General features: G+C 60.1%; 56 protein-coding genes (1 of these 56 cut by a window edge). 19 read left to right on the top strand and 37 right to left on the bottom strand.

What is annotated here, in order from left to right; all coding sequences use genetic code 11:
• The 3 genes in view from ASF70_RS12630 to gatB are tightly spaced (at most 25 nt apart) and all read right to left on the bottom strand, a layout consistent with a single transcriptional unit that may run on beyond the window.
• Positions 1 to 361, bottom strand: partial view of a GNAT family N-acetyltransferase gene (locus ASF70_RS12630; protein ID WP_062580061.1) — the 5' portion only. It extends 101 nt beyond the left edge of the window; the window shows 361 of its 462 coding nt (coding positions 1-361); it begins with the start codon at positions 359 to 361; the stop codon falls past the left edge of the window.
• Positions 362 to 386: 25 nt separating this feature from the next.
• Positions 387 to 893: a GNAT family N-acetyltransferase gene (locus tag ASF70_RS12625; protein ID WP_062580058.1), complete on the bottom strand. Its 507-nt coding sequence runs from the start codon at positions 891 to 893 to the stop codon at positions 387 to 389.
• Positions 894 to 897: 4 nt separating this feature from the next.
• Positions 898 to 2,400, bottom strand: coding sequence for an Asp-tRNA(Asn)/Glu-tRNA(Gln) amidotransferase subunit GatB (gene gatB, locus ASF70_RS12620; protein WP_062453193.1), 1,503 nt, complete (start codon positions 2,398 to 2,400; stop codon positions 898 to 900).
• A gap of 145 nt (positions 2,401 to 2,545) precedes the next feature.
• Between gatB and ASF70_RS12615 the strand changes: the two genes are divergently transcribed.
• Positions 2,546 to 2,869 carry a DUF1294 domain-containing protein gene (locus ASF70_RS12615; protein ID WP_062580056.1) on the top strand — a complete coding sequence of 108 codons (324 nt, stop codon included), beginning with the start codon at positions 2,546 to 2,548 and terminating at the stop codon, positions 2,867 to 2,869.
• Here the strand turns inward: ASF70_RS12615 and ASF70_RS12610 are convergent.
• The 4 genes from ASF70_RS12610 to ASF70_RS12595 all read right to left on the bottom strand — a co-directional run bounded on the left by ASF70_RS12610 (position 2,866) and on the right by ASF70_RS12595 (position 6,097).
• Entirely contained in the window at positions 2,866 to 3,375 is a 510-nt protein-coding gene (locus ASF70_RS12610; RefSeq protein WP_062580054.1) for a GNAT family N-acetyltransferase, read from the bottom strand. The genes ASF70_RS12615 and ASF70_RS12610 overlap by 4 nt on opposite strands.
• Before the next feature lie 85 nt (positions 3,376 to 3,460).
• Complete coding sequence (gatA, locus tag ASF70_RS12605; protein ID WP_062580052.1) at positions 3,461 to 4,942, bottom strand: Asp-tRNA(Asn)/Glu-tRNA(Gln) amidotransferase subunit GatA; 1,482 nt, start codon at positions 4,940 to 4,942, stop codon at positions 3,461 to 3,463.
• 57 nt (positions 4,943 to 4,999) lie between these two features.
• Complete coding sequence (gene gatC, locus ASF70_RS12600; protein ID WP_062580050.1) at positions 5,000 to 5,287, bottom strand: Asp-tRNA(Asn)/Glu-tRNA(Gln) amidotransferase subunit GatC; 288 nt, start codon at positions 5,285 to 5,287, stop codon at positions 5,000 to 5,002.
• Positions 5,288 to 5,392: 105 nt separating this feature from the next.
• Positions 5,393 to 6,097: a metal-dependent hydrolase gene (locus ASF70_RS12595; protein ID WP_062580048.1), complete on the bottom strand. Its 705-nt coding sequence runs from the start codon at positions 6,095 to 6,097 to the stop codon at positions 5,393 to 5,395.
• A gap of 330 nt (positions 6,098 to 6,427) precedes the next feature.
• On the opposite strand from ASF70_RS12595, the gene ASF70_RS12590 reads away from it, so the two are divergent.
• Together ASF70_RS12590 and ruvX are read left to right on the top strand one after the other, a co-directional pair.
• Positions 6,428 to 6,727, top strand: coding sequence for an alkylphosphonate utilization protein (locus tag ASF70_RS12590; protein WP_062580046.1), 300 nt, complete (start codon positions 6,428 to 6,430; stop codon positions 6,725 to 6,727).
• 9 nt (positions 6,728 to 6,736) lie between these two features.
• Positions 6,737 to 7,231: a Holliday junction resolvase RuvX gene (gene ruvX / locus ASF70_RS12585; RefSeq protein ID WP_062580044.1), complete on the top strand. Its 495-nt coding sequence runs from the start codon at positions 6,737 to 6,739 to the stop codon at positions 7,229 to 7,231.
• On the opposite strand, the gene ASF70_RS12580 is transcribed toward ruvX, so the two are convergent.
• The gene (locus tag ASF70_RS12580; protein WP_062453201.1) at positions 7,168 to 7,500 is read right to left on the bottom strand and encodes a DUF6105 family protein; all 333 of its coding nucleotides are present in this window, start codon (positions 7,498 to 7,500) and stop codon (positions 7,168 to 7,170) included. The two genes, ruvX and ASF70_RS12580, sit on opposite strands and share 64 nt — an antisense overlap.
• Complete coding sequence (locus tag ASF70_RS24745) at positions 7,497 to 7,628, bottom strand: hypothetical protein (RefSeq protein ID WP_256413734.1); 132 nt, start codon at positions 7,626 to 7,628, stop codon at positions 7,497 to 7,499. Before ASF70_RS24745 ends, ASF70_RS12580 begins: the two co-directional genes overlap by 4 nt.
• On the opposite strand from ASF70_RS24745, the gene ASF70_RS23980 reads away from it, so the two are divergent.
• Entirely contained in the window at positions 7,627 to 7,764 is a 138-nt protein-coding gene (locus ASF70_RS23980; protein WP_156461817.1) for a hypothetical protein, read from the top strand. The genes ASF70_RS24745 and ASF70_RS23980 overlap by 2 nt on opposite strands.
• 34 nt (positions 7,765 to 7,798) lie before the next feature.
• Here ASF70_RS23980 and ASF70_RS12570 read toward each other — a convergent pair whose 3' ends face one another.
• Complete coding sequence (locus tag ASF70_RS12570) at positions 7,799 to 8,455, bottom strand: TetR/AcrR family transcriptional regulator (protein WP_062580043.1); 657 nt, start codon at positions 8,453 to 8,455, stop codon at positions 7,799 to 7,801.
• A gap of 201 nt (positions 8,456 to 8,656) precedes the next feature.
• On the bottom strand, positions 8,657 to 10,309 hold the full coding sequence (locus tag ASF70_RS12565) for an acyl-CoA dehydrogenase family protein (protein WP_082471878.1): 1,653 nt from the start codon (positions 10,307 to 10,309) through the stop codon (positions 8,657 to 8,659).
• Positions 10,310 to 10,437: 128 nt separating this feature from the next.
• Between ASF70_RS12565 and ASF70_RS12560 the strand changes: the two genes are divergently transcribed.
• From ASF70_RS12560 to dprA, 6 genes are all read left to right on the top strand, one after another.
• Entirely contained in the window at positions 10,438 to 10,704 is a 267-nt protein-coding gene (locus tag ASF70_RS12560) for a hypothetical protein (protein ID WP_062580039.1), read from the top strand.
• Positions 10,705 to 10,709: 5 nt separating this feature from the next.
• On the top strand, positions 10,710 to 11,024 hold the full coding sequence (locus tag ASF70_RS12555) for a type II toxin-antitoxin system RelE/ParE family toxin (protein WP_062580038.1): 315 nt from the start codon (positions 10,710 to 10,712) through the stop codon (positions 11,022 to 11,024).
• Between the two features lie 74 nt (positions 11,025 to 11,098).
• Positions 11,099 to 12,037 (top strand): aspartate carbamoyltransferase catalytic subunit, encoded by a 939-nt coding sequence (locus ASF70_RS12550; protein WP_062453206.1) that lies wholly within the window; start codon positions 11,099 to 11,101, stop codon positions 12,035 to 12,037.
• Positions 12,038 to 12,045: 8 nt separating this feature from the next.
• Positions 12,046 to 13,338, top strand: a complete 1,293-nt coding sequence (locus ASF70_RS12545; protein WP_062580256.1) for a dihydroorotase — start codon at positions 12,046 to 12,048, stop codon at positions 13,336 to 13,338.
• Positions 13,339 to 13,422: 84 nt separating this feature from the next.
• Entirely contained in the window at positions 13,423 to 14,043 is a 621-nt protein-coding gene (plsY, locus tag ASF70_RS12540) for a glycerol-3-phosphate 1-O-acyltransferase PlsY (protein WP_062580035.1), read from the top strand.
• 18 nt (positions 14,044 to 14,061) lie between these two features.
• Positions 14,062 to 15,204: a DNA-processing protein DprA gene (gene dprA / locus ASF70_RS12535; RefSeq protein WP_062580034.1), complete on the top strand. Its 1,143-nt coding sequence runs from the start codon at positions 14,062 to 14,064 to the stop codon at positions 15,202 to 15,204.
• Here dprA and ASF70_RS12530 read toward each other — a convergent pair.
• Complete coding sequence (locus ASF70_RS12530; RefSeq protein WP_062453210.1) at positions 15,184 to 15,387, bottom strand: hypothetical protein; 204 nt, start codon at positions 15,385 to 15,387, stop codon at positions 15,184 to 15,186. The genes dprA and ASF70_RS12530 overlap by 21 nt on opposite strands.
• Positions 15,388 to 15,632: 245 nt before the next feature.
• On the opposite strand from ASF70_RS12530, the gene topA reads away from it, so the two are divergent.
• The 5 genes from topA (at position 15,633) to rpmG (ending at position 22,708) form a co-directional block, all read left to right on the top strand.
• The gene (topA, locus tag ASF70_RS12525; protein WP_062580032.1) at positions 15,633 to 18,362 is read left to right on the top strand and encodes a type I DNA topoisomerase; all 2,730 of its coding nucleotides are present in this window, start codon (positions 15,633 to 15,635) and stop codon (positions 18,360 to 18,362) included.
• Positions 18,359 to 20,722, top strand: a complete 2,364-nt coding sequence (gene rnr, locus ASF70_RS12520) for a ribonuclease R (protein ID WP_062580030.1) — start codon at positions 18,359 to 18,361, stop codon at positions 20,720 to 20,722. Before topA ends, rnr begins: the two co-directional genes overlap by 4 nt.
• 2 nt (positions 20,723 to 20,724) lie before the next feature.
• On the top strand, positions 20,725 to 21,180 hold the full coding sequence (locus ASF70_RS12515) for a DUF983 domain-containing protein (protein ID WP_062453212.1): 456 nt from the start codon (positions 20,725 to 20,727) through the stop codon (positions 21,178 to 21,180).
• A gap of 86 nt (positions 21,181 to 21,266) precedes the next feature.
• Positions 21,267 to 22,451: an MFS transporter gene (locus ASF70_RS12510; protein ID WP_062580028.1), complete on the top strand. Its 1,185-nt coding sequence runs from the start codon at positions 21,267 to 21,269 to the stop codon at positions 22,449 to 22,451.
• An 89-nt stretch (positions 22,452 to 22,540) separates the two neighbouring features.
• A complete protein-coding gene (rpmG, locus tag ASF70_RS12505; protein ID WP_007626161.1) occupies positions 22,541 to 22,708 on the top strand; it encodes a 50S ribosomal protein L33 in 168 nt (55 codons plus the stop codon).
• A 756-nt stretch (positions 22,709 to 23,464) separates the two neighbouring features.
• Here the strand turns inward: rpmG and ASF70_RS12500 are convergent.
• Positions 23,465 to 24,844 carry a PleD family two-component system response regulator gene (locus ASF70_RS12500; RefSeq protein ID WP_062453214.1) on the bottom strand — a complete coding sequence of 460 codons (1,380 nt, stop codon included), beginning with the start codon at positions 24,842 to 24,844 and terminating at the stop codon, positions 23,465 to 23,467.
• A 14-nt stretch (positions 24,845 to 24,858) separates the two neighbouring features.
• Positions 24,859 to 25,230 (bottom strand): response regulator, encoded by a 372-nt coding sequence (locus ASF70_RS12495; RefSeq protein WP_062453215.1) that lies wholly within the window; start codon positions 25,228 to 25,230, stop codon positions 24,859 to 24,861.
• A 133-nt stretch (positions 25,231 to 25,363) separates the two neighbouring features.
• Here ASF70_RS12495 and ASF70_RS12490 point away from each other — a divergent pair, with 133 nt between their 5' ends.
• The 4 genes from ASF70_RS12490 to ASF70_RS12475 all read left to right on the top strand — a co-directional run bounded on the left by ASF70_RS12490 (position 25,364) and on the right by ASF70_RS12475 (position 29,210).
• Positions 25,364 to 25,672, top strand: a complete 309-nt coding sequence (locus tag ASF70_RS12490; RefSeq protein ID WP_062453216.1) for a DUF3572 domain-containing protein — start codon at positions 25,364 to 25,366, stop codon at positions 25,670 to 25,672.
• Between the two features lies 1 nt (position 25,673).
• Positions 25,674 to 26,354: a hypothetical protein gene (locus tag ASF70_RS12485; RefSeq protein ID WP_062580026.1), complete on the top strand. Its 681-nt coding sequence runs from the start codon at positions 25,674 to 25,676 to the stop codon at positions 26,352 to 26,354.
• Between the two features lie 80 nt (positions 26,355 to 26,434).
• Positions 26,435 to 27,727, top strand: coding sequence for a DNA polymerase IV (locus tag ASF70_RS12480; RefSeq protein ID WP_082471877.1), 1,293 nt, complete (start codon positions 26,435 to 26,437; stop codon positions 27,725 to 27,727).
• Between the two features lie 118 nt (positions 27,728 to 27,845).
• Complete coding sequence (locus ASF70_RS12475) at positions 27,846 to 29,210, top strand: L,D-transpeptidase family protein (protein ID WP_082471876.1); 1,365 nt, start codon at positions 27,846 to 27,848, stop codon at positions 29,208 to 29,210.
• Positions 29,211 to 29,231: 21 nt separating this feature from the next.
• Here ASF70_RS12475 and dnaE read toward each other — a convergent pair whose 3' ends face one another.
• The 23 genes from dnaE to ASF70_RS12365 all read right to left on the bottom strand — a co-directional run bounded on the left by dnaE (position 29,232) and on the right by ASF70_RS12365 (position 55,682).
• Positions 29,232 to 32,723, bottom strand: a complete 3,492-nt coding sequence (gene dnaE, locus ASF70_RS12470) for a DNA polymerase III subunit alpha (RefSeq protein WP_062580023.1) — start codon at positions 32,721 to 32,723, stop codon at positions 29,232 to 29,234.
• Positions 32,724 to 33,238: 515 nt separating this feature from the next.
• Positions 33,239 to 33,928, bottom strand: a complete 690-nt coding sequence (locus ASF70_RS12465; RefSeq protein ID WP_062453220.1) for an ABC transporter ATP-binding protein — start codon at positions 33,926 to 33,928, stop codon at positions 33,239 to 33,241.
• A gap of 6 nt (positions 33,929 to 33,934) precedes the next feature.
• The gene (locus ASF70_RS12460; RefSeq protein WP_062453221.1) at positions 33,935 to 35,242 is read right to left on the bottom strand and encodes a lipoprotein-releasing ABC transporter permease subunit; all 1,308 of its coding nucleotides are present in this window, start codon (positions 35,240 to 35,242) and stop codon (positions 33,935 to 33,937) included.
• A gap of 109 nt (positions 35,243 to 35,351) precedes the next feature.
• Positions 35,352 to 36,674, bottom strand: coding sequence for a proline--tRNA ligase (gene proS / locus ASF70_RS12455; protein WP_062580021.1), 1,323 nt, complete (start codon positions 36,672 to 36,674; stop codon positions 35,352 to 35,354).
• Between the two features lie 531 nt (positions 36,675 to 37,205).
• Complete coding sequence (locus ASF70_RS12450) at positions 37,206 to 37,475, bottom strand: DUF1467 family protein (RefSeq protein WP_062580018.1); 270 nt, start codon at positions 37,473 to 37,475, stop codon at positions 37,206 to 37,208.
• Positions 37,476 to 37,693: 218 nt separating this feature from the next.
• Complete coding sequence (locus ASF70_RS12445; protein WP_062580016.1) at positions 37,694 to 39,361, bottom strand: ribonuclease J; 1,668 nt, start codon at positions 39,359 to 39,361, stop codon at positions 37,694 to 37,696.
• 8 nt (positions 39,362 to 39,369) lie between these two features.
• Positions 39,370 to 40,140, bottom strand: coding sequence for a biotin--[acetyl-CoA-carboxylase] ligase (locus tag ASF70_RS12440; RefSeq protein WP_062580013.1), 771 nt, complete (start codon positions 40,138 to 40,140; stop codon positions 39,370 to 39,372).
• Between the two features lie 2 nt (positions 40,141 to 40,142).
• Positions 40,143 to 41,585: an NADH-quinone oxidoreductase subunit NuoN gene (gene nuoN, locus ASF70_RS12435; protein WP_062580011.1), complete on the bottom strand. Its 1,443-nt coding sequence runs from the start codon at positions 41,583 to 41,585 to the stop codon at positions 40,143 to 40,145.
• Between the two features lie 18 nt (positions 41,586 to 41,603).
• Positions 41,604 to 43,115, bottom strand: coding sequence for an NADH-quinone oxidoreductase subunit M (locus tag ASF70_RS12430; protein WP_062580009.1), 1,512 nt, complete (start codon positions 43,113 to 43,115; stop codon positions 41,604 to 41,606).
• Positions 43,115 to 45,115, bottom strand: a complete 2,001-nt coding sequence (gene nuoL, locus ASF70_RS12425) for an NADH-quinone oxidoreductase subunit L (protein WP_062580007.1) — start codon at positions 45,113 to 45,115, stop codon at positions 43,115 to 43,117. The genes ASF70_RS12430 and nuoL overlap by 1 nt, the downstream gene beginning before the upstream one ends.
• Before the next feature lie 7 nt (positions 45,116 to 45,122).
• Complete coding sequence (gene nuoK, locus ASF70_RS12420; RefSeq protein ID WP_062453229.1) at positions 45,123 to 45,431, bottom strand: NADH-quinone oxidoreductase subunit NuoK; 309 nt, start codon at positions 45,429 to 45,431, stop codon at positions 45,123 to 45,125.
• A gap of 27 nt (positions 45,432 to 45,458) precedes the next feature.
• Positions 45,459 to 46,073 (bottom strand): NADH-quinone oxidoreductase subunit J, encoded by a 615-nt coding sequence (locus tag ASF70_RS12415; protein WP_062453230.1) that lies wholly within the window; start codon positions 46,071 to 46,073, stop codon positions 45,459 to 45,461.
• Between the two features lie 139 nt (positions 46,074 to 46,212).
• Positions 46,213 to 46,701 carry an NADH-quinone oxidoreductase subunit NuoI gene (gene nuoI, locus ASF70_RS12410; RefSeq protein ID WP_062580005.1) on the bottom strand — a complete coding sequence of 163 codons (489 nt, stop codon included), beginning with the start codon at positions 46,699 to 46,701 and terminating at the stop codon, positions 46,213 to 46,215.
• A gap of 39 nt (positions 46,702 to 46,740) precedes the next feature.
• Positions 46,741 to 47,784 (bottom strand): NADH-quinone oxidoreductase subunit NuoH, encoded by a 1,044-nt coding sequence (gene nuoH, locus ASF70_RS12405; RefSeq protein ID WP_062454722.1) that lies wholly within the window; start codon positions 47,782 to 47,784, stop codon positions 46,741 to 46,743.
• A gap of 7 nt (positions 47,785 to 47,791) precedes the next feature.
• Entirely contained in the window at positions 47,792 to 49,873 is a 2,082-nt protein-coding gene (nuoG, locus tag ASF70_RS12400; protein WP_062580003.1) for an NADH-quinone oxidoreductase subunit NuoG, read from the bottom strand.
• 56 nt (positions 49,874 to 49,929) lie between these two features.
• On the bottom strand, positions 49,930 to 50,091 hold the full coding sequence (locus ASF70_RS23975) for a hypothetical protein (protein WP_156461816.1): 162 nt from the start codon (positions 50,089 to 50,091) through the stop codon (positions 49,930 to 49,932).
• Between the two features lie 15 nt (positions 50,092 to 50,106).
• Positions 50,107 to 51,411, bottom strand: coding sequence for an NADH-quinone oxidoreductase subunit NuoF (gene nuoF, locus ASF70_RS12395; RefSeq protein ID WP_062453233.1), 1,305 nt, complete (start codon positions 51,409 to 51,411; stop codon positions 50,107 to 50,109).
• A 91-nt stretch (positions 51,412 to 51,502) separates the two neighbouring features.
• A complete protein-coding gene (gene nuoE, locus ASF70_RS12390) occupies positions 51,503 to 52,435 on the bottom strand; it encodes an NADH-quinone oxidoreductase subunit NuoE (protein ID WP_082471875.1) in 933 nt (310 codons plus the stop codon).
• A 15-nt stretch (positions 52,436 to 52,450) separates the two neighbouring features.
• A complete protein-coding gene (locus tag ASF70_RS12385; RefSeq protein WP_062580255.1) occupies positions 52,451 to 52,696 on the bottom strand; it encodes a hypothetical protein in 246 nt (81 codons plus the stop codon).
• A 2-nt stretch (positions 52,697 to 52,698) separates the two neighbouring features.
• Positions 52,699 to 53,889, bottom strand: a complete 1,191-nt coding sequence (locus tag ASF70_RS12380; RefSeq protein WP_062580001.1) for an NADH-quinone oxidoreductase subunit D — start codon at positions 53,887 to 53,889, stop codon at positions 52,699 to 52,701.
• Between the two features lie 234 nt (positions 53,890 to 54,123).
• Positions 54,124 to 54,726, bottom strand: coding sequence for an NADH-quinone oxidoreductase subunit C (locus ASF70_RS12375; protein ID WP_062580253.1), 603 nt, complete (start codon positions 54,724 to 54,726; stop codon positions 54,124 to 54,126).
• 18 nt (positions 54,727 to 54,744) lie between these two features.
• On the bottom strand, positions 54,745 to 55,326 hold the full coding sequence (locus tag ASF70_RS12370) for an NADH-quinone oxidoreductase subunit B (RefSeq protein ID WP_062453236.1): 582 nt from the start codon (positions 55,324 to 55,326) through the stop codon (positions 54,745 to 54,747).
• Positions 55,317 to 55,682 carry an NADH-quinone oxidoreductase subunit A gene (locus ASF70_RS12365; protein WP_062453237.1) on the bottom strand — a complete coding sequence of 122 codons (366 nt, stop codon included), beginning with the start codon at positions 55,680 to 55,682 and terminating at the stop codon, positions 55,317 to 55,319. Before ASF70_RS12365 ends, ASF70_RS12370 begins: the two co-directional genes overlap by 10 nt.
• Positions 55,683 to 56,056: the final 374 nt, after the last annotated feature.

The raw sequence follows: 56,056 nt of genomic DNA, 5'->3' as shown, positions 1-56,056 counted from the left end.
CGAGGCGGCAGTCGCGCCGCTTTGCCTCTTCGATCGCGTAACCGATCATCTGCGCGCCGATCCCCTGCCCGCGCATGTCGGGTCTCGTCTGCACGGCTTCGATGATCATCGACAGCGAGCCGCGGCCGGTCAGCGTTCGGTTGAAGAGGATCTGGAACGTGCCCACGACGTCCCCGTCCCGCTCGGCGACGAAAAGCTGCTCGTTCTGGGAGGCATCGATCATGTTGAAGGCGCGCAGATAATCGTCGTAGGCGTCTGCATCGGTCGTATCGCCGTGACCACCGACATCGTCGGCCGCAAACATTGCGATCAGTTGGGAGAGGTCCGATTCGCGAGCCCTGCGAATGATGATGCCGTCCATGCTACCCTCCCCTGATCCGACCCGTCTAAAGCGACTGGAGCCGCTTTTCCATGATGATCGCCGGCAGGCCGGAATTTGGCGCTCCCCATTCCTCCATGCGGTCGACCTCGGCAAAGCCGAGACGTTGGTAGAAGGAGGCAGCCCGCACATTCGGCAGCGACACCTCAACCCGCATGATTTCAGCATCCGGGAAGCATGTCTCGATTTCGGCGAACAGATCCCGGCCGATGCCGTCATTCTGGCAGGCCGGCGCGACGTAGAGCTGATGCAGCATCACCGTCTTTGCCATTTTCGGGTAGACGGCGGCGTAAGCGATGCCACCGATCTTGCTTCCATCGTCGGCGACGAGAAACTCGCCATCCTTCTTGATCAGGCGCGTCCGGATGGCGACCGGCGAATGCCAGTTGCGCACCATCTTCTCGACGGCGTCTGCGCCATAGAACGGGTCGTAGGACCGATGAAACGTCTCGGCGAGAAGGACGCGGATCTTTTCCACGTCCTCGTCGCCGGCTGTGCGAATGAAGTAGACCAACAGGTTAGTCCTCGATGCCCAGCTTGGCCTTGACCAGAGCCTGGACGGCCTGCGGGTTTGCCTTGCCGCCGGTCGACTTCATCACCTGTCCCACGAACCAGCCGGCAAGAGTCGGCTTGGCCAGCACCTTGGCGACCTGATCGGGATTGGCGGCGATAATGTCGTCCACGGCTTTTTCGATGGCGCCGGTATCGGTGACCTGCTTCATACCGCGGCTCTCGACGATGTCAGCCGGGTCACCGCCTTCGGAAAAGACGATCTCGAACAGGTCCTTGGCGATCTTGCCGGAGATGACTTCCGACTTGATCAGATCGATGATGCCGCCGAGCTGGGCGGGAGAAACCGGAGTCTCTTCAATGCCTTTGCCCGCTTTGTTCAAGGCGCCCAGCAAATCGTTGATGACCCAGTTGGCCGCCATCTTGCCGTCGCGGCCCTCAGCCACGGCTTCGTAATAATCGGCGATGGCCTTCTCAGAAACCAGAACCGAGGCGTCATAGATCGAAAGCCCGAGCTCGGCCACGAAGCGAGCCTTCTTGTCATCAGGCAGTTCCGGCAGGTCCTTGGCAAGCTCTGCGACGAACGCGTCGTCGAAGACGAGCGGCAGCAGGTCCGGATCCGGGAAATAGCGATAGTCATGCGCATCTTCCTTGGAGCGCATCGACCGCGTTTCGCCCTTGCCCGGATCGAAGAGGCGGGTCTCCTGGTCGATCGAGCCGCCGTCCTCGAGGATGGCGATCTGGCGACGGGCTTCGTATTCGATCGACTGACCGATGAAGCGGATCGAGTTGACGTTCTTGATTTCGCAGCGCGTGCCAAAACCTTCGCCCGGACGACGCACGGAGACGTTGACGTCGGCGCGCATCGAGCCCTCGTCCATGTTGCCGTCGCAGGTGCCGAGATAGCGCACGATCGAGCGCAGCTTCGTCATATAGGCCTTCGCCTCGTCGGACGAACGCATGTCGGGCTTCGACACGATCTCCATCAGAGCGACGCCGGATCGGTTGAGATCCACATAGGACATGGTCGGATGCTGGTCATGCATCGACTTGCCGGCATCCTGTTCCAGATGCAGTCGCTCGATGCCGATCTCGATATCTTCGAACTGGCCCTGACGGTCGGGACCGAGCGAGATGACGATCTGGCCTTCGCCGACGATCGGATCCTTGAACTGCGAGATCTGGTAGCCCTGCGGAAGATCCGGATAGAAATAGTTTTTGCGGTCGAAGATCGAACGATTGTTGATCTGCGCCTTCAGACCAAGCCCGGTGCGGACAGCCTGGCGGACGCATTCCTCGTTGATCACGGGCAGCATGCCGGGCATGGCCGCATCGACCAGCGAGACGTTGGCATTGGCAGGCTTGCCAAACTCGGTCGAAGCGCCGGAGAACAGTTTTGAATTGGAGAGAACCTGGGCGTGCACCTCCATGCCGATGATCACTTCCCAATCGCCAGTGGCGCCGGGAATGAAGCGTTTCGGATCGGGCGTGCGGACGTCAACTAGGGTCATCTTATGCTCGTTCGGGCTTAGTTTCGAAGTGCTTTGTGGGTAGAGCAAATGTTGGCGAGGTGCAAGCGTAGGCCAAGGCTTGCCGGGTGAAACATCTGATACCACCGAGGATGAATCTTAACCGGAGCGCAGTTAGCTGGGGTTCATGACCCTCAACCTTGCGCTGACACTTCTCGTTCTCTGCATCCTCGTCAACGCAGTCGTCTTTTCCGTCTACTGGATCGACAAGCGGGCCGCCAGGAATGGACGCTGGCGGGTCAGCGAAACAACGCTCCTCCTGCTCGCATTTGCCGGCGGAAGTCTGGGCGCCGTGGCGGCCCAGCGCGTGTTGCGCCACAAGACGCACAAGGAGCCGTTCAGGACCATCCTCAAAGCCATCGCCACGCTGCATGTCTTCCTGGCTGTCGTGCTGATCCTTGCGGTGTCCGGAATGCTGGCATCGATCTGGACGCTGCTCGTCGGCGTTTAAAAATTCGGCCCGTAAGTGCCCGGATCGTCGGAGACGAGTTGCTTGGACAGTCCCATGGACTGGATGTCGCGATCGATCTTCGGCTGATAGGCGCTCGAAAGCCAATGGACGCTGTATCCCTGCTTTTCGAAGAAACCGACTGCCCCGTCGTTCTGCGCATGGGTCTCGACCCGCGCCTTATCGAACCCGCGACGAACGATATCGGCCTCGATATCGGCGAGCAGCGCCTTTCCGAGCCCCTGCCCCTCAAACTGCGGGTCGATCCAGAAGTCGGTGATCAGGTCGTCGCGATTCTCGCAGGCAGCCCAACCGGCGACCGTGCCGTGGGCCTCGATCACCAAGATTGTCAGCCAGGACGAGGAAACGAAGTCGCGGAATGCGGCAAGCGCACTTTCGCGCATGCTGGACGGATCGCCAACGGCGCCCATCGCTTTTTCCCAGCTGAACAAGCCGATCTGAACTAGCGCGGCTTCGTCGTCCTGGCGTGCGTTGCGAATGACTGCCATGGAGTCTCCTGTCTCAGGAACAGTAGATCATCGCCGTGCGATTCGGGCTAGAACCGCATTTGGTGGGGCAGAGGCCGGATAGCCGCTACCACCATTTCGCAGGCGTGAACTTGCCTGCCGCCTGTTCGATCACATGCGCTGTGCGGAACAGGGTTTCCTCGTCGAACGGCTTACCGATCAGTTGCAGGCCAAGCGGCAAACCCTTCTTGTCGAGACCCGCCGGTACTGCAATGCCGGGAAGGCCGGCCATGTTGACCGTCACGGTGAAGATATCGTTCAGGTACATCGCGACCGGATCGGCAGCGAGTGCCTCGTCGGCAATGCCGAAGGCCGATGACGGCGTTGCTGGCGTCAGGATCGCGTCGACGCCGGCATGGAAGCAGAGTTCGAAATCGCGCTTGATCAGCGTGCGGACCTTTTGCGCCTGCAGGTAATAGGCGTCGTAGTAACCGGCCGAAAGAACGTACGTGCCGATCATGATGCGGCGCTTGACCTCGGTGCCGAAGCCGGCCGCGCGGGTCTTTTCGTACATGTCGGAAATGTCCTTGCCGTCGACGCGCAGGCCGTAGCGAACGCCATCATAGCGGGCAAGGTTGGACGAAGCTTCGGCGGGCGCCACGATGTAATAGGCGGGCAACGCGTATTTCGTGTGCGGCAGCGAGATATCGACGATCTCGGCACCGGCATCCTTTAGGTAGGCAATGCCCTTTTGCCACAAGGCTTCGATGTCTTCAGGCATGCCCTCGACGCGGTATTCCTTCGGAATGCCGATCTTCATGCCCTTGACCGACTGGCCGAGCGCTTTCTCGTAATCCGGAATTGGCAGGTCGACCGAGGTCGTGTCCTTGCGGTCGACCCTTGCCATCGACTTCAGCATGATGGCGGCATCGCGCACGTCACGCGCAATCGGGCCGGCCTGATCGAGCGAGGATGCAAACGCGACAGTACCCCAGCGCGAGCAGCGACCGTACGTGGGCTTGATGCCAACGGTGCCGGTAAAGGCAGCGGGCTGGCGGATCGAGCCGCCGGTATCGGTTGCAGTCGCGCCGGCGCAGAGATGCGCGGCGACGGCAGCGGCTGAACCGCCCGAGGAGCCGCCCGGAACCAGCTGAGTGTTCGAGCCTTCGGCTTTCCAGGGATTGACCACCGGTCCGTAATGCGAGGTCTCGTTGGAGGAGCCCATGGCGAACTCGTCCATGTTGAGCTTGCCAAGCATGACGGCGCCGTCATCCCACAGGTTCTGAGTGACGGTCGATTCGTATTCGGGCTTGAACCCGTCGAGTATATGGCTGCAGGCCTGGGTGTGGACGCCCTTGGTGGCAAACAGATCCTTGATGCCGAGCGGAATACCTTCCAGCGCCCCGACTTGACCCGAAGCGCGACGGGCATCGGATGCCCCGGCCATCTCCAGCGCCATCTCGGGCGTAACGGTGATGTAGGCGTTCAGGACGGAATTTGCAGCGTCGATGGCGCCGAGATAGGCGTTCGTCAGATCGACGGAAGTGAATTCCTTCGATGCAAGTTTGTCGCGGGCTTCGGCAATGGTCAGGCTGGTCAGGTCGGTCATGATTTTTCGTGCTCTCGAAAGGCTAAGACGGGTCGGCGGCGCTTGGGCTAAAGCGGCTTATTCGACGACCTTCGGCACCATGAAGAAATTGCGGTCGGTTGCCGGCGCGTTGGCGACGATCTCGTCTGCCTTATTGCCGTCGGTGACGACGTCGGCGCGCAACCGCATTTCCATCGGCATCACCGAGGTCATAGGCTCGACGCCTGTGACGTCGACTTCCGAGAGTTGTTCGACGAAATCGATAATACCGTTCAATTCGCCAACCATGCGATTGGCCTCATCCTCCGTAACCGCAATACGGGCGAGGCGCGCGACGCGCTTGACGGTGGCGAGATCGACGGACATGGCAGGGCTCCGGTGGTAAAATTCACCTTCGCTATAATGGCCATGCCCGTCCTTCGCAACAGGCAGGGCGCCGGTTTCCTGGCGCGCCTTAACTGAAATGCCCGTTCAGCAGGTCAGCGTCACGCCGACGCCCGGCACCTCGACGGCGGTGCGGCTGCCTTCCATGCCCTTGACGAACTTATCGGGTGTCTGCTCGATGATCGGGAACGTGCCGTAGTGGCAGGGAATGGCGTGCTTGAAATCGAAGAAGCGCTGGCAGGCAACGGCTGCGACAGCACCGCCCATAGTGAAGCGGTCGCCGATCGGCACGATGCCGATATCCGGCTGGTGCAACTCGTTGATCAGTCCCATGTCGGTAAAGATATCCGTATCACCCATGTGCAGAACCGACATCTCGTCGTCGAAATGCAGCATCAGTCCGTTCGCGGAACCGAGCGAGTGGGACACGCCGAGCTCGTCGATCTGGCCGGACGAATGGAGCGCCTGTGTGAAGGTCGCGGTGAAGCCCTCGAAGCCGACTGTGCCGCCGGTATTGCCCATCTCGAGCTTCTCGACGCCTTTTCCACCCAGCCAGGATGCGAGATCGGCGTTGGCAAGAACGATGGCGCTCTTTTCCTTGGCGATCGCGACCGTATCACCGACATGGTCGCCATGACCGTGGGTGAGAAGGATATGCGTGACACCTTCGGTCACGTCTTTCAGATCCTGGCCGGCAAAGGTCGGGCTATGGGTCAGGAACGGGTCGATCAGGATCTTTGCCTTTGCCGTTTCGATGCGGAAGGCGGCATGGCCGAGCCAGGTAATTTTCATGGGGAAGTGTCCTTGAGGATGGCAAAAAGAGAGGTGATGACACCAAATCAAAATTCATAGATGAAACTTCGAAAGGGAGGTTCCGAAGCACCGAAAGCGGATGAGACTCTGAACTCGGTTGTCTCACCTCACACCTCATCAAATAACGCGGCGCTTTCACATTTCAAAGGTCTAGGACGATGATTGCGCGAGCAGCGCCCGTATCGGAATTGACACACAGGCGGCGCCACGTTGCCACTGACTTGCCACTGGGTTAAGCGGTCGCATCCCGATATGATCGTCGCATGCTCGCTGCGATTGCGTCACATCCGAACCCCTAAGGAAACCGACATGGCCGACGACGATTATATCTATGACGAGGCTACCGGCGAATGGCTGTCTGCAGCCGATGCGGCTGCGAAGGCTTCCGCTGCATCCGAGGTGCGTAACTCAGCCGGCAATATTCTTGCCGATGGCGATGCAGTCACTCTCATCAAGGATCTCAAGGTGAAGGGAGCCGGTCAGACGCTGAAACAGGGCACCGTCATCCGCTCGATCCGTCTCACCGACAATCCGGAAGAGATCGATTGCCGGCACGATGCGATCAAGGGCCTCGTGCTGCGCACCGAATTCGTGCGCAAGAAAACCTAAGGTCAGCATATGGCAATCCTGACCATAGAAGAGCTCGCCACGACACTTGCGCCCGGCAAGGCAGTTGCAGGGCTCGATCTCGGTACCAAAACCATCGGGCTTGCGATGTCCGATCTCGGCCGGCGGTTCGCCACGCCCCGCACCGTCGTCAAGCGCGTCAAGTTCACCAAGGATGCGGAGGTTCTGCTGGCGTTCGCGGAGAAGGAGAAGGTCTCAGCCTTCATTCTCGGGATGCCGATGAACATGGATGGTTCCGCCGGGCCGCGGGCTCAGGCGACCCGCGCCTTTGTGCGAGCGATGTCGGACAAGACTGCCATTCCTTTCGTCTTCTGGGACGAAAGACTATCGACGGTCGCGGCTGAACGGGCACTTCTGGAGATGGATGTTTCGCGGGCCAAGCGCGCCGAACGTATCGATTCGGCGGCCGCGAGCTTCATTCTTCAGGGAGCCTTGGACAGGCTTTCGTCCCTTGCCAGAGAAACCGGCAACGACGTCCCCACCTGACGGCTACGCCACCAGGCTGCAATCTGCTTGCGCTTGCGGAAGGCGATGATGGCGAAAACGACAAGACTGTCGAATGCGATTGCGCGGGCAACCAGCGGCGGGATGGTCTCGGGCGGAATTCCGAGGACGTCGCCGTAGACCTGAAAGACCAGATCATGGGTCTGACGGGTCAGCATGAAGAAGCCGAAGCTCATGTCGTAATAGGAAAGCCCGTACCAGCTGCCCAGCAAAAGCACGGGCCCTGCCCACAAGATCAAGAGCAACTTCATGCGGTTTCGCCTTCTGGTTCCGCTGGAGACAGGTCCAGCGTTACGACCCATCTCGACAGCGCCATCAGGCTGAGAACCAGAGCAGGAATGGCAATGTCGAGCGCCAGCACTGCAAAGATCGTCGTCATGACGATCAGCAATGCGATGCTCGTTGTGGAAGTTGCATTCTTGCCCATGGACGGCCGCGATTTGGTTAAGAAATCATTAACCAGAGATTTAGGCCGCATGGCGAAAGCTGCAATTCAAAACGCCAAACATGGTTAATTTCCAGAGCGTCGCTGTGGAGAACGTCTGCTGCTCAGCCGTAGATGGCGCGAACCAGGCGGCGGACGGAAGACGCTATCTTTTCCCAATCTTTCTCGGACTTTAACGGTATGCCGGCGAACTGGCCGCTGACGGCAGACGAGACAACCAGATGCTGGATGGCGGCGAACAGGATGGCATTCGTGGTCGCGACATCGACACCCTTCGGGGGTGTGAGCGAGCCGCGCATCTTGTCCAGCCACTTCGCGAGAGCCTTGGTGCGTGATTCGGTCAGACGCCGCACCTGTGGCGTATCCTGCGAGACTTCCCAGGCGACGATCTTGCAGACGAGCGGGTCCTCGCGCAGCGCATCCATGAAATAGATAGCGAGCTTTTCCATCAGGTCGCCGTAGGTCAGAAGAAACATGCCGCCGGTATCTTCGGGAATGCGATCCTTGACCCAGTTGCCGAGATCGGCGCCGATCGCGTCGATGAGGCCGTTCAGCCCGCCGTAATAGCGATAGATCAGTTGCTTGTCGCAGCCGGCGCGCCGTGCGACCGCATTGACGCCGAAGCCTTGAAACCCTTCCTCGGCCAGCAGCGTGCGGGCAGCAATGAAGATCGCCCGCTCCGTGCCGGCCCGGTTGCGCGGACGTATGGCCTGAGCTGATGCAGCACCGGTCTCGGTATTCGTCTCGGCTATCTGAAGCATCGCCCGCCTGTCTCGCAACTCTTTGTTAACTGTTGCGATACCCCGTCGTTTCCCATCATCGCAAGCGCCACACGGACGCCGTGCACAGGATAGAAGACCGAAACTGGCGCATGCTGCGTTACACAAGAGATAAGTGGGGACGCGGCTGTGCACGCCCTGGCCCCACAGGCAGTCTTCGTCTCGCCTGGCGGTGACTTCCTCTTACGCCGCCGGCGGGTAGAGAAGATCGACGATATAGCGGGCGTCGAAGCGGGCATCGAGCATGCCATAGGTCGAGCGCCAGCCGCCGGCGAGACGGGTTTCGAGGAAGGCATCGGCGATCTTGCCGGCACCGAGCCGCGCCAACTCAGCGGCACCGGCGGCCAGCGCCAGCTGTTCGATCAGAAGCCTCGCAGCACCCTCGTCGCGCTCGCACAGCGCCATCGCGGCACGCAAGACTTCCACGGTCTTCTTGCCCGATGCGCCGAGATCCCGCTCAAAGCCGGCCAGAACCGTGTCGAACAGATCGCGTCCTCGCGACAGCACTCGCAGAACGTCGAGCGCCATGACACTGCCCGAGCCTTCCCAGATCGCATTCACCGGCGCCTCGCGGTAATGCCGGGCAATCGGACGCTCCTCGACATAGCCATTGCCGCCAAGGCATTCCATCGCCTCAGCGATCAGCGATGGCGCGATCTTGCAGTTCCAGTATTTGATGACGGGCGTCATGACGCGCGCATAGGCCGCATCGCCGGGATTTCCGCGGGCGCGATCGAACGCGTCGGCCAGCCGGAACGACAGCGCCGTCGCGGCCGCGACATCCAGCGCCATATCGGCGAGCACGCGCATCATCAGCGGCTGATCGATCAGGTTCTTGCCGAACACGGCACGACCGCGGGTATGATGGACCGCTTCGGCCAGCGACGCGCGCATCATGCCGGCAGACGCGACAGCACAATCGAGACGGGTCAGCGTCACCATATCTAGAATGGTGCGGATGCCGCCGCCAGACTCTCCAAGCAGATAGCCGAAGGCGTCGGTGAACTCGACTTCGGACGATGCATTCGAGCGGTTGCCGAGCTTGTCCTTTAGCCGCTGGAAGTTCAAGCCATTGGCCGAACCGTCCTCAAGAAGCCGCGGCACGAGGAAACAGCCGATTCCCTCATTTGTCTTTGCCAGCATGATAAAGCCGTCGCTCATCGGCGCCGACATGAACCACTTGTGGCCGGAAAGGCGGTAGATCCCCTCGCCCACACGCTCGGCGGTCGACCGGTTGGCGCGCACGTCGGTGCCGCCCTGCTTTTCGGTCATGCCCATGCCGACCGTGATGGCGGACTTCTGCATGGCCGGCCGATTGGTCGAATCGTATTTGCGCGACAGAACTTTCGGCGCCCATTCCTTGTGGACGCGTGGGGAAGCCATCATCGCCGCAATCGAAGCGCTCGTCATCGTCAGCGGGCACAGATGGCCGCATTCCAGCTGGGCGGACAGATAGAAGCGGGTGGCGCGAACCTTGTGTTCGTGGGCGCGCTGCTCCGGAATGGTCTCCCAGATCGACGAATGCAGGCCGCTTTGCATCGAGCGGCGCATCAGGGCATGCCAGGCAGGATGGAACTCGACCGTGTCCTGCCGCTCGCCGCGCGGACCGTGGGTGCGCAGTTTGGGCGGATTTTCGTTCGCCATCCGCGCCAGTTCCTGGGCTTCCGGAGAGGTCACGTAATTGCCGAGCTGGTCGTATTCGTCGCGGATCGCGCGGTTCAGATCGCCGGTCAGGTCGACCACAAGGGGATCGGAGCGGTAGGCATTGATTCCCAACCAGGGCTTCGGCTGGTTCAGTTCGCCAAATTTTTCTTCATCGCGCGACATGTCGTTCATGGGCCGGTTCTAGCGGAAGTTAAAGGGCGTGGGAACGGTAGCGCAGAAGGAATTCGACGGTTCTTCACAAAAGCTGACAACCGGCGCATAGTCCATACTGGCACAGAGCGAAGACGAAAGTTGCAATCATGAGTTTGCGAAAATTCAGCGTCACGCTACCGCAAGATCTGGCAGATGCAATCGTGAGCCGTGTCGAAACCGGCCAGTACGCCTCGACCGATGAGGCAATGCAGGCCGCGGTCGATGCACTCCTGCGGGAAGACGCCGAACAGGACGAGCGTCTCGTGGCGATCCGCAACCGCGTCAAAAGATCGCTGGACGATCCGAGACCCAGTATCAGCGGTGCTGAGGCGCGAGCGCACATGGACAGGCTTTACGCGTCACAGAAGGGATGACGTCGATGAAGCGTTTGCCGGTTCAATACAGACCGGACGCTCTCGACGATATCGATGCAATCTTTTTCTACATCCTTGAGGCAAGCCAGAGTTTTCAGACCGCTCGACAATTTACCGAACGGCTCATCGCGCGCTGCGATCGAATCGGCAACGCACCTTCGGGCGGCGCGGCTAGGCCAGACCTCGGTCCCGGCATTCGCATGGTCCCGTTTGAGCATCATGCCGTCATCCTCTATCGCGAGGCTGAGACAGCCATCGACATCGTCAATGTCTTCTATCGCGGCCGGGATTACCGGGCGATCATGACGAACAAGCCGTAGATAACCTCCCATCCCGCTTGCGGCCTTTCCCCCCAGACCTTATAGACCGCCGAACGCAAGCGGAGACGCCCCCTATGGTCTTCTTTCCCCACCGCCATCTCCTTGGCATCAAGGGTCTCACCCGGCAGGACATTACGACGCTTCTCGACAAGGCCGACGAGGCCGTGCAGATTTCCCGGCAGCGGGAAAAGAAGACGTCCACGCTTCGGGGCCTCACCCAGATCAATCTCTTCTTCGAAGCCTCGACGCGCACGCAGTCCTCGTTCGAGCTTGCCGGCAAACGGCTCGGCGCCGACGTGATGAACATGTCCGTCAGCAATTCGTCGGTGAAAAAGGGCGAAACGCTGATCGATACGGCGATGACGCTGAATGCCATGCACCCGGACGTGCTGGTTCTGCGTCATTCCTCGGCCGGTGCCGCCGCCCTGCTTGCCCAGAAGGTGACCTGCTCGGTGGTCAACGCCGGCGATGGCCAGCACGAACATCCGACACAGGCGCTGCTCGACGCTTTGACCATCCGTCGCGCCAAGGGCAAACTATCAGGCATCATCGTCGCCATCTGCGGCGACGTTTTGCATTCGCGGGTCGCCCGCTCCAACATCATCCTCTTGAATGCCATGGGCGCCCGAGTCCGGGTCGTCGCGCCATCGACGCTTCTTCCCTCAGGCATCCGCGACATGAGCGTCGAGGTCTTTCACTCGATGGAAGAAGGTTTGCGGGATGCGGATGTGGTGATGATGCTGCGTCTGCAGCGCGAGCGCATGGCCGGCTCCTTTGTGCCGTCGGTGCGCGAATACTTCCACTTCTACGGTCTCGATGCGGAAAAGCTGAAAGTCGCCAAGGGTGATGCGCTGGTCATGCATCCGGGTCCGATGAACCGCGGCGTCGAGATCGCTTCCGATGTCGCCGACGGTCCGCAGAGCGTCATTGAGCAGCAGGTCGAAATGGGCGTCGCCGTCCGCATGGCGGTCATGGAAACGCTCCTGACCTCCAATCAGGGAGAGCGCGCATGAGCACGACCATGTCCAATGGCACCGTTCTCAGGAACCTGCGCATCATCGATCCATCGCGCAATCTCGATGAAACCGGCACGATCATCATCGGCGCCGACGGCCGCATCCTCGCAGCCGGAAAGGATGCCCAGAACCAGGGCACGCCCGACGGCGCCACGGTCCGCGATTGCCAGGGTCTTGTCGCCACGCCCGGGCTTGTCGATGCGCGCGTCTATGTCGGCGAACCGGGTGCTGAACATCGCGAGACGATTTCTTCGGCCAGCCGCGCCGCTGCCGCCGGTGGCGTCACCTCGTTTATCATGATGCCGGATACCGATCCTGTTCTTGACGATATCGCACTCGTTGAGTTTGTTCAGAAGACGGCTCGTGACAAGGCGATCGTCAATGTCCACACTGCCGCAGCGCTCACCAAAGGGCTTGCCGGCAAGGAGATGACCGAGTTCGGCCTGCTGCAGCAAGCCGGTGCCGTGGCCTTTACCAATGGCCGTCACGGCCTGTCCGATTCGCTGCTGCTGCGCCGCGCGATGACCTATGCGCGCGAGTTCGATGCGGTGATCTCGCTCGAACTGCGCGAGAAATATCTTGGCAACGGCGTCATGAACGAGGGCCTGTTCGCCTCCTGGCTCGGCCTGTCGGGCGTGCCCAAGGAAGCGGAGATCATTCCGCTTGAACGCGATCTGCGCATCGCCGGCCTCACCCGCGCCAAATACCACGCGGCAAAAATCTCGGTGGCGGAATCGGCCGAAGCCATGCGGTCTGCCCGCGCACGCGGCGCCAACGTCACCTGCGGCGTGTCGATCAACCATCTTTCGCTCAATGAAAACGACATCGGCGAATACCGCAGCTTCTTCAAGCTGTCGCCGCCACTGCGGTCCGAAGACGATCGAATCGCCATGGTCGAGGCGCTCGCCGACGGCAGCATCGATATCATCGTGTCCTCGCACGATCCGCAGGACGTCGATACCAAGCGCCTTCCCTTCGCTGATGCCGCCGATGGCGCGATCGGGCTCGAAACCATGCTGTCGGCAGCCCTTCGCCTGCATCATGACGGGCGCGTGCCGCTGATGCGGCTGATTTCGGCGATGTCGACCCGCCCGGCCGAAATCTTCGGTCTCGATGCCGGTACGCTGAGACCCGGCGCAAAGGCCGATATCACGCTGATCGATCTCGACGAGCCTTGGATCGTCGCCAAGGATATGCTTCTGTCGCGCTCGAAAAACACGCCGTTCGAGGACGCGCGCTTTTCCGGCCGCGCCGTCGCAACCTATGTCGGCGGGAAATGCGTCTATAAACTGGGATAGAGATGGGGCGGGCCGACCCCTCGCGCGCTTGCGCGAAAGGGTTGGAACGGGGGCAAACCCGACTAGGGGCTTTGGGGGAAACACATGATAACCGACCTTCTTACCTGGCAGATCACGCTGCCGATCGCAGCCGGCGCGCTTGTTCTCGGCTATCTGTTGGGCTCGATCCCGTTCGGCCTGCTTCTCACCCGCGCCGCCGGTCTCGGCGATATCCGCTCGATCGGTTCCGGCAATATCGGGGCGACCAACGTTCTTCGCACCGGAAATAAGAAGCTCGCCGCCGGCACGCTTCTGCTCGATGCCTTGAAGGCGACCGCTGCTGCCCTGATGTGCTGGTACGCGTTCGGGCCGGAAGCTGGCCTTATCGCGGGATTTGCCGCCTTCATGGGTCACCTCTATCCGGTCTGGCTCGGCTTCAAGGGTGGCAAGGGTGTCGCGACCTATATCGGCACGCTGCTCGGCGTTGCTCCGCTCATGGTTCTGGTGTTTGCCGCGGTCTGGCTTTCGGTTGCCAAGCTCAGCAAGTACTCATCGCTGTCCGCCCTGGTTGCAACCCTTGTCATTCCGGTTGTGCTGTGGTTCATACAGGAACCAAAGATTGCTGCCGTCATGGCTCTCATGACGATCATCTCCTTTATCAAGCACAAGACCAATATCGAGCGGTTGATTGCCGGCACCGAAAGCAAGATCGGCCAAAAGGGCTAGTCCCTTAAAGGACGGATCATGCCGGATAGCAGCGCAAGACGGATAGGAATTGCGCTCACCGAACGGCAGAAGATCGCCTGGCTGCGGTTGATCCGCTCCGACAATGTCGGCCCGGCCACATTCCGGGATCTCATCAATCATTGCGGCTCGGCGGAAAATGCGCTGGCCATGTTGCCGGAACTGTCAGCGCGCGGCGGATCGACACGGGCAATCCGCATCGCCAGTGCCAGTGAGGCCGAACGCGAGCTGGAGATCGCACGCCGCCAGGGCGCACAGTTCATCGGCATCGGTGAACCCGACTACCCTCCCGCGTTGCGACAGATCGAGGCAGCGCCGCCGCTCGTTGCGGCAAAGGGCGATCTCTCCACCGCCACCCGCCCCTCGGTCGGCATTGTCGGCTCGCGCAACGCCTCAATCGCCGGGGCGAAGTTTGCGGCGGTGATTGCCAGGGATTGCGGCCGCGCCGGTTATGCGATCACTTCAGGACTTGCTCGCGGCATCGATGCGGCGGCGCACCGCGCCAGTCTCGATACCGGCACGATCGCGGTTCTGGCCGGCGGCATCGACCGTCCCTATCCGCCGGAAAACTTCTCCCTGCTCGATGAGATCACGGCCGGCAGCGGCCTTGCCGTCTCCGAAATGCCATTCGGCTGGGAGCCACGCGCGCGGGATTTTCCCCGTCGCAACCGGCTGATTTCAGGCATTTCGCTCGGGCTGGTTGTCGTTGAAGCAGCTGAGCGGTCAGGCTCGCTGATCACCGCAAGGCTTGCCGCCGATTTCGGACGGCTGGTGTTTGCCGTCCCCGGCTCGCCACTCGATCCGCGCTGCCACGGTACAAACGGACTTCTCAAGCAGGGCGCCATCGTCACGACCGGCGCTTCGGATGTGCTGGATGCGTTGGCGCCGCTGTCCGATCTCGATAGATTTCAAAATACCGTCATCGAAGAGCCCGGCAGAGGCAGCACACTCCTGCCGCCCGATGACGACGACAGGACGCGCATCATTTCGGCGCTTAGTCCGACACCGGTCGATATCGACGATATCATCCGGCATACGGGTGTTGCCGCGGCCAGTGTCTATCTTATTCTGCTGGAACTCGATCTTGCCGGTCGGCTGCACCGGCACCCGGGCGGCATGGTCTCACTTGCTATGGAAGACTGATCGCGGTCGTCGCCCGGCCTGCACGTCGCCAGCCTCGACATAGGCCATCTCGATGAGGTAGCACAGCATATCAGCCCCCTCGCTGAGCGCGACCTGCCGCAACTCTGCCAGCATCTGCCGGATGTAGGCGATGTTGCGCGAATTCTCGTCGCCCCGTCCGTCCTTGTCACCGTGAGAGACCATTTCACATCCTGTCAAATAGGGCGCGACACCGCCTAATATAACTATTCGTCACCTTATCAGCGCAGCTTAGAGATGTTTATTTAAGATTGCAACTAATTGCACATCACTCTCAGGTTGTATTTCGTTGTATCCTACTAATTAACGATGACCTCTTGACCCCGGGACAAACGCCCGCCATGTCGGGAGACCAGATTTCCGCCTGGATCGTTACGAGACCGGGCAAAGCTCTATTGCAGAGAAACAAGATGAATGTAGTCATTGTAGAATCTCCAGCCAAAGCCAAGACCATCAACAAGTATCTTGGCTCGGGTTACAAGGTTCTCGCCTCTTTCGGCCACGTCCGCGACCTTCCTGCCAAGGACGGGTCGGTTTTGCCTGACCAGGACTTCGAGATGCTCTGGGAAGTCGACAGCGCATCCCAGAAGCGGATGAAGGATATTGCCGACGCCGTGAAGGGTTCGGACGCCGTTTATCTCGCGACCGACCCGGATCGCGAGGGTGAAGCGATTTCCTGGCATGTCCTCGACCTCTTGAAGAAGAAGAAGGTGATCGGCGATAAGCTGGTCAAGCGCGTCGTGTTCAACGCCATCACCAAGAAGGCGGTTCTCGATGCGATGGCCAACCCGCGCGATATCGACGTGCCGCTGGTGGACGCGTATCTCGCCCGCCGCGCTCTCGACTATCTCGTCGGCTTCAACCTGTCTCCGGTCCTGTGGCGCAAGCTGCCGGGCGCCCGTTCTGCCGGCCGTGTGCAGTCGGTTGCGCTGCGCCTCGTCTGCGACCGCGAAACCGAGATCGAGCGCTTCGTCTCTGAAGAATACTGGAACATTTCCGCGCTCCTGAAGACACCGCGTGGCGACGAGTTCCTGGCCAAGCTGGTACAGGCCGACGGCAAGCGTCTGCAGAGCAAATCGATCACGAACGGCGAAGAAGCCGGCCGCCTGAAGACGCTGCTCGATGGTGCCGCCTACAGCGTCGAGACCGTCGAAGCAAAGCCGGTCAAGCGCAATCCCGGCCCGCCGTTCACCACGTCGAGCCTGCAGCAGGCCGCGTCGTCGAACATCGGCTTCGGCGCCTCGCGCACGATGCAGGTCGCGCAGAAGCTCTATGAAGGTATCGATATCGGTGGCGAGACCGTCGGTCTCATCACCTATATGCGTACCGATGGCGTGCAGATGGCACCCGAGGCGATCGAGCAGGCGCGTAGCGCCATCGTCGAGCAGTTCGGCCCGCGTTACATGCCCGAAAAGCCGCGCTTCTACTCCACCAAGGCGAAGAATGCGCAGGAAGCCCACGAAGCGATCCGCCCTACCGACTTCAACCGCACCCCGGACAAGGTTCGCCAATATCTCGATGCCGATCAGGCGCGGCTCTACGAGCTGATCTGGAAGCGCGGCATTGCCAGCCAGATGGCGTCAGCTGAAATGGAACGCACCACGGTCGAGATCTCGGCGACAAACGGCGCCCAGAAGGCTGGCCTTCGGGCCGTCGGTTCGGTCGTACGGTTCGACGGCTTCCTCGGCGCCTATGTGGACCGCCGCGAAGAGGATGACAAAAGCGAGGACGACGACGAAGACGGTCGCCTGCCCGAGATCAACGCTCGCGAAAAGCTCGACAAGAACAAGGTCAACTCGAGCCAGCATTTCACCGAGCCACCGCCGCGCTATTCGGAAGCATCGCTGATCAAGAAGATGGAAGAACTCGGCATCGGCCGTCCTTCCACCTATGCCGCGACGCTGAAGACGCTGTCCGATCGCGAATACGTGATCATGGATAAGCGCAAGCTGATTCCGCATTCCAAGGGACGGCTGGTGACGGCGTTCCTCGAGAACTTCTTCACGAAATACGTCGAATACGATTTCACGGCCGATCTCGAAGAGAAGCTCGACAGGATCTCGGCTGGCGAACTGGACTGGAAGCAGGTTCTGCGGGAGTTCTGGCAGGACTTCTTCGGCCAGATCGAAGACACCAAGGAACTGCGCGTCACCAACGTGCTGGATGCTTTGAACGAAGCGCTGGCACCGCTGGTCTTCCCGAAGCGGGAAGACGGTTCGGATCCGCGTATCTGCCAGGTCTGCGGCACCGGCAACCTGTCGCTGAAGCTCGGCAAGTACGGCGCATTCGTCGGCTGCTCGAACTATCCGGAGTGCAACTTCACCCGTCAGTTGTCGTCCGAAGGCGGCGCGGATGCGGAAGCTTCCGGCCTCAACGAACCGAAGGAACTTGGGACCGATCCGATGACCGGCGAGCAGCTGACGCTGCGGTCGGGTCGTTTCGGACCTTATATCCAGCGCGGCGACGGCAAGGAAGCCAAGCGTTCCTCGCTGCCCAAGGGCTGGCTGCCTGACGATATCGACCACGAAAAGGCGCTGGCACTGATCAACCTGCCGCGCGACGTGGGCAAGCATCCGGAATCGGGCAAGATGATTTCGGCAGGTCTTGGCCGTTACGGGCCGTTCCTGCTGCATGACGGTGGCTATGCGAACCTGGAAACGATCGAGGACGTGTTCTCGATCGGTCTCAACCGCGCCGTCACCGTGATTGCCGAGAAAAAGGAAAAAGGCCCCGGCGGACGCGGTCGTGGCACACCGGCAGCGCTCAAGGACCTTGGCGCGCATCCGGATGGCGGCGCGATCACCGTGCGCGACGGCAAATACGGGCCTTACGTCAACTGGGCCAAGGTCAATGCCACGCTGCCGAAGGGCATGGACCCGCAGTCGGTAACGATGGAACAGGCGATGGCGCTGATCATCGAAAAGGGCGGCAAGGCATCGTCGGGCAAGGCCAAGGCGAAAGCGCCTGCCAAGAAGGCCACGGCAAAAAAGGCTGCTGCCAAGACAGAGGCGGACGCAACGACCGAGACCGCCACAAAGAAGTCGCCTGCCAAGGCTAAGACCGCAGCCAAGAAGGCGCCTGCCAAGAAGGCACCGGCCAAAAAGACAACCGCATCGAAGGCGAAGAAGACGGACACGTGAGAGAACCGAACGAGCGATCCAATCGCCAGCAGAAACGCGCCGCGAAGGCTGACCGTGGCGACAGCCAGTCGGCGAGCAGACCGGTAATTGTCCAGGGTGCGGTTCCTCCGCGCGATGTGCTGCTCCAGTTCATCGCTGACAATCCGGATAAGGGCTCGAAACGGGAGATTGCCAAGGCTTTCGGCCTGAAAGGCGATACGCGCATCGAGCTCAAGGATCTGCTGCATTCGCTCGAGGAAGACGGTCTTCTCACCAAGAACCGCAAGTCGCTCTCGCGTCCGGGTGCCCTGCCCCCGGTCACCGTTCTCGACATCACCACCCGCGACAAGGATGGCGAACTGATCGGCCGGCCGACCGAGTGGCCGGAGGATATGGGTGCGGCCCCTGCCGTGCTCATCCGTCAGTCGCATGACAGCCGCGGAAAAGGCAAGGCGCCAGCCGCGGGTCTCAACGATCGCATCCTTGCAAAGATCTTCCCGAACAAGGAACGATCAGGCCCGGCCTATACCGCCCGCGTCATCAAGGTTATCGACAAGCGCCGCGGCGCCGCCCTCGGCGTCGTCCAGAGACTGGCTGACGGCGAAATGCGTCTTCTGCCGACCGAGAGGCGCGGCGAGGAAATGGTGATCGAACCCGAGGACATCGGAGACGCCAAGGACGGCGACCTGGTCGAGTCGGAAGTCGTTCGCAACGGCCGGTTCGGCCTGCCCCGCGCCCGCGTCCTCAACATTGTCGGCTCCGTCGGTTCGGAAAAGGCGATCTCGATGATCGCCATCTATTCGCACGGCATTCCGCACATCTTCCCGAACGAGGTGATGGAAGAAGCGCAAGCTGCAAAGCCGGCCAGCATGTCGAAGCGCGAAGACTGGCGCGACGTGCCGCTCCTGACAATCGATCCCGCCGACGCCAAGGATCACGACGACGCTGTTTATGCCGAGCCAGACACCTCGCCCGACAATCCGGGCGGCGTCATCGTCACCGTCGCGATCGCCGATGTCTCCTGGTATGTCCGCACCGGCAAGCCATTGGACCGCGAAGCGCAGAAGCGCGGCAATTCCGTCTACTTCCCCGACCGCGTCGTACCGATGCTGCCGGAACGCATTTCCAACGATCTTTGCTCGCTGCGCGAGGGCGAAGACCGGCCGGCGCTTGCCGTGCGAATGGTCTTTTCCAAGGAAGGCCGCAAGGCCGGCCATACGTTCCACCGCATCATGATGAAGAGTGCGGCCAAGCTCTCCTACCAGCAGGCTCAGGCCGCCATCAACGGCGAGACCGACGACAAGACCGGTCCGTTGCTGGAGCCTGTCCTGAAGCCGCTGTGGGACGCCTACCGGATCATGACGATCGGTCGCGACCGTCGCCAGCCGCTCGAACTCGATATGCCCGAGCGCAAGATCATTCTGAAGCCGGATGGCACGGTGGATCGTGTGATCGTGCCAGAGAGGCTCGACGCGCATCGGCTCATCGAAGAGATGATGATCCAGGCAAACGTCTGCGCCGCCGAAACGCTCGAGAAGAAGAAGCAGTCGCTGATCTACCGTATCCATGATGGCCCCTCGCTTGCCAAGCAGGAGACGCTGCGCGAGTTCCTGAACACGCTCGGCATTTCGATGGCTCGCGGCGGCCAGATGCGCTCCAACTCGTTCAACGGCATCCTGTCGCAGGCACAGGGCACGCCGCACCAGATCATGGTCAACGAGATGGTGCTGCGCTCCCAGAGCCAGGCGGTCTACAGCCCCGACAATATCGGCCATTTTGGCCTCAACCTGATGAAATACGCGCATTTCACCTCGCCCATCCGCCGCTATGCGGATCTGATCGTGCATCGCGCGCTGGTCGGGTCGCTCGGTCTCGGCGAAGGCGGAATCACGCCGGGCGAAGAAGCCCAGCTCGAAGATATCGCGGCAGAGATCTCCACCTTCGAGCGCCGCGCCATGGCCGCCGAACGCGACACGGTAAACCGTCTTGTCGCGCACCACCTCTCGACGAAGATCGGCGAGGAGTTCCAGGGCCGCGTGTCCGGCGTGACCAAGGCAGGCCTGTTCGTGGCCCTGCCGACCTATGGCGCCGATGGTTTCGTGCCGGTGTCAACGATCGGCGACGATTACTATATCTATGACGAGGCGCATCAGGCGCTGACAGGCGAACGTTCCGGTCTCGGCTACCAGATCGGCGATACCGTCGATGTGAAGCTGAGGGCGGCAGTTCCGCTTGCCGGTGCGCTTCAGTTTGAAATGCTGAGCGAAGGCAAGAAGCTGCCGGGCGGCGCCCGCTCGTTCCACAAGTCTGCGCGACGAGACAAATCCGGCGGACGGCCCAAAAAGCCAGGTACGCGCCCCTTCCGTGGCGGCAGGAGATAGCAATGCAGTCAGATGGCGAACAGACGGTCCGCTTCGGCGGGTCGGACCCGGTCGATCGACCTCTTGGCCGCTCCATCAAACGGGGCCTCGCCTGTCGCTGTCCTGCCTGTGGAGAGGGCCGGCTTTTCCGTGCCTTCCTGAAGCCAGTCGATCATTGTTCCGTCTGCGGTGAAGATATCTCCCACCATCGTGCAGACGACCTTCCGGCCTATCTCGTCATCGTCGTGGTTGGTCACGTGCTGATGACCGGCTACATGCTGACCGATATGATCCTGCGGGTCTCTCCTTGGGTCCACCTCGCCATCTGGGCACCGCTTGCGGTGCTTGCCGCCATCGCGACGATCCAGCCCATCAAGGGCGGTGTCATCGGCCTGCAATGGGCAAACCGCATGCATGGGTTCGGCGGCGGCGAGGACGGGACCGATTCGACCAGCGGTCCGAGCAACAGACCGAACTGATCATGGTCCACCGTTCGTTACCACCTTCCCGTCCTATTTCATGCGTACGGACGTCCAGTCCGAAGCCGACTTGTAAGGAAGTCTGAATGCCTCAGCCGACGACCGACGAAAACGGCCATGTCGCGGAGATCCACTGGCCATCCCTGATCGCAGCCACCGCCGCCGTCAGCGCCGTGGGAATAGCCATGGGGCTCGGCCTGCCGCTGCTGAGCATCATCCTTGAAAAACGCGGCATCTCATCGACGCTGATCGGGTTGAACGCTGCCATGGCAGGCGTTGCAGCCATGGTTGCCGCCCCGATCACGACGAAATGTGCTCATGACTTTGGTGTGGCGCGCAGCATGATGATCGCCGTGGTGATCGCCGCCGTCAGCGCCATCTGTTTCTACTACGCCGACCAATTCTGGATGTGGTTTCCACTACGCTTTACGTTCCATGGCGCGACCACGGCTCTGTTCATCCTGTCCGAATTCTGGATCAATGAAGCCGCGCCACCCAGACGACGCGGATTGGTCCTCGGCATATACGCAACGGTGCTGGCGGTCGGGTTTGCGATCGGGCCGATGCTGTTTTCGCTTCTCGGCAGCGATGGCGTGCTTCCGTTCATCGTCGGCGCACTCATTATCATGACGGCCATCATACCGATCTTTCTCGCCCGTCACGAAAGCCCGAAGCTAGACAGCAAGCCCGAGCGGCACTTCTTCCACTATATATTCCTCGTTCCCAGTGCGACGGCAGCCGTCTTTGCCTTTGGTGCAGTCTCGGTTGGCGGACTGTCGCTGTTTCCGATCTATGCGTTGCGCGAACAGATGACCGAATCGCATGCGGCCATCCTCTTGACGGTGATGGGACTGGGCAACATGGCCTTCCAGATCCCGCTGGGGATGATTTCGGACCGCATGCGTGACCGCAGGCCGCTTCTGACCGGCCTCGCCGTACTGGGCGTTCTCGGCTCGCTGACGATCCCCTTCCTGATCGGCAACTGGATGATGACCGCGGTTCTCCTATTCATGTGGGGCGGCTGTATCTCCGGCCTCTATACCGTTGGCCTCGCGCATCTGGGCGCTCGCCTTCGAGGTGCCGATCTGGTCGCTGCCAATGCCGCCTTCATCTTCTGCTATGCCGTCGGCACGGTTGCAGGACCACAGGGCATCGGCGCTGCCATGGATGTCGCGGGCAATGACGGCTTTGCCTGGGCGCTGGCCGGTTTCTTCGGCTTTTACGTGGTTGTTTCGGGGGCTCGATGGTTTTTACCAACGAAACAAGGTTGACATTCTGACCGCGATTTGTAATTTCGCCCCAGATTTCGCCGTCGACCGTCTGCGTCCGCGGCTCCACTTTTCTTAAAGGCGCTAAGACCATGGCAAAAGCTACGACCATCAAGATCAAGCTGCTGTCGACGGCTGATACCGGTTTCTTCTACGTAACCACGAAGAACAGCCGTACGATGACAGACAAGATGACCAAGACGAAGTACGATCCGGTTGCCCGGAAGCACGTCGAATTCAAGGAAACCAAGATCAAGTAAGATCTGGTCACTTAAAGGCATGAAAGAAGGCGCAGGCTGATCAGCCGGGCGCCTTTTTCTTTGCCTACTGTTTTCACGCGTGAGTACCAAAACGCAAAAAGCGCCACCGTCATTTCTGACAGCGGCGCTTTGATTGGGGGTCGACCGGCTTGCAATCGCGGCACGAGGAGCCGTTGAAATTGCTTGCCAGTCGACCGACCCCACGACCCAGGAGATGCGGCGGACCTGAGCATCATGGGGTATCTCGACGTAAGCTGAAGGAACCCTTCGCCCCGTTGAAACCAAAATTGCGCAAAATCAATGGAAAATCAACACATACTTAGATCAGTACGAAACTGTTTGGATATGATGGTTAAAATCCACACGCGTCTTTGTAGAAAGACGCTATTCCGGCTCTTCAATTGTTAGGTTTATTCTGAGCCAAAGCGTTTTTAGCTTTATCCACCCTACGGTGTTTGGTGCGAGCTCGAAGATTAGCCCGGCTTCGAGACGGAAGTAAAAGGCGATTATAAATCGTCAGCGAGAAGCAGGACTTTCTCGCTTCTGTGTAGATGCTACCGTATCGTTCGGCAATGCTCAAACAAAGCACCGGTCTTCCATTCCCGTATGCGTTTTATTTGGCTCGAAGCCGCGTACGAATCGTCAAATTTAATTGAGGAAACTGGGGGACGAGCGCTTCTTTATCAAAAAGCCTCGCTGCAAGACGAAAGATATTATATTAGCGTATTTTAATATACGACGATTCTCGTGCAAATCTTAAGCGGCGGCTGCAACGACTCGGTTGCGCCCGCTGTTCTTGGCGTCGTAAAGCGCACGGTCGGCTTGTTTCAACAACTGCTCCGGCGTTTCCGCTCCACTGCGGCTGCAGGCAATCCCAAGCGAAGCTGTGATGTTCAGGCTGGCGCCAGTGCTTTTCAGCACGAACGGCGTCTGCTCGATGATGTTGCGCAATCGTTCGGCAATCAAAGCCGCGGCGGCGCTATCCGTATCGGGCATAACCACCACGAATTCCTCGCCACCGAACCGGCAGGCGAGATCCGCGCCGCGTACCGTGGACCGGATACGGGCCGCAACTTCCTTCAGCACCTCGTCACCGGCGTCGTGGCCGTGCGTGTCGTTGACCGATTTGAATCGATCGATGTCGGTGATGCAGACGGACAGCGGCCGCCCACGGGCTGTTGCGCGGGCAAACAGCACCTTCATGTGATTGTCGAGATAACGGCGATTGTGCAGACCGGTCAGGGCATCTGTCACAGCCAGTTCGATCGTATGGCGCACGCTCAACCGCAGGCGGTCGTTGTAACGCTTACGCTTGATCTGCGTCAGGGTCCGGGCCACGAGTTCATTCGGATCGATCGGCCGGATGATGTAGTCGTTGACGCCGAGATCGAGCGCCCGGACGATGACCTGGTCGTCGCCGTGTTCCGTCACCAGCAGCAGCGGCAGGAATCGGGTCCGCTCCAGCGATCGCAGTTGTGAACAGAGCCTCAGCGGATCGTAGTCATCGAAATTCGTATTGACGATCACCAGATCGAACGGGTTTTCAGCCGCTTCGAAAAGGGCTGCCTGCGGATCGGAGATGGCAGTGATATCCGCGACCGGTTTCAGCGCCCTGACGATGCGTTCCTGCGAGCTTCCGCGGCCATCGACCAGTAGGACCTGCGCGACGTCGTCCTGAGCGTCCTGCCCCGCTGCACTCTTCATCATGTCCTGCAGCGTGAGATCCTGCGCGGTGTCGGACCGGATGCGCAGCTCGTCACTCAGCGTCTTCAGCCGCACGAGGCTTTTGACACGGGAAATCAGCTGCAGGTCGTTGACCGGCTTGGTCAGAAAATCGTCGGCACCGGCTTTCAGGCCGCGCACGCGGTCGGAGGGCTGGTCCAGCGCGGTGACCATGACAACAGGGATATGGGATGTCCGCGGATTGGCTTTCAGCCGCTCGCAGACTTCGAACCCGTCAATGCCCGGCATCATGATGTCGAGCAGGATGACATCGACATGGGCCTGTTCACAGATCGCCAGCGCCTTGTAGCCGTCATCGGCAGTCAAAACGTCGAAATATTCCGCAAGCAGGCGTGCCTCGAGCAGCTTCACGTTTGCGGGAATGTCGTCGACTACCAGGATCCGTGCCGTCATGTCATTCTCCGACCTTACGCGTCGCCAAGATACGTCTTGATGGTCTCGATGAACTTCGGCACCGAGATGGGCTTCGAAACATAGGCTTCGCACCCGCCCTGTCGGATTCGTTCCTCGTCGCCCTTCATCGCGAATGCGGTGACGGCGATGACCGGTATGACGTGCAGTTCGTCGTCTTCCTTTAGCCACTTGGTCACTTCCAGACCCGATACTTCGGGCAGCTGGATATCCATCAGGATCAGATCCGGACGGTGACGGCGGGCAAGATCCAACGCCTCCATGCCATTGCGCGTCTGGATCGTCTCGTAGCCGGACGCTTCGATCAAATCGCGGAAGAGCTTCATGTTCAGCTCGTTGTCTTCGACAATCATGACCCGTTTGGGCATGTCGATCCGTTCCTTAAATCGCGCCTTGCAAGCGTGCTTTCAGTCTATAAGCTTTCCGAACACGAGATTCTTTAAGCCACTAGCGGCACACGTTAAGGGCATTTGGTTGAGAAATAGGTAACTTGAGCAGGCGATGAGGTTCGATCCGTTGAATAACAAGGCACCCGCCGCAGCCCCCGAAGAGACGGCCGGCGCAATCCTCAGCTGGCTTGCGGACGAGCCTGACATGTTCTCCCGGTTTCTGGCGCTTTCCGGTCTCCAGCCCGGCCAACTTCGTTCTGTGATCGACGATCCGGGCTTTCTGGGCGGCATGATCGATTTTCTGATGAGCCACGAGCCAACGCTGATGGCATTTTGCGAAGCGACGAACACGAGACCGGAAACGGTTGCCGCAGCGTCACACTATTATTCCAAGCCTGCACTCGATTCGGGCGACTACTGAGATGGAGAACTCTTCCGGCGTTGCCCTCGATTTCTCCCATGTCCAACTGGGCGACCGCCCGCTGGTCGTATGCGACGTCGATGACGTCGTTCTGGACTTCGCGGCACCTTTCACCGAGTTCATCAAGGCAGAGGGGCTGGAGCTGCTGCCGCGCTCCTTCCGCCTCACCGGCAATATCGTTTCGGTCGAAACGCAGGTCCCTATCGAGGAAGCGGACGTCAAACGCCTGATCGGCGCGTTCTTCGACCGCCAAGAAGACTGGCAGACGCCCTCTGCGCTTTCGATCGAGACCCTTAAGGCGATCGGTAAGGCTGCAGACGTCATCTTCCTCACTGCCATGCCGCCACGCTATCAGGAACAGCGTCGCCGGCTTCTCGACCGGCTCGACCTCACCTTCCCTCTCGTCGCGACTGAGGAAAAGAAAGGCCCTGTCATGCAGATGATCCATGCCGCGCGCCCCCTTCCCTCGGTCTTTATCGATGACATGGCCCACAACCTGCATTCGGTCCGCGACCACGTCGAGAACTGCCTGCTGATCCACATGATGCCGGACAGTCCTCTGCACCAGCTTGCTCCGAAGCCTGATCAACCGATCGTCCGGGCCACAGACTGGCCGCATGCCGCAGAGATGATCGACGCCTACATCCTGTCCCACATCCCGCATCATCAAACCGCAAAATAGTGGTTGAAGGATGTGCGTTCTACTCTTGAGAGGTTGCAGCTTACGGCCTATTGTCGGAATGTTCAACCTTTGTTCCGCCGATGACAGTCGTACCAAATCACAAGCCCGGCTTCTGTCGAGACTGCTTTGCCGAGCAGAAGGCAGAGGTGCGACGGTGTCGCGAGTGCGGCAGTCCACGGCTGGTGTATCACCGCGAACTTCATGACCTGACGCTTGCGCATATCGACTGCGATGCCTTTTACGCCACCATCGAGAAACGCGACGACCCGAGCCTTGTGGACAAGCCGGTGATCATCGGCGGCGGCAAGCGCGGCGTGGTGTCGACCGCCTGCTACATCGCCCGCATCAGCGGCGTCCGGTCGGCAATGCCGATGTTCAAGGCGCTCGAACTCTGCCCGGATGCGGTCGTCATCAAGCCGAACATGGAGAAATACGTCACTGCCGGCCGACAGGTGCGGCAGATGATGATGGATCTGACGCCGCTGGTGCAGCCGATCTCGATCGACGAGGCGTTTCTGGAACTGGCAGGCACCCAGCGTCTGCACCACGATCAGCCCAGCCGCATTCTCGCAAAGCTCGCAAAACGCGTCGGATCCGAGATTGGCATCAGTATTTCCGTCGGGCTCTCCTACTGCAAGTTCCTCGCCAAGGTCGCTTCCGACCTCGAAAAGCCGCGGGGTTTTTCGGTGATCGGTCGCGCTGAGGCCGTGGAGTTTCTGGCGACCCGACCGGTCACGACGATCTGGGGCGTCGGCCGGGCTTTTGATGCGACGCTGGAGGCGGACGGCATCCGCACCATCGGGCAGTTGCAAGCCATGAACGAGGCCGACCTGATGCGCCGCTACGGCACGATGGGCCAGCGCCTCTATCGTTTGTCGCGCGGTATCGACGACCGAGAGGTGCATCTCAACGACCCGGCGAAAAGCGTGTCGGCCGAGACCACGTTCTTCGACGACATCTCCCGCCACGACGACCTGGTCCCGATCATGCGCCGGCTTTCGGAGAAGGTGTCTAAACGACTGAAGAGCGAGGACGTTGCAGGCCAGACGGTGGTGTTGAAATTGAAGACCGCGGATTTCAAAAGCCGTACCCGCAACAAGCGGCTGGAAGACCCGACCCAGCTTGCCGACCGGATCTTCCGCACCGGTATCTCAATGCTGGAGCGGGAGACGGACGGTACAAAATTTCGCCTGCTCGGGATCGGCGTCACCGATCTGACCGACCCTGCCCGTGCAGATCCGCCGGATCTCGTGGATGTTCAGGCCGGACGCCGGGCGGCTGCGGAAGCGGCCATGGACAAGCTGCGTGAGAAGTTCGGAGCTGCGGCCGTCGAGACCGGCTATACGTTTGGCGACAAGCGCCGCGACCGATAGTTTCAATCAAACGTGATTAAATTTTTCCTGCTAAACGTGACGAGATCAGCGCGGATGCAAACCTTCGTTAAACCTCGCTCGGTAAAATGCGGCTCAAGTTTTGCGTATGAGGTTTAGCATGATGCGTCGCCTGGTTTTGGGGTTCTGTCTGATGTCCGCGACGATGCTGTCGCCTCCAGCGTTTGCAGCGGACAGTGTTCCCCTGCAGATCATCGTTTCCAAGGACAAGCAGTCGCTGACCGTCTACGAGGGCGAGACCGTGGTCGCCAGGTCGCGGATATCGAGCGGCAAGGCCGGGCACGATACGCCGACCGGCATCTTCTCCATCCTTGAGAAGCGGAAATACCACGAGTCGAACATCTATTCGAACGCACCGATGCCGTTCATGCAGCGAATCACCTGGTCGGGTATCGCGCTGCACGAGGGCAACGTTCCGAACTATCCGGCGTCGCACGGCTGCGTGCGCCTGCCGAGCGGTTTTGCGACCAAGCTTTACGGCCTGACCGAGCGCGGTGCGCATGTGATCGTGACCGACGCGGACGTGGTGCCGCAGCGCATCGAGGATGTCGTGCTGTTTTCGCCGCGCAAGCCTTTGCCTGCCAGCGCGCTGATGACCGATGTCGATCTTCGCACCGCATCGATCAAGGCCTCGCCGAAGAAGCCGGTCGAAGTGGCGATGAATGTCGCGCCAGCCAATCCAAACCGCGCCACGGATGCTCTTCCGCCGCAGCCTGATGATCTCGAGGAAGCGCAGACGCACGCGCTGCGCATCCTGATCACGCGGCGTACCGACCGCGAGACGCTGATGGACGCCCAGAAACTGCTGGAAGAAATGGGCTTTGAGACCGGCGGCTCCGACGGCTATGTCGGACCGCTGACCCGCAGCGCCGTTGCCGGCTTCAAACGCTGGAAAGGCCTGAAGCAGACGGGCCCGATGATAAGCGGCGAGTTTGTCGACGCGCTTTACGCCTCTGCCGGCCAGCCGAAGCCACCTGCCGGCCAGATCATGGTGCGGCAGAATTTCGAACCGCTGTTTGAGGCCCCTGTCGGCATCAAGGCGCCGGAAGTGGCCCTCGGCACGCATCTCTTCACTGTCGACAAGATCGATCGCTCGATCGAATCAGCCGATTGGCACGCGGTGACGTTGCCGAACGTGCTGTCCGACGCGACGATGAAGCGGCTGGGGATCACCATGGCGGCCGATGCGAAACTGCCGGGTGCCGCGAAAGCCGCACTCGACCGCATCGAGATTTCGCAGGACGTGCGCGACAGGATCGAGACGCTGATGGCGGATGGGACGTCTGTCACGATCAACGACGAATCGCTTGGACCGGAGACCGGCAAGGGCACCGATTTCGTCACGCTGACCAAGTCGTCGAAAAGCGAGATGGTGGCAGTTCAGGATATTGGCTCAACGCCTGCCGCCGAGCCGCGCGCCAAGCGCAGTGTCATCCGTTACCAAGGCGGCGTCGGCCTCTACTGAGGCCAACGCCACCGCGGTCGGTTAGACCAGTTCCACATCCAGCACACCGGGCGCCGCCTTCAGAGCGGCGGCGATTTCCGGCGAGATACGATACCGTTCCGTCAGTTCCACCTCGATCTCGCGCTTGCCATCATCCTTGATGACGATAAACGAGACGAGGCCATCGCCGCGGGCATTAAGATGCCGGGCGACCGTCTTCAGCGGCCCTGAGTCGCGCACGAAGACCCGCAGCGCCTTCTGCATGCGGACCGACTGTTCCTCCAACGACTGCACCGTCTGGATCCGCAGGCCAATGCCTTCCGGACGCTCGTCGGCCTGAACGGTGATGACAAGCGATTTTCCGGGCTCAAGCAGATCGCGGTACTGAGCAAGCGCTTCGGAAAACAGCACCGCCTCAAACTGACCGGTGGAATCGGAAAACATGACGATGCCCATCTTGTTGCCGGTGCGCGTCTTGCGTTCCTGGCGACCGGTGACGGTCCCGGCAAGACGTCCGGCCGTGGCGCCTGCCCTCACAGCCGTCGAGAAGTCGGCGAAGGTCTGGACGCGCATCTTGTCGAGCACCGCACCGTAGGTATCGAGCGGATGGGCCGACAGGTAGAAGCCGAGCACCTGATACTCCCGCATCAGCATTTCAGACGGCATCCACGGATTGAAGGTTGGAAGCACGAGTTTTTCCGGACCGCTTGCCGCACCCGAGCCAAAGAAATCGGACTGACCGGAGACCTTCTCCTCCTGGGCGCGCTGGGCATAGCCGATGACGCGGTCCATACCGGCGCTGAGCTGCGCCCGATCGAAGCCGAAGCAATCGAAGGCGCCAGCGGCGTTGAGGCTTTCAAAGACGCGGCGGTTGATCTGCTTCGGGTCGATGCGCAGGCAGAAATCCTCGATCGACGCGAAGGGCGTGTCGCCGCGGACTTCGACGATGTGATCGACGGCGTTTTCGCCGACGCCCTTGATGGCGGCGAGCGCGTAATAGATGCGGTTGTCGCCTGTCTCGAAGCGGCGGAACGAGGTCTGTACCGACGGCGGACTGACCTTGATGCCGAGCCGGCCGGCATCCTCGCGGAAATCGTTCAGCTTTTCGGTGTTCGCCATATCGTAGGTCATCGACGCGGCGAGGAACTCGACCGGGTAATGCGCCTTCATATAGGCCGTCTGGTAGGAGACGATGGCGTAGGCGGCGGCGTGAGATTTGTTGAAGCCGTAGTTGGCGAACTTCGCCAGCAGTTCGAAGATGTTCTTCGCCTGTGGCTTCGACACGCCGTTCTTGATGGCACCACTGACAAAGCGTTCGCTCTGCTGGTCCATCTCGGCCTTGATCTTCTTGCCCATGGCACGGCGCAGAAGGTCGGCTTCGCCGAGCGAATAGCCCGACAGGACCTGGGCGATCTGCATCACCTGTTCCTGGTAAACGATAACGCCCTGGGTTTCCTTGAGCAGATAATCGATCGACGGATGGACCGATTCGATTTCTTCCTCGCCATGCTTGCGGGCGTTGTAGGTCGGGATGTTTTCCATCGGACCCGGACGATAAAGCGCCACCAGCGCAATAATGTCCTCGATACAGTCCGGTTTCATGCCGATCAGCGCCTTGCGCATGCCGGCACTTTCCACCTGGAACACGCCGACAGTCTCGCCGCGCGACAGCATCTGGTAGGTCAGTTCGTCATCGAGCGGGATCTTGGCGAGATCCACAACGATATCGCGCTTCTTGCAGAACTCGACCGCCGTCTTGAGCACGGTCAGCGTCTTCAGTCCGAGAAAGTCGAACTTGACCAGACCGGCCTGCTCGACCCATTTCATGTTGAACTGGGTGACCGGCATGTCGGAGCGCGGGTCGCGGTACATCGGCACCAGCTTCGACAGCGGGCGGTCACCGATGACGATACCGGCGGCGTGGGTCGAGGCGTGGCGGTAGAGACCTTCGATCTTCTGGGCGATATCGAGAAGACGGCCAACGACCGGCTCCTTGTCGACCTCTTCCTGAAACTTCGGCTCTTCCTCGATCGCCTTTGCCAAGGTGGTCGGATTGGCCGGGTTGTTGGGCACCAGTTTGCAGATGCGATCGACCTGGCCATAGGGCATTTCGAGAACGCGGCCGACGTCGCGCAGTGCTGCGCGGGCCTGTAGCGAACCGAAGGTGATGATCTGCGCTACCTGCTCGCGGCCATATTTGCGCTGAACGTAGCGGATCACTTCTTCGCGGCGATCCTGGCAGAAGTCGATGTCGAAGTCGGGCATCGAGACGCGGTCGGGATTGAGGAAGCGTTCGAACAGCAGCGAGAAGCGCAGCGGATCGACGTCGGTGATCGTCAGCGCATAGGCAACCAGCGAGCCTGCACCGGAACCGCGGCCCGGACCGACCGGGATGTTCTGCAGCTTTGCCCATTTGATGAAGTCGGCAACGATCAGGAAGTAGCCCGGGAACTTCATCTTCTCGATGACGCCGAGCTCGAAATCGAGCCGTTCGCGATAATCCTGCTCGGTGAAGCCGGCGGTGATACCGAGTTCGGCCATCCGGTTCTCGAGGCCTTCGACCGACTGACGGCGCAGCTCCGCCGTTTCGGCGCGCTCCGCTTCTGCCGGATCATCGGTGGCGCCGGTGAAGCGCGGCAGGATCGGGCTGCGGGTCTTCAGGATGAACGAGCAGCGTTTGGCGATCTCGACCGTGTTTTCGAGCGCTTCCGGCAGATCGGCGAACAGCTTTGCCATTTCGGCACGGCTCTTCAGGTAATGGTCGGGCGTCAAACGGAAACGGGTATCGTCGGATACGATCGCATTGTGCGCGACGGCCATCAGGGCATCATGGGCGTCGTAATCGGACTTGCCCGGGAAGAAGGCCTCATTGGTCGCGACCAGCGGCACATCCTGGTCGTAGGCAAGATCGATCATCCGCTGCTCATGACGGCGGTCGTAAGTGCCGTGACGCTGCAGTTCAATATAGAGACGATCGCCAAAGGCCTGCTTCAATGACAGGAGGCGCGCCTTTGCGAGTACGGTGTTGCCATCCTTCATTGCCATGTCGACAGGGCCACCGGCAGCACCTGTCAGCGCGATCAGTCCTTCGGTGCCGCCATCTTCGAGCCAGGCGCGGCAGATATGCGTTGCCGCCTGCCCTTCTCCATCGAGATAGGCACGGCTGACGAGATCCACCAGCCGCTCGTATCCCTTGGCATTGGCGGCAAGCACAACGATTGCCGGCAGCTTCGCCAAATGGCCGTTGCGGCGCTCGTCTGGCTGATCCTCCATGTCAATCGACAGCTGGCAACCGATGATCGGCTGAATGCCATCACCGATGGATTTTTGGGCGAATTCCAGCGCGACGAAGAGATTGTTGGTATCGGTGACGGCGATCGCGGGCTGATTGTCCGCGATGGCCTTGGAGAGGATTTTCTTAAGCGGCAGCGCACCTTCCAGAAGCGAATAGGCGGAATGGACGCGCAGATGCACGAACTGTGGCGTCGCTCCCAAATCCTCCGATTCCGATTGTAAAGTCGCTGCGTCCGCCATCTGATACCCATTCCTTGAATCGGGTCATTGTCCGGCGCGGGGGCTTCAGAGTCGAGTCAAGAATGGTCTTCTCAACCTCTTTCCGCTTGCGCCCGCCGGCTGGGCGAGCACGGACCGGCTCACATCACCAGCATGATCATCGACAAGCTGGCAACGAAAGTTGCAATGGAGGCGAATGCGGCAATATCACGAAGAAGGTCAGTCATCGTCGTCTCCCGTGCTCGTTTATGTTGGCACTTTGTTCTCTTTTCGTCCCAACGTCAATAGTAGAACAAAACGGGAATAGAAGATTCTGACCGATGGTTAATGCTGCTTGCTGGCTGGAGGTAACCAGCGCTCCATAGGACCAAGCCGTTGCCGGCCGACGCACGCGGTCGGCAGCCAAACGTCAGCCATCGCTGCGGATCGCTGACGTGACGTCATTCCATGGCAGCAGTGTCCATCGCACGCCCCTTCGAGGATGTGACGATGGACACTATCGGATTAGGGGCACGCTTTGGGGATCAGTGCGTTCGCTAGAACTCGACGACTTTGCCGCCCTCGATCGTGACGCGACGATCCATGCGGGCAGCGAGATCATGATTGTGGGTGGCAATCAGGGCAGCAAGCCCTGACTGGCGCACCAGCGCCTCCAGCGCTTCGAACACGTAGGATGCCGTCTTCGGGTCGAGATTGCCGGTGGGTTCGTCGGCCAGCAAAAGGCGGGGCGCGTTGGCCACCGCACGGGCAATCGCCACGCGCTGCTGTTCACCACCAGACAGTTCCGACGGGCGGTGTTCGCCGCGATGACCGATTCGCATGTAATCGAGAAGCTGGCCCGCGCGTTCGCGCGCTTCTCCCTTCGAAAGGCCGCCAATCAGCTGCGGCATCATGATGTTCTCGATCGCCGTGAATTCCGGCAGGAGATGGTGAAACTGGTAGACGAAGCCGATGTCGGAGCGACGGATCGAGGTGCGCTCTTCATCCGACAAACCGTTGCAGGCCCGACCGCCGATCGTCACATCGCCAGCGTCCGGATGTTCAAGCAGGCCTGCCAGATGCAAGAGCGTCGATTTGCCGGTACCGGACGGGGCGACGAGCGCCACGATCTCGCCGCTCACGAGCGAGAAGTCTGCCCCGTTGAGGATCGACAGGCTCGTCTCCCCCTGGCCGTAGTGACGTTCGACGCCTGAGAGATTGAGGACGGTTTTACGCGGGACAGCCATGGAGACCTATTCGTATCGGAGGGCCTGGACAGGATCGAGCTTCGAGGCTCTCCATGCCGGGAAAATGGTGGCGAAGAAGGACAGGACCAGCGCCATGATGACGACCGAGAAGGTCTCGCCAAAACTCATTTCGGCCGGAAGCTGGCTGAGGAAATAGAGCTCCGGATCAAAGAGGATGGTGCCCGAGACCCAGGAGAAGAACTGTCGGATCGATTCGATGTTGAGGCAGACGATAACGCCGAGCGCGACGCCGGCAAACGTGCCAACGATGCCGATAGCAGCACCCGTCATGAAGAAGATCCGCATGATGGCGCCGGAACTCGCGCCCATCGTGCGCAGGATTGCGATATCGGAGCCCTTGTCCTTCACCAGCATGATCAGGCCCGAGATGATGTTCAGTGCCGCGACCAGCACGATCAGCGTCAGGATCATGAACATCACGTTGCGTTCAACCTGAAGCGCCGAGAAGAAGGTCTGGTTGCGCTGACGCCAGTCGGTAATGAAAATCTGGCGACCGGCAGCCTGCTCCACCAGCGGACGCATGTCCTCGACATTGTCGGGGTGATCGATGAACAGTTCGATCGACTGCACCAGCCCTTCGGCATTGAAATAGAGCTGCGATTCCTCAAGCGGCATGTAGATGATCGTCGCGTCGTATTCCGACATGCCGATCTCGAAAACGCCGGACACGGGATAGGATTTAACGCGCGGATTGACACCCATCGGTGTCACGTCGCCTTCGGGCGAAATCAGCGTGATCTGGTCGCCGGCCGAAATGCCGAGCTGCGAGGCAAGCCTGGAGCCGACAAGAACGCCCTGCCCCGACGCGAAGCCGACGATATCGCCCTGCTTGATATTACCAGCAACTTCCGTGACCTTCTCAAGGTCTTCCGGCCGTACGCCGCGCACAAGAGCGCCGGAACCGGCGCCACCCTTGCCGGATGCCAGCGTCTGTCCCTCGACAAGCGGCAGGGCCATCTTGACGCCGGGAACGGCAGCGAATTTCTTGGTCAGTTCCGCGTAGTCGGTGAACGGCTGGTCGATCGGCTGGATCACCATATGGCCGTTGATTCCGAGAATGCGGGAAATCAGTTCGGTGCGGAAACCGTTCATGACCGCCATAACGATGATCAGGGTGGCGACGCCGAGCATGATGCCGACGAAAGAAAAGCCCGCGATGACCGAGATGAAGGCTTCCTTGCGGCGCGAGCGCAGGTAGCGCCAGGCGACCATTCGCTCGAACGACGAGAAAGCGCCAGCCCGCGGAGACTTGTCGACCTTCTCTGGTTCACCACTCGTCGCGATGCTCGCCATTCACGCTTCCTTACACATGGAGCGCGCGGGAGGCTTCCCGCGCTGCTGTATCAGATATATGCCTGCCTAGCCTGTCGTCAGACTGGCCCGGCGAGACGTCGGTGTCCGATCATCCGGCGACGCGGTTGAGCGCCGCTTCGAGCGTCATGACGTCACGGGCTGCGGACTTGCGGTCCTTGACCTCGACCTCGCCGTTGGCGGCGGAGCGCGGACCGACGATTATCTGTACCGGAACACCGATGAGATCCGCTGTCGCGAACTTGGTGCCGGCGCGTTCGTCGGTATCGTCAAGCAGCACGTCCTTGCCGGCCTTGTTGAGCTTTACATAGAGATCTTCCGACAGACGATCGCATGCCTCGTCACCGGGCTTCATGTTGATCACCACGACATCGAACGGCGCAACGGATGCCGGCCAGATGATTCCATTATCGTCATGCGATGCTTCGATGATGGCGGGAACAAGGCGTGTCGGCCCGATGCCGTAGGATCCCATGTGGACAAGATGTTCCTTGCCATCAGGGCCCTGCACCTTTGCGCCCATCGGCTCGGAATATTTCGTGCCGAAATAGAAGATATGGCCGACTTCGATGCCGCGGGCCGAGAGGCGATCGGCATCCGGGATCTGATCGAAGGCCGATTCGTCGTGCATTTCGGACGTCGCGGCGTAGACGGATGTCCACTTGTCAAAGATCGCCTGCATGCCGGCGACATCGTCGAAATCGGTGTCTTCGCCGGGAATGTCGAAATTGACGAAATCGCGGTGCGAGAAGACTTCCGACTCACCGGTTTCCGCAAGGATGATGAACTCGTGACTGTGGTTGCCACCGATCGGGCCGGTATCGGCACGCATCGGAATGGCGCGCAGGCCCAGCCGATCGAAGGTGCGCAGATAGGCCGCGAACATCTTGTTATACGAATGGACGGCGTCTTCCTTGTTGAGATCGAAGGAATAGGCATCCTTCATCAGGAATTCGCGCGAGCGCATGGTGCCGAAACGCGGGCGGATCTCGTCGCGGAACTTCAGCTGGATATGGTAGAGGTTGAGCGGCAGGCTCTTGTAGGACTTGACGTAGGACCGGAAGATATCCGTGATCATTTCCTCGTTGGTCGGTCCGTAGAGCATCGGCCGCTCCTGGCGGTCCTTGATGCGCAGCATTTCCTTACCGTAGGCGTCGTAGCGACCGCTTTCCTGCCACAGCTCGGCCGACTGCAGCGTCGGCATCATCAGTTCGACAGCGCCAGCCCGGTTCTGTTCCTCGCGGACGATCTTGTTGACCTTGTCCAGCACGCGCTTGCCAAGCGGCAGCCAGGAATAGATGCCCTGGCTCTGCTGACGGATCATGCCCGCACGCAGCATCAGCCGGTGCGAGACAATTTCCGCTTCCTTGGGGTTTTCCTTCAGGATGGGCATAAAATAGCGGGACAGACGCATGGACGTTTCCGGTTTCCGAGGCGTTCCCCAGATAACAAGGGAATCGGCCGTCTCTTGGTTTAAACTTTGACGGCGTACATAGCCGTTCGAGGGCGCAAATGGAACCCATAGCGCACGCTGCGGAACAGCAGATTGCTCTTGCAAGGGCTGGAGCTCAACGGTTTGATGACAAGCCCTGCGACAAATTCGTCCACGGGAAATTTTTGCCAAACTGTGTCAAAAATGCAAAAAAATCGAGTGACAAAGCACATTCGTTGGGCTAGGTTCAGCTCACAAAAGAGGCAAGGAGTTCAAATTCTTGCCAGTTCGCGGTCAAGTCTTGGGAGGATCAGATCTCTGGCGCGCTCGTCGCAGCCCCGGCAACGGAATGAGTATCACGCGAAACTGAAAAACAAGGCTTAACCGCCTTGTTTTTTTTTGGCCTGCTCACAGGCCGGGCCGCTTCTGCAGAAATCCAGAACGAAAGCTGCAGTTCGTCGCTGCTATGCCTGAAGAAAATGACAGCCGGATGACACGTCCGCCAGCAGCGCCCTACTCAAATGTCGGCATCAAGTTGGGAATGCTGTCGATCCCGAAGCCAAAATAGGTGGAGGCGAGATGGTAGGTGAGGTAGAGCGCCGCCGAGATCACGGTCGTCAACAAGATGACCCTGCCTCCGCGGAATCGAACGGGCGCACTTTCAACCGTCCCGATCATCACTTCCCCATCATCCTGCTGACTGCGATAGCCAAGCGGCAGGACGGCGAACAGAACCGTCCACCAGAGAATGAAATAGATCGCAGCGACGGTCAGCAATGGCATGATGTGTCTCCTCCGCACTACCTATAGAACAGGGGATGCCGGGCGCAAAGGACGAGGTTCGATATTTCCCGTCCGGCCAAGCTCTGCGAGATTGATTCCGCAGACGCAGCCAACATGCTGAAATGCTAACACATCTGCCCGGCCCCGAACCCTCTTGACGCTCACAGCGAGGAGAAGGTGTCGGAGGCCGTGGGCAGACTTGGTTTGGCGACGGCGCCTTAGACTTTGGAGACGAACACCGTCACGACCGGCTTCTTGCCCCAGGCCAGGTTGGCCGCGGAGCGGACGGAGCGACGCACGGCTTCGCGCAGCATGTCGAGATCCTTGCGGCGGGCGCGCGGGATGCTTTCGATCGCATTGAGAACCGCGTCATAAAGCGTGTCCTCCATGTCCTCGCCCTCATAGTCGACCTCCGGCATGCCGAAGGCAACGACGTCGGGATCGCTCAGGAAGTCGAAGCGGCTGTCGAGCAGCACGTTGACCGAGACGTGACCGGCAAAGGAGAGCTTGCGGCGGTCGCCGATACCCATTTCCTCAAAGTCGCCGATCAGCTTGCCGTCCTTGAAGACACGGCCGTGCGGCGCGTCGTCGATCACCTGGGCGGGGCCCGGTGCAAGGCGCAGGATATTACCGTTGCGCACGCGCGGGATGTTTTTGATGCCGGCTGTGGCGCCAAGCGCTGCCTGGGCGGTGAGATGGGCTGCCTCGCCGTGCACAGGCACGAGGATTTCCGGCCGGGTCCACTCGTACATCTTCAGAAGTTCATTGCGGCGCGGGTGGCCGGAAACATGCACCAGCGCATCCGAGTCGGTGATGATCTTGATGCCCTGTTCGATCAGCGCGTTCTTGATCTCGATGATCGGCTTCTCGTTGCCGGGGATGGTGCGCGAGGAAAACACGACCGTATCGCCAGCCGCGAAAGCAACATTGCGCATCTCGTCGCGGGAGATCTTGGCAAGTGCTGCGCGCGATTCGCCCTGGCTGCCCGTCAGGATCACGACGACCTTGTCGCGCGGGATATAGCCGAACTCGTCTTCGGAGATGAAGGGCTTGATGCCTTCCATGATGCCGAGGTCGCGGGCAACGGCAACGACGCGCTTGAGCGACGAGCCGAGCAGCAGCACTTCGCGGCCCGCGGCGTCTGCAGCTTCGGCGATCGAGCGGATACGGCCGACATTCGACGAGAAGGTGGTGATCGCCACCCTGCCCGCGGCGTTTTGAATGACCTGGCGCAGGCCTTCCGACACTTCTTCTTCGGAGGGGGAAACGCCTTCGCGCAACGCATTGGTGCTGTCGCACATCAGTGCGAGTACACCCTCGTCGCCGATCGCGCGGAAACGGTTCTCGTCGGTCAGGGGCCCGAGCGACGGCGCATGGTCGATCTTCCAGTCGCCGGTATGGACGACGTTGCCGAGAGGCGTGCGGATGACCAGCGACATCGGCTCTGGGATCGAGTGGTTGACGCCGACGGCTTCGATCTCGAACGGGCCGACATTGATGCGATCGCCAGCCTTGAAGATGGTGATCGGGATCTCCGCGCGCGTGCCTTCGTAATTCCGCTTTGCTTCCAGCATGCCCGCGGTAAACGGCGAGGCGTAGACCGGCACGTTCAGGCCGGGCCACAGATCATTCATAGCGCCGTAGTGATCCTCATGCGCATGCGTGATGATCATCGCCTTGATGTTTTTCTTCTGGGCCGTCAGAAACCGGATATCGGGTAGGACAAGATCCACGCCCGGCAGGTCCGGACCTGGAAAAGTGACGCCGCAATCGACCATGATCCACTGCCGCTTGTCCGGCGTTCCGTAGCCGTAGAGAGCGAGGTTCATGCCGATCTCACCCACGCCGCCAAGCGGCAGGAACACCAGTTCGTCCTGTTTAGCCATTTTTATTGTTATTCCGTTCTTGCAAAAAATACATCGCCTGCTGCGATCGGCATCAAAGAGCCATGGCCGGTATCAAGCAGCAGAAATCCAGTGTCATCGATACCTGCGAATGTGCCGTTTAGCGAGCGCTCAGGTAGATTTACCGTAATTTTCTCACCAATTCCGCATGCGACGCGGCGCCATCTGTCGACGACAGTGGTAATACCCCGACCCTTGTCCCATTCGTCCAGAACTGTCGCCATCTCCCTGAAAAGATGTGCGAATACATCCTCTGGCGACGCAGAAGACCCTTGGTCGTGAAGACGGGTGACACCGTAGGGTGCGCTATCGGGCATGTGGCGAATATTGATGCCGATGCCGATCACGAGCGCCCGGTGGCCGCCGGGAAGCGCTTCGCTTTCAATGAGGATGCCGCAGGTTTTCTTGCGCCCGATGAGGATATCGTTCGGCCATTTGACCTCGAGCGGCTCTCCACCAGTCGGTAGAACGGCACGCAGGGCGGCATGAACAGCGACGGCGACGGCGAGCGGGAGGGACGCTAAACGCTCGGGAGGTGCCGGATCAATCAGCAGCAGTGAGGCATAGAGATTGCCCGGCTCTGACGTCCAGGCGCGGCCGCGGCGGCCACGGCCGTCTGTCTGGCGGGTAGCTGTCAACCACAACAAACCGGCTTCGCCCGCACGGGCGCGGGCGAGGCATTCTGTGTTGGTGGAGCCGACCTCGTTCAGCGCTTCATGACGAAACGCATTGAGCGATAGGCTTCGGCTCCTCAACGTCATCCTCAGAAGAACGACTTCGCAGCAGCGCTGGCGGCTGAGCCGATCGGTCCACCGATCAGCACATAGGCGACGACGAACAGGCCGGACAGGCCGAAGATCAGACGCAGTTCGCCGGAGACACGGGCGAACTGACCCTTCGGCTCATCAAACCACATCAGCTTGACGATGCGCAGGTAGTAGTAGGCGCCGACGACGGAAGAGAGCACGCCGATGATTGCCAGCGCATAGAGCTTAGCCTCGATCGCCGCCACGAACACGAAGTACTTGGCGAAGAAGCCTGCGAGCGGCGGAATGCCGGCCATCGAGAACATCAGCGCCGTCAGCACCAGCGCCATGAAGGGCTTGGTCGAGGAAAGACCTGCGAGATCTTCGACGGTTTCGACGTAGGTACCGTCTTCGCGGCGCATCGCCATGATGCAGGCAAAGGTACCAAGCGTCATCACCATGTAGATGGTCATGTAGAGGACGACGCCGGAAACGCCGGTCTCGGTGCCGGCAGAAAGGCCGACCAGAGCGTAGCCCATATGGCCGATCGAGGAATAGGCCATCAGGCGCTTGATGTTCTTCTGACCGATAGCCGCGAAGGAACCGAGCAGCATCGAGGCGATCGCCACGAAGACGATGATCTGGCGCCAGTCGGAAAGGATCGGCAGAAAGGCTTCCGAGACGACACGAACCAGGATTGCCATGGCCGCAACCTTAGGCGCCGACGCGAAGAAGGCCGTCACCGGTGTCGGTGCACCTTCGTAAACGTCCGGCGTCCACATGTGGAACGGCACGGCGGAGATCTTGAAGCAGGCGCCGGCGAGGATGAAGACCATGCCGAAGATGAGGCCGAGGCCGCGCTCTTCAGACGACAGAACCGTAGCGATTTCGTCAAAGCCGGTATTGCCGGTGAAGCCGTAGACCAGCGACATGCCGTAAAGCATCATGCCCGACGACAGGGCGCCGAGGACGAAGTACTTGAGGCCCGCTTCCGTGGAACGGAGGTTGTCGCGGCTGAAGGCAGCGACAACATAGAGCGCCAGCGACATCAGCTCGAGGCCGAGATAGAAGGCGAGCAGATCGTTGGCCGAGATCAGCACCATCATGCCGAGCGTCGCGAGAACCAGAAGGACCGGGAATTCGAACTTGTCGAGTTCCAGCGCCTTGGCCTGTCCCATCGACATGACCATGGCGGTGATCGATCCGATCAGTGCCAGGATCTTCATGAAGCGGGCGAACGTATCCGATACGAAGGCGCCGCCGAACGCCTGACCGTCGCCGGTCATGAAGATCAGCATGGCGCCTACGACCGCCAGAAGGGCGATCGCAAGACCGGTGACCAGCGGGGCGGATTTCTCGCCGGAGAAGACGCCAATCATCAGAAGGGCGAGCGCGCCTACGGCCAGGATGACTTCCGGCAGGGCCAGACGCAGGCTTTGGCTCAAGAGTTCAGCGGTCATGTCCAGTTTCGTCCCGTCTCAGTGCACGTTGAGTGCAAGGTTCTTTGCTGCGGCCAAGGCTGCGGAGTAATTGTTCACCACGAGATCCACCGAGGCTGCGGTCGCGTTAAGGACCGGCATTGGATAGAAACCGTAGAAAATCGTGAGCGCGACCAGTGGGTAGAGCAGGAACTTCTCTCGCGTCGAAAGGTCGAGAAGTGCCTTCAGCTTTTCCTTTTCCAGTGCCCCGAAAATGACCCGGCGATAAAGCCAGAGCGCATAGGACGCGGAAAGGATGACGCCGGTGGCGGCAAACAGTGCCACCCAGGTGTTGACCCGGAAGACGCCCATGATCGTCAGGAATTCGCCGACAAAGCCGGATGTGCCCGGAAGACCGACATTCGCCATGGTGAGGATCATGAAGGCGACAGCATATTTCGGCATGTTGTTGACGAGACCACCGTAAGCCGAGATCTCGCGGGTATGGAGGCGGTCGTAGACAACGCCGACGCAGAGGAAGAGCGCGCCGGAGACGATGCCATGCGACAGCATCTGGAAGATCGCACCCTGAACGCCCTGCTGGTTTGCCGCAAAAATGCCCATCGTGACGTAGCCCATATGGGCAACCGACGAATAGGCGATCAGCTTCTTGATGTCGTCCTGCATCATCGCCACCAGTGAGGTGTAGATGATGGCAATGACGGACAGCGCGAACACCATCGGCGCGAAGTACTCGGATGCCAGCGGGAACATCTGCAAGAGGATACGGATCATGCCGTAGCCGCCGAGCTTCAGCATGACGCCGGCCAGGATGACCGAACCTGCGGTCGGAGCCTGAACGTGCGCATCCGGAAGCCAGGTGTGGACCGGCCACATCGGCATCTTGACCGCGAAGGCTGCAAAGCATGCAAGCCACAGCCAGGTCTGAACGCCGGCCGGGAAGCCGAACTTCAGAAGCTCGGTCATATCGGTCGTGCCGGCCTGCCAGTACATGGCCATCACGGCCAGCATCATCAGAACCGAACCAAGCAGCGTATAGAGGAACAGCTTGTAGGATGCGTAGACGCGATCCTTGCCGCCCCAGACGCCGATGATGATGAACATCGGGATCAGCGTCGCTTCGAAGAAGATGTAGAAAAGCACGATATCGAGGCCGACGAAGACGCCGGTCATGGCCACCTGCAGGAGCAGGAAGGAAATCATGTATTCCTTGACGCGCTTCTCGATCGCTTCCCAGCTGGCAAGCACGCAGAACGGCATCAGGAATGTCGTCAGGATGACGAACAACATGGAAATGCCGTCGACGCCGAGATGATAGGAAATCCCCGTGCTCAGCCACTCATGCTTTTCCACCATCTGGAAGCCCGGGTTCGAATTGTCGAAACCGATCCAGATGAACAGAGAGACGATAAAGGTGACGACCGTCGTCAGGAGCGCGATGTTGAGCACGTTGCGGCGACCGTTCGCCCCCTCGCCGTTTGTCAGCAAGAGGAGGAGAACGCCGACCAGCGGCAGGAAGGTGACCGTCGAGAGAATTGGCCAGTCGGTCATTACATTGAGCTCCCGAGCATCATCCATGTGACGAGGGCGGCGACGCCGATCAGCATCGCGAACGCGTAGTGATAAAGGTAACCGGACTGCAGCTTGACCACCCGGTCGGTGATATCGACCACGCGGGCGGCGACGCCGTTGGGGCCGTAGTTATCGATGACGGCGACGTCACCCTTCTTCCACAGGAAGCGGCCGAGAGCCTTGGCCGAGCGGACGAAGAGGAAGTCGTAGAGTTCGTCGAAATACCACTTGTTCAGCAGGAACTGGTAGAGGCCCTGCTGCGAAGCGGCGAGACGCTTCGGGGTTTCTGGCGACTTGATGTAGAAGTACCAGGCGGTGACAAGTCCGATCAGCATGGCGATGAATGGCGACAGCGCCACCAGTGCCGGCACGTGGTGGAACTCGTGCAGCAGTTCGTTCTGCTCCGACGTGAACAGCGCGCCCTTCCAGAAGGCGTCGTAGTCGTGGCCGTAGAAGAATTCCTTGAACACGACACCAGCGAGCACTGCGCCGGCTGCCAGGATGTAGAGCGGCACCAGCATGACGTTGGGGCTCTCATGGACGTGATGCATCACTTCATGGCTCGCACGCGGCTTGCCGAAGAAGGTGAGGAAGATCAGGCGCCACGAATAGAAGCTCGTGAACATCGCGGCAATGACCAGCAGAGTGAAGGCAAAGCCTGCAACCGGCGAATGGGACGCGTAGGTTGCCTCGATGATGAAGTCCTTCGAGAAGAAGCCTGCAAAACCGATCGGCGTGAACGGAATGCCGACGCCGGTGATGGCAAGCGTGCCGATCAGCATCATGGCGAAGGTCAGCTTGATGTGGCTGCGCAGGCCGCCCATGTGGCGCATGTCCTGTTCGCCATCGACGGCATGGATGACCGAGCCGGCGCAGAGGAACAGGAGTGCCTTGAAGAAGGCATGCGTGAACAGGTGGAATACGGCAGCACCATAAGCGCCGACGCCGAGTGCCACGAACATGTAGCCGAGCTGCGAACAGGTCGAATAGGCGATGACGCGCTTGATGTCGTTCTGCACGAGGCCGACGGTTGCCGCGAAGAAGGCCGTGATCGCACCGATGATGGTGACGATCGTCAGCGCATCCGGCGACAGTTCAAACACCGGCGACATGCGGGCGACGAGGAAGACGCCGGCGGTGACCATGGTTGCTGCGTGAATGAGGGCCGAGACCGGGGTCGGGCCTTCCATCGCGTCCGGCAACCAGGTGTGCAGCAGGAACTGCGCCGACTTGCCCATGGCTCCCATGAACAGAAGCAGGCAGACGACGGTGAGTGCTGTCGCCCGTGTCAGTTCCATGCCGAAGATATTGGCAACGACCTGCGTCGCTTCCGTAGCACCTTCAGCCGGCAGGTAGTTGGCCGCAGCGGCAAAAATGGTTTCAAAGCTGATCGAGCCGAACAGCACGAACAGGCCGGCAATACCGAGGATGAAGCCGAAGTCGCCGACGCGGTTGACGATGAACGCCTTCATGGCGGCAGCCGAAGCGGACGGCTTCTTGTACCAGAAGCCGATCAGCAGATAGGACGCGAGACCCACGCCTTCCCAGCCGAAGAACATCTGAGCCAGGTTGTCGGACGTGATCAGCATCAACATCGCGAAGGTGAACAGCGACAGGTAGGCGAAGAACCGCGGGCGATGCGGATCGTGGTGCATGTAGCCGATCGAGTAGATATGCACAAGCGTCGACACGGAGTTGACGACGACGAACATGATCGCGCTCAGCGTATCGATGCGGAACGCCCATTCGACGTCGATGCCGCCCGACTGCATCCACTGCATTACCGGCACCTTGATGACTTCGCCGGCTTCGCCGTGGTGAAGAGCCACGTTGAAGAAGACGATCCAGGACAGGATCGCCGCGATGATCATCAGACCGCTGGTAACGTATTCGGAAGCCTTGGCGCCGATCTGGCGGCCGAACAAGCCGGCGATCAGGAAGCCGATCAGGGGAAGAAAGACGATTGCCTTGTAGATCATGACCCGATCAGCCCTTCATCATATTGACGTCTTCGACCGCGATCGAGCCGCGGTTGCGGTAGAAGACGACGAGAATTGCAAGACCGATGGCGGCTTCCGCAGCAGCGACGGTCAGAATGAACAGTGCGAAGACCTGGCCGACGATGTCGTTCAGGAAGGATGAGAAGGCCACCATGTTGAGGTTGACCGCGAGCAGGATCAGCTCGACCGACATCAGGATGATGATGACATTCTTGCGGTTCAGGAAGATGCCGAACACGCCGAGCGTGAACAGGATGGCGCTGACCGTGAGATAGTGGGAAAGACCGATTTCCATGTTTGTTGTTCCTTGTTCCCGCTACCTTCAGAGCCCCTGGCCGGACTTGACCTTGACCACCTCGACGGCGGTTTCCGGCGTGCGTGCGACCTGCCTCGAAATATCCTGACGCTTGACGTTGGTGCGATGGCGCAGCGTCAGCACGATGGCGCCGATCATTGCGACCAGAAGCACCATGCCGGCGAGCTGGAAGAAATAGACGTAATTCGTATAGAGCACATCGCCGAGGGCGGCCGTGTTGGTGCGCACGGCTGGGTTCGGGATCGGCATCGTGATGGATTTCGCTGCCTCCGGTGCCAGGACCGAGCCGCCGATCACGACGATCAGTTCAGCCGCAAGGATCAGCCCGATAACGATGCCGATCGGCGCGTATTGAAGAATACCGGAGCGCAGTTCGGCAAAGTCGATGTCGAGCATCATGACGACGAACAGGAAGAGAACCGCGACCGCGCCGATATAGACGACGAGCAGGATCATCGCCAGGAACTCGGCCCCGGTCAGCAGGAACAGGCCCGCCGAGTTGAAGAAGGTGAGGATGAGGAAGAGCACCGAATGGACCGGGTTCTTGGCCGAAATGACCATGAACGCCGACGCCACCGCGATGAACGCGAAGATGTAGAAAAAGATAGCCTGCAGACCCATCGTGGTGCCTTTTCGTTCCTCATCGGGCGGCGCTTCCAAAAAGCCCCCTGCCCGTCAGAACCCGGCGCATCGAACGCACCGAGATTAAATGACCAATGCTTGCCCGGCGCCCGATCAGAGCGACGGCATGCTCGCCCCGTTACCGGTAGGGCGAGTCGATCCCGATGTTGCGCGCAATTTCGCGCTCCCAACGATCGCCGTTTTCGAGAAGACGTGCCTTGTCGAAATACAGTTCTTCGCGTGTTTCCGTCGAGAATTCGAAATTCGGACCTTCGACGATCGCATCGACCGGGCAGGCTTCCTGGCAGAAGCCGCAGTAGATGCACTTCACCATGTCGATATCGTAACGCACCGTGCGGCGGGTGCCGTCGTTGCGGCGCGGGCCGGCTTCGATGGTGATCGCCTGGGCGGGACAGATCGCCTCGCACAGCTTGCAGGCGATGCAACGCTCTTCGCCGTTCGGATAGCGGCGCAGCGCATGCTCGCCACGGAAGCGCGGCGATACCGGGCCCTTTTCGAACGGGTAGTTGATCGTCGCCTTCTGCTTGAAGAAATACCTCATCGACAGGAAGAAGGCGCCGACGAATTCCTTCAGGAACAGCGAGTTGATAGCCTGGGCAATAGCCATCTTATTCTCCAATGATGCCGAGTGACGAACGGGCCATGATCATGCCCATCCCATCAGTTTCAGCACGAATGCAACGATCACGACCATGGCGAGCGACAGAGGAAGAAACACCTTCCAGCCGAGACGCATGAGTTGGTCGTAGCGATAGCGCGGTACGAAGGCCTTCACCATAGCGAACATGAAGAAGACCATGGAGCCTTTCAGCATGAACCAGATGATGCCGGGAACCCAGTTGAGGAACCAGACGTCTACCGGCGGCAGCCAGCCTCCGAGGAAAAGAATAGTGGTCAGCGAGCACATCATCAGGATGGCGGCATATTCGCCGAGCATCAGCATCATGTATGGCGCTGACGAATACTCGACCATGTAACCGGCGACAAGTTCGGATTCCGCTTCCGGCAAATCGAACGGGGGACGGTTGGTTTCTGCAAGCGCCGAGATGAAGAAGATCACGAACATCGGGAACAGCGCCAGCCAGTGCCAGTCGAGGAACGAAGCCGGCAGACCCATCATCGTGCCGAGACCGTCATGCTGTGCATTGACGATGTCGGTCAGGTTGAGCGAGCCGACGCAGAGCAGGACCGAGACGATGACGAAGCCGATCGAGACTTCATAAGACACCATCTGCGCCGCGGAGCGAAGTGCACCGAGGAAAGGGTATTTCGAGTTCGATGCCCAGCCGGCCATGATGATGCCGTAGACTTCGAGCGACGAGATCGCGAAGACGTAGAGGATACCGACATTGATGTTGGCGATAACCCAGTTCTGGCTGAACGGAATGACCGCCCAGGTGGCGAGTGCCAGCGTCACCGAAATCAGTGGCGCCAGAAGGAAGACGCCCTTGTTGGCGCCGGCCGGAATGATCGGCTCCTTCAGGATGAACTTCAAAAGGTCGGCGAAGGACTGGAACAGACCGAACGGACCAACGACGTTCGGACCACGGCGCAGCTGAACGGCCGCCCAGATCTTGCGGTCGGCGAGAAGGATATAGGCAATGAAGACCAGAAGGCAGACCAGGAGCAGAAGAGACTGCCCAACCATGATCAGTGCCGGCCAAACGTAGGTCCAGAAGAACGAATCCATGTTCATATTACTCCGCCGCAACCTGGAAATTGTTGCGGGCCAGTGCCGAGCACTCCGCCATGACGGCAGATGCGCGGGCGATCGGGTTGGTCAGATAGAAATCCTTGATCGGCGTCGTGAAGCCGCCCTTGGAAAGCTCACCGGATTTCAGGCCGAGGGTGGCGATGTCGTTGACTGAGCCGGTCGCGATCTCATCGAGATCCGCAAAATGCGGGTAATCCGCATAAAGCTTCGCACGCAGAGCATAAAGCGAATCGAACGGCAGCTTCTTGCCAAGCACGTCGGACAGGGCGCGGATGATTGCCCAATCCTCGCGGGCTTCGCCCGGCGCGAAGCCGGCACGGTTGCCCATCTGGACGCGGCCTTCGGTGTTGACCCAGGTTCCGGACTTTTCCGTGTAGGTTGCGGCCGGCAGGATGACGTCGGCGGTATGCGCGCCGTTATCGCCGTGGCTGCCGATATAGACGGTGAACTTGGCGTATTTCGTCGAGAACTCCATCTCGTCGGCGCCAAGCAGGAAGAGAACGTCCATCGACTTCAGCATGGTTGCGGCATTGGCACCCTTGGCACCCGGCACGAAGCCGAGATCGAGGCCACCTACGCGCGATGCTGCGGTGTGCAGGACGCCGAAACCGTTCCACTCGTCGGTCAGCGCGCCAACGGAACCGGCAAGCTTTGCCGCTGCCTGGAGAATCGCGAGACCATCCGGACGCGAGAGAGCCCCCTGCCCTACGATGATCATCGGGTTCTTCACGCCGCGCAGCTTTTCGGCAAAGCTGTTGCTGCCCGACGAAAGCTCGGCAAGCGAGTCCGGGCCGGCGCCGAGATAATCATAGGCGTAGCGGAGTTCGCTTACTTCGCCGATCACGCCGATCGGGAAGTTGCCGCGACGGAAACGCTTGCGAATGCGGGCGTTTAGAACCGAAGCTTCATAGCGCGGGTTGGCGCCGATCAGGAGCAAGCCACCGGCCTGTTCGATGCCTTCGATGGTCGGGTTGAAGATGTAGCTGCCGCGACCAAGCGACGGATCGAGCGCCGTCCCGTCCTGGCGACAATCGAGGTTTTCCGAACCGAGCGAGTTCATCAGCGACTTCAGCGCGTACATTTCCTCGACCGAAGCCAGATCGCCGGCAATTGCGCCGATCTTGTCCCCTGATGTCGCGGAAACAGCGGTCTTGATCGCTGCGAAGGCTTCAGCCCAGCTTGCAGCCTGCAGACGGCCATCCTTGCGGACGTAAGGACGATCGAGGCGCTGGGTCTTCAGGCCGTCCCAGATGAAGCGGGTCTTGTCCGAGATCCACTCTTCGTTCACCTGCTCGTTGACGCGCGGCATGATGCGCATCACTTCGCGGCCGCGAGTGTCGACGCGGATTGCGGAGCCGACGGCATCCATGACGTCGATCGATTCGGTCTTGTTCAGTTCCCAAGGACGGGCCGTGAAGGCGAACGGCTTGGAGGTGAGCGCACCGACGGGGCAGAGATCGACGACGTTGCCCTGAAGCTCCGAGGTCATCGCATGCTCAAGGTAGGTCGTGATTTCGGCGTCTTCGCCGCGGCCGATCAGGCCAAGCTCGGAAATGCCGCCGACTTCGGTCGTGAAGCGGACGCAGCGCGTGCAGTGAATGCAGCGGTTCATCACGGTCTTGACGAGCGGGCCGATATACTTGTCTTCGACGGCACGCTTGTTTTCGGTGTAGCGCGAGCTATCGATGCCGAAGGCCATCGCCTGGTCCTGCAGGTCGCATTCGCCACCCTGGTCGCAGATAGGGCAATCCAGCGGATGGTTGATCAGCAGGAATTCCATCACGCCTTCGCGGGCCTTCTTGACCATCGGCGTGTTGGTGAAGACTTCCGGCAGTTCGCCATTCGGACCGCCGCGAATATCGCGCACGCCCATCGCGCAGGATGCCGCCGGCTTTGGCGGGCCACCCTTTACCTCGATCAGGCACATGCGACAGTTGCCTGCCACGGACAGACGCTCGTGGAAACAAAAGCGCGGGATTTCGGCGCCGGCTTCCTCACACGCCTGAAGCAGCGTGAAATGATCCGGGACTTCGATTTCCTTGCCGTCTACCTTCAGCTTCGTCATCGTCTTAACTACGTCCTCAGTTCATCCATCAGCCGTCTCGCCGAGGGACACATTCCTTACTTCAACAGCGCCCTCGCCTGGCCGACCCAGTCGCCCCGCGAAATGCGCCCATCGAAACCCAAGTCGTCTTCGAACCGGGCAATATCTGTTTCGGACCAAGCGGCGATCGCGGCAAGCCCGCCAACACCTTTGTCCTTCGAATTCTTTTCAACCTTCAAGCAGATGCCGTCCGGTTACTCCGCTGCTTCCAGAACTGCGCCGTGTGAGGTCGAGTCCTTCGTGTACTGGTCGATACGCGCCTCGATTTCGGGGCGGAAATTACGGATCAGGCCCTGGACCGGCCAAGCGGCCGCGTCGCCGAGCGCACAGATCGTGTGGCCTTCGATCTGCTTTGATACCTGGAAGAGCATGTCGATTTCGCGCTTCTGCGCGTTGCCGCGCACCATGCGCTCGAGAACGCGCATCATCCAGCCCGTGCCTTCGCGGCACGGCGTGCACTGGCCGCAGCTCTCGTGCTTGAAGAAGGCTGCGATGCGCCAGATTGCCTTGATGACGTCGGTCGACTTGTCCATGACGATCATGCCGCCCGTGCCGAACGACGATTTCACGTCGCGCATGCCGTCGAAGTCCATGATCGCGTCGGCCATGTCTTCGCCGCGAACGATCGGGCAGGACGCGCCGCCGGGAATGACGCCGAGAAGGTTATCCCAACCGCCGCGGATACCGCCACAGTGATGCTCGATGATTTCGCGGAACGACAGACCCATCGCTTCTTCGAAGGTGCAGGGCTTGTTAACGTGGCCAGACACCATGAACAGCTTGGTGCCGACATTGTTCGGACGGCCGATCGACGAGAACCATGTGGCTCCACGGCGCAGAATGGTCGGCGCGACGGCGATGGATTCGACGTTGTTGACGGTCGTTGGGCAGCCGTAGAGACCCATATTGGCCGGGAACGGAGGCTTCAGGCGCGGCTGGCCCTTCTTGCCTTCGAGGCTTTCGAGGAGCGCCGTCTCTTCGCCGCAGATATAGGCACCGGCGCCGTGATGGACGTAGATGTCGAAATCCCAGCCGTTCTTGTTGTTCACGCCGAGAAGACCGGCAGCATAGCATTCATCGATCGCCGCCTGGAGGTCTTCACGCTCGCGCATGTATTCGCCGCGGACATAGATGTAGGCGGTATGCGCGTTCATGGCGAAACCGGCGATCACGCAGCCTTCGATCAGCGTATGCGGATCGTTGCGCATGATTTCACGGTCCTTGCAGGTGCCAGGCTCCGATTCGTCGGCGTTGACGACGAGATAGTGCGGGCGACCATCCGATTCCTTCGGCATGAAGGACCACTTGAGACCGGTCGGGAAGCCTGCGCCACCACGACCGCGAAGACCGGAAGCCTTCATCTCGTTGATGATCCAGTCGCGGCCCTTTTCGATGATGATCTTCGTACCATCCCAGTGGCCACGGCTCATCGCGCCCTTCAAGGACTTGTCCTTGAGACCGTAGATATTGGTGAAAATGCGATCCTGGTCTTGCAACATGATCTATCTACCTACTCGACCGACTTTATCACATCGGATGTCATCATCAGCATGCCCGTCGTGACGGACCGAAACTTTGCCGCGCCCATCATCAGGAGCTTTCCCCTTCAGGCTTCGGCTTGCGGCTACGCTTCGGCTTCGTCTCGCCCGAGGGAACGCCGAGCTCTGCCGGAGCGCCTTCGGCCTTGCTCCCGGTCGCTGCTGGCGCCGTCTCGGTTGTCGTCGGCGAACCTTCGCCCTTTTCAGCAACCTTGACGTTCTCGGCAGCAGCCTTCGGTGCCGTGACCGGCGTCTTCAGCGACTTGTCGGTCTCAGGCGCCGTATCCTTCGGACGACCGGCATTTGCTGGCGGCACGGATGCGCCTTCGGTCACAGCCTGTGGCTGCGGCTCGAGATTGGTGCGGACCGGCTTGATATCGTCGACCAGCGTGATCGGAGCACCGATCGGTGCCGACTCATGACGGTCGATCTGCGGACCGGTCTTGACCTCTGAGCCCTTGCCTGCCTCGAACGTGTCGATGATTTCTTCAAGACGCTCGGGTGTCAGGTCCTCGTAGGCATCCTTGAAGATGATCACCATCGGCGCGTTGACGCAGGCGCCCTGACACTCGACTTCTTCCCATGACAGCGTGCCGGAAGCATTGAGATGCAGCGGATCGTGATGGATCTTCTTCTGACAGACCTTGATCAGATCTTCAGAGCCGCGAAGCATGCAAGGCGTCGTGCCGCAGACCTGGATATGCGCACGGGTCCCGATCGGCTTCAGCTGGAACTGGGTATAGAAGGTCGCGACTTCGAGAACGCGAATATAGGCCATGTCGAGCTTGGCGGCGATATGCTCGATGGCGGAACGGGTGACCCAGCCATCCTGCTCCTGCGCACGCATCAACAACGGAATGACGGCCGACTGCTGCCGGCCTTCCGGGTATTTCCTGATCGTTGCCTCTGCCCAAACCGCATTCTCCTCGTTGAAGGAGAAGTTTGCCGGCTGGAACTGTTCTTCGGCTAGTCGACGAACGGACATGCTTTCAACGCCTTATCAGTTTATGACCCCGCACCGCGATCTCGTGAGGGTCACGAATTCGCAGGCATAGGCCGTCTTGTCTTTCTGCATGAACACGATCAGCTTCGTGCCGTTGAGTACGGATGTCTTGATCTCGTAGCCATCGGACAGGAGCGTAGCCATCGACGCCGAACCGCCGCTGACACTCGACAGCGCCTCCTGCGCCTGCGAGACCGCAGGAGCAGAGAGCACGAGAGCAGCGGCTGCGACGGCGCGAAGCATCATCAGCGGTCAACCTCACCGAACACGATGTCCAGAGAACCGAGCACCGCGGACACGTCCGCCAGCTGGTGTCCGCGACAGATGAAGTCCATCGCCTGGAGATGTGCATAACCCGGAGCGCGGATCTTGCAGCGGTAGGGCTTGTTGGTGCCGTCGGCGACCAGGAACACGCCGAACTCGCCCTTGGGCGCTTCGACGGCCGCGTAAACTTCGCCGGCCGGAACGTGGTAGCCTTCGGTGTAGAGCTTGAAGTGGTGGATCAGCGCTTCCATCGAACGCTTCATCTCGCCACGCTTCGGCGGCACGACCTTGCCGTCGGTCGAAGACACCGGGCCGGTCTTTGCGTCGCTGAGCAGACGATTGACGCACTGCTTCATGATCTTGCACGATTCGCGCATCTCGATCATGCGGATCAGGTAGCGGTCGTAGCAATCGCCGTTCTTGCCGATCGGAATATCGAAGTCGAGGTCGGCGTAGCATTCGTAAGGCTGCGACTTGCGCAGATCCCATGCCGCGCCCGAACCGCGGACCATGACGCCGGAGAAGCCCCAGGCCCATGCGTCGTCGAGGCTCACAACGCCGATATCGACGTTGCGCTGCTTGAAAATACGGTTGCCGGTCAGAAGGTCGTCGATATCGTCGAGCTTTGCCGGGAATTCGTCGCACCACTGGCCGATGTCTTCGACCAGGTCCACCGGCAGGTCCTGATGGACGCCGCCCGGACGGAAGTATGCCGCATGCATGCGGGCGCCGCAGGCGCGCTCATAGAACACCATCAGCTTTTCGCGTTCTTCGAAGCCCCAGAGCGGCGGCGTCAGTGCGCCGACGTCCATGGCCTGAGTGGTCACGTTCAGAAGATGCGAGAGGATACGGCCGATTTCCGAATAGAGAACGCGGATCAGCTGACCGCGGATCGGGATCTCGAGGCCGAGCAGCTTTTCGACCGCGAGCGAATAGGCATGCTCCTGGTTCATCGGCGCGACGTAATCGAGCCGGTCGAAATAGGGCAAGGCCTGCAGATAGGTCTTGGTCTCGATCAGCTTTTCGGTGCCGCGATGCAGGAGGCCGATATGCGGATCGACACGCTCGACGATTTCGCCATCCAGTTCCAGCACCAGACGCAGAACGCCGTGGGCAGCCGGATGCTGCGGACCGAAGTTGATATTGAAGTTCCGGACGTTGTGTTCCGTCATTTCAGCGCTCCGCGCTTTGGAAAATGGGCAACCGCCCGAAATTCTGCTTCATCGTCATGTCAATCAATTCAGACGAACGCCGACCCAGTAGGAACCGATCTTTCAGGGAGTGCAACCATGTTGCTGTCCTCTCCTGATATCTTCGACCGATATCACATTACCACGTCTAATCGACCCGCCTGCCCGCTCCCTCAACCAAGTCCACCCAACCCGGCAATTACCAAATCAACCGCGTCAGGTCTTCGCCTTCTCGTCACCGGGAAGAACGTAATCCGTCCCTTCCCAAGGTGAAAGGAAATCGAAGTTGCGGAATTCCTGCCGAAGCTCGACCGGTTCGTAGACGACGCGCTTGACGCTGTCGTCGTAGCGAACCTCGACGAAGCCGGTCGTCGGGAAGTCCTTGCGGAGCGGATGCCCCTCGAAACCGTAATCGGTCAGAATCCGGCGAAGATCCGGGTGACCGGTAAAGAGGATACCGTAGAGATCCCAGGCCTCGCGTTCGAACCAGTCGGCGCCCGGATAGACCGAGAATGCTGAAGGCACCGGTTCGTCCTCGCCCGTTGCAACCTTGATCCGGATACGCAGGTTCCGGTGCGGCGACAGCAGGTGATAGACCACATCAAAACGCTTCGCACGGGCCGGATAATCGACGCCGCAGATATCGATGAAGCTGATGAAACGGCATTTCGGATCATCGCGGAGGAAGGTCAGAAGCTCGATGATGTTGTCGCTGGTGGCGATCAGGTTCAGTTCGCCATAGGACATCACCGCGTCTTCGACCAGCGTCGAGCGCGATTCGCGAATGTAGGTCGAAAGCTCGCTCAGGGTCTCGGTCATCATATCCTCCTCAAGCCCTCAACGCTCGATCGTTCCGGTGCGCCGGATCTTCTTCTGCAGCAGGAGCACGCCGTAAAGCAGCGCCTCTGCCGTGGGGGGACAGCCCGGCACGTAGATGTCGATCGGCACGATGCGGTCGCAACCGCGAACGACGGAGTAGGAATAGTGATAATACCCACCGCCGTTTGCACATGATCCCATCGAGATGACGTAACGTGGCTCCGGCATCTGGTCATAGACCTTGCGAAGCGCAGGCGCCATCTTGTTGGTCAGCGTTCCCGCCACGATCATCACGTCCGACTGGCGCGGCGAAGCGCGTGGCGCAAAGCCGAAACGCTCGACGTCATAACGCGGCATGGAAAGCTGCATCATTTCGACGGCGCAGCAGGCCAGACCGAACGTCATCCACATCAGCGAGCCGGTACGGGCCCAGTTGATCAGTTCGTCGGTCGACGTGACAAGAAAGCCCTTGTCGGCGAGCTCATTGTTGATCTCGCCAAAGAACGCGTCGTCGCTGCCAATCGGCTTGCCGGTATTCGGGTCGATAATACCCTTGGACTTCGGCGCGACGAGAGTTGTGCCGCTATCGACTACTCCCATTCCAGCGCTCCTTTTTTCCATTCGTAGATAAAGCCGATCGTGAGGACACCCAGGAACACCATCATGGACCAGAAGCCGAACCAGCCGATTTCACCGAAGGACACAGCCCAAGGGAACAGGAAGGCAACTTCGAGGTCAAAAATGATGAACAGAATCGACACGAGATAGAAGCGGATGTCGAACTTCATGCGGGCATCATCGAAGGCATTGAAGCCGCATTCGTAGGCGGAAAGCTTTTCCGAATCAGGCGCCTTGTAGGCAACGGCGAAAGGCGCGATGAGAAGCGCCAGGCCGATCACCAAGGATATACCGATGAAGATCGCGATCGGGACGTAGGAAGTGAGGAGTTCACTCATGATATTCGATCCCTGCTTGCCTTTAGCGCCGGGCGACGCTCGAACATGAATTCGACAAGCGTACGTGCATTGCAACAAGGCGTGACTAGCGCAGCGTGAGGAAAGGCGCAAGCCCTTTGAGTCCCCCTCACCTACCAATAATACTCCACTGGAAAACACCAGTTCGTTCGCCAACAAATCAGTACCCGACATGTTCCCGGCCAAGGGTCTGCCGACGGTCTTCTAACGATGGAGTTTCATTCAGGAATAGCGATTCGAGAGGCGCGGCGGACGGACGTTGCAACTCTCAGCGCGACAGGTGGGTTCGACGACCCGATCATTCCCCATCCCCCGTGAGGATAGAGACGCTTGATCAGATTGGAGGAAAGAAAGTA

The sequence above is a fragment of the Rhizobium sp. Leaf321 genome, from assembly GCF_001423215.1.
Lineage (GTDB): Bacteria > Pseudomonadota > Alphaproteobacteria > Rhizobiales > Rhizobiaceae > Neorhizobium > Neorhizobium soli.
This window is presented reverse-complemented; position numbering and strand designations above follow the sequence as displayed.

What these genes read in the sequence shown, in the direction of transcription:
- gatB (WP_062453193.1), bottom strand. Translation starts at nt 2,400, where the DNA reads ATGACCCTAGTTGACGTCCGCACGCCCGATCCGAAACGCTTCATTCCC.
- ASF70_RS12615 (WP_062580056.1), top strand. Translation starts at nt 2,546, where the DNA reads ATGACCCTCAACCTTGCGCTGACACTTCTCGTTCTCTGCATCCTCGTC.
- ASF70_RS12610 (WP_062580054.1), bottom strand. Translation starts at nt 3,375, where the DNA reads ATGGCAGTCATTCGCAACGCACGCCAGGACGACGAAGCCGCGCTAGTT.
- gatA (WP_062580052.1), bottom strand. Translation starts at nt 4,942, where the DNA reads ATGACCGACCTGACCAGCCTGACCATTGCCGAAGCCCGCGACAAACTT.
- gatC (WP_062580050.1), bottom strand. Translation starts at nt 5,287, where the DNA reads ATGTCCGTCGATCTCGCCACCGTCAAGCGCGTCGCGCGCCTCGCCCGT.
- ASF70_RS12595 (WP_062580048.1), bottom strand. Translation starts at nt 6,097, where the DNA reads ATGAAAATTACCTGGCTCGGCCATGCCGCCTTCCGCATCGAAACGGCA.
- ASF70_RS12590 (WP_062580046.1), top strand. Translation starts at nt 6,428, where the DNA reads ATGGCCGACGACGATTATATCTATGACGAGGCTACCGGCGAATGGCTG.
- ruvX (WP_062580044.1), top strand. Translation starts at nt 6,737, where the DNA reads ATGGCAATCCTGACCATAGAAGAGCTCGCCACGACACTTGCGCCCGGC.
- ASF70_RS12580 (WP_062453201.1), bottom strand. Translation starts at nt 7,500, where the DNA reads ATGAAGTTGCTCTTGATCTTGTGGGCAGGGCCCGTGCTTTTGCTGGGC.
- ASF70_RS23980 (WP_156461817.1), top strand. Translation starts at nt 7,627, where the DNA reads ATGACGATCAGCAATGCGATGCTCGTTGTGGAAGTTGCATTCTTGCCC.
- ASF70_RS24745 (WP_256413734.1), bottom strand. Translation starts at nt 7,628, where the DNA reads ATGACGACGATCTTTGCAGTGCTGGCGCTCGACATTGCCATTCCTGCT.
- ASF70_RS12570 (WP_062580043.1), bottom strand. Translation starts at nt 8,455, where the DNA reads ATGCTTCAGATAGCCGAGACGAATACCGAGACCGGTGCTGCATCAGCT.
- ASF70_RS12565 (WP_082471878.1), bottom strand. Translation starts at nt 10,309, where the DNA reads ATGAACGACATGTCGCGCGATGAAGAAAAATTTGGCGAACTGAACCAG.
- ASF70_RS12560 (WP_062580039.1), top strand. Translation starts at nt 10,438, where the DNA reads ATGAGTTTGCGAAAATTCAGCGTCACGCTACCGCAAGATCTGGCAGAT.
- ASF70_RS12555 (WP_062580038.1), top strand. Translation starts at nt 10,710, where the DNA reads ATGAAGCGTTTGCCGGTTCAATACAGACCGGACGCTCTCGACGATATC.
- ASF70_RS12550 (WP_062453206.1), top strand. Translation starts at nt 11,099, where the DNA reads ATGGTCTTCTTTCCCCACCGCCATCTCCTTGGCATCAAGGGTCTCACC.
- ASF70_RS12545 (WP_062580256.1), top strand. Translation starts at nt 12,046, where the DNA reads ATGTCCAATGGCACCGTTCTCAGGAACCTGCGCATCATCGATCCATCG.
- plsY (WP_062580035.1), top strand. Translation starts at nt 13,423, where the DNA reads ATGATAACCGACCTTCTTACCTGGCAGATCACGCTGCCGATCGCAGCC.
- dprA (WP_062580034.1), top strand. Translation starts at nt 14,062, where the DNA reads ATGCCGGATAGCAGCGCAAGACGGATAGGAATTGCGCTCACCGAACGG.
- ASF70_RS12530 (WP_062453210.1), bottom strand. Translation starts at nt 15,387, where the DNA reads ATGGTCTCTCACGGTGACAAGGACGGACGGGGCGACGAGAATTCGCGC.
- topA (WP_062580032.1), top strand. Translation starts at nt 15,633, where the DNA reads ATGAATGTAGTCATTGTAGAATCTCCAGCCAAAGCCAAGACCATCAAC.
- ASF70_RS12515 (WP_062453212.1), top strand. Translation starts at nt 20,725, where the DNA reads ATGCAGTCAGATGGCGAACAGACGGTCCGCTTCGGCGGGTCGGACCCG.
- ASF70_RS12510 (WP_062580028.1), top strand. Translation starts at nt 21,267, where the DNA reads ATGCCTCAGCCGACGACCGACGAAAACGGCCATGTCGCGGAGATCCAC.
- rpmG (WP_007626161.1), top strand. Translation starts at nt 22,541, where the DNA reads ATGGCAAAAGCTACGACCATCAAGATCAAGCTGCTGTCGACGGCTGAT.
- ASF70_RS12500 (WP_062453214.1), bottom strand. Translation starts at nt 24,844, where the DNA reads ATGACGGCACGGATCCTGGTAGTCGACGACATTCCCGCAAACGTGAAG.
- ASF70_RS12495 (WP_062453215.1), bottom strand. Translation starts at nt 25,230, where the DNA reads ATGCCCAAACGGGTCATGATTGTCGAAGACAACGAGCTGAACATGAAG.
- ASF70_RS12490 (WP_062453216.1), top strand. Translation starts at nt 25,364, where the DNA reads ATGAGGTTCGATCCGTTGAATAACAAGGCACCCGCCGCAGCCCCCGAA.
- ASF70_RS12485 (WP_062580026.1), top strand. Translation starts at nt 25,674, where the DNA reads ATGGAGAACTCTTCCGGCGTTGCCCTCGATTTCTCCCATGTCCAACTG.
- ASF70_RS12480 (WP_082471877.1), top strand. Translation starts at nt 26,435, where the DNA reads ATGACAGTCGTACCAAATCACAAGCCCGGCTTCTGTCGAGACTGCTTT.
- ASF70_RS12475 (WP_082471876.1), top strand. Translation starts at nt 27,846, where the DNA reads ATGATGCGTCGCCTGGTTTTGGGGTTCTGTCTGATGTCCGCGACGATG.
- dnaE (WP_062580023.1), bottom strand. Translation starts at nt 32,723, where the DNA reads ATGGCGGACGCAGCGACTTTACAATCGGAATCGGAGGATTTGGGAGCG.
- ASF70_RS12465 (WP_062453220.1), bottom strand. Translation starts at nt 33,928, where the DNA reads ATGGCTGTCCCGCGTAAAACCGTCCTCAATCTCTCAGGCGTCGAACGT.
- ASF70_RS12460 (WP_062453221.1), bottom strand. Translation starts at nt 35,242, where the DNA reads ATGGCGAGCATCGCGACGAGTGGTGAACCAGAGAAGGTCGACAAGTCT.
- proS (WP_062580021.1), bottom strand. Translation starts at nt 36,674, where the DNA reads ATGCGTCTGTCCCGCTATTTTATGCCCATCCTGAAGGAAAACCCCAAG.
- ASF70_RS12450 (WP_062580018.1), bottom strand. Translation starts at nt 37,475, where the DNA reads ATGCCATTGCTGACCGTCGCTGCGATCTATTTCATTCTCTGGTGGACG.
- ASF70_RS12445 (WP_062580016.1), bottom strand. Translation starts at nt 39,361, where the DNA reads ATGGCTAAACAGGACGAACTGGTGTTCCTGCCGCTTGGCGGCGTGGGT.
- ASF70_RS12440 (WP_062580013.1), bottom strand. Translation starts at nt 40,140, where the DNA reads ATGACGTTGAGGAGCCGAAGCCTATCGCTCAATGCGTTTCGTCATGAA.
- nuoN (WP_062580011.1), bottom strand. Translation starts at nt 41,585, where the DNA reads ATGACCGCTGAACTCTTGAGCCAAAGCCTGCGTCTGGCCCTGCCGGAA.
- ASF70_RS12430 (WP_062580009.1), bottom strand. Translation starts at nt 43,115, where the DNA reads ATGACCGACTGGCCAATTCTCTCGACGGTCACCTTCCTGCCGCTGGTC.
- nuoL (WP_062580007.1), bottom strand. Translation starts at nt 45,115, where the DNA reads ATGATCTACAAGGCAATCGTCTTTCTTCCCCTGATCGGCTTCCTGATC.
- nuoK (WP_062453229.1), bottom strand. Translation starts at nt 45,431, where the DNA reads ATGGAAATCGGTCTTTCCCACTATCTCACGGTCAGCGCCATCCTGTTC.
- ASF70_RS12415 (WP_062453230.1), bottom strand. Translation starts at nt 46,073, where the DNA reads ATGGGTCTGCAGGCTATCTTTTTCTACATCTTCGCGTTCATCGCGGTG.
- nuoI (WP_062580005.1), bottom strand. Translation starts at nt 46,701, where the DNA reads ATGGCTATTGCCCAGGCTATCAACTCGCTGTTCCTGAAGGAATTCGTC.
- nuoH (WP_062454722.1), bottom strand. Translation starts at nt 47,784, where the DNA reads ATGGATTCGTTCTTCTGGACCTACGTTTGGCCGGCACTGATCATGGTT.
- nuoG (WP_062580003.1), bottom strand. Translation starts at nt 49,873, where the DNA reads ATGACGAAGCTGAAGGTAGACGGCAAGGAAATCGAAGTCCCGGATCAT.
- nuoF (WP_062453233.1), bottom strand. Translation starts at nt 51,411, where the DNA reads ATGTTGCAAGACCAGGATCGCATTTTCACCAATATCTACGGTCTCAAG.
- nuoE (WP_082471875.1), bottom strand. Translation starts at nt 52,435, where the DNA reads ATGTCCGTTCGTCGACTAGCCGAAGAACAGTTCCAGCCGGCAAACTTC.
- ASF70_RS12385 (WP_062580255.1), bottom strand. Translation starts at nt 52,696, where the DNA reads ATGCTTCGCGCCGTCGCAGCCGCTGCTCTCGTGCTCTCTGCTCCTGCG.
- ASF70_RS12380 (WP_062580001.1), bottom strand. Translation starts at nt 53,889, where the DNA reads ATGACGGAACACAACGTCCGGAACTTCAATATCAACTTCGGTCCGCAG.
- ASF70_RS12375 (WP_062580253.1), bottom strand. Translation starts at nt 54,726, where the DNA reads ATGACCGAGACCCTGAGCGAGCTTTCGACCTACATTCGCGAATCGCGC.
- ASF70_RS12370 (WP_062453236.1), bottom strand. Translation starts at nt 55,326, where the DNA reads ATGGGAGTAGTCGATAGCGGCACAACTCTCGTCGCGCCGAAGTCCAAG.
- ASF70_RS12365 (WP_062453237.1), bottom strand. Translation starts at nt 55,682, where the DNA reads ATGAGTGAACTCCTCACTTCCTACGTCCCGATCGCGATCTTCATCGGT.